This window comes from Companilactobacillus futsaii JCM 17355, assembly GCF_001435505.1.
Lineage (GTDB): Bacteria > Bacillota > Bacilli > Lactobacillales > Lactobacillaceae > Companilactobacillus > Companilactobacillus futsaii.
Window position 1 is genome coordinate 1 of sequence record NZ_AZDO01000052.1, and the last position, 40,704, is coordinate 40,704.

The following is a 40,704-nucleotide window of genomic DNA, read 5'->3' on the forward strand; positions in this document are numbered from 1 at the left end:
TCCACAAAGCGGAACGGACGACGACATCCAGCACTAACCTAACTTAAGAAAGAACCAGATTGATTTCTAGAGGACCCTTTTTAGTTTGTAGTAGAAGTGGAATTACCATTACTGTCGATTTTTAGATCTGGGACATTTCCACCATAACTTCTGATTTCATTCATAATGTCGATCAATTTTTGCTTTTGATCCTCTTTGTCAGCGTCATTATTCTTATAAGCATCTTTTACTTTTTGAAGCTGTGAATTGTACTGTGGCATTAGTTTATCAACCATGTTTTGCCGTTTCTTCTCACGTTGCTCTTCAATAGCTTCTTTTTCAGATTCATATTGAGCGACCTTTTTATTATCTTTGGCAGCTTGGAACATCGCTTGACTCAAATTCAAATCCTTTTGAAGCTGCAAAATCTGCTTGTTAAAGTCATTTTTAGCACTTTGACGTTTAACATTGCTATTCAAATAACGGATCTTCTGTAATTCGTCTAATTTCTTATTGTACTGCGATTCTTTAATAATTGGGTTGTCGTTGTATTTATCAATTGCTTTTTGAACTTTACGCTCACGTTTGAATTCTTCTTTTTTCGTCAAATGATAAATGATTCGATAATCGAGATTGTACAAACGATTCTCATTTTTATTAGCTTGATTAGTATTGTATTTAGAAAAGTCATTGTCAATGATATCTTGGATACTTGGCTTTTCAGCTTTAGTATTGACTGACAAATTATTACCACTGACCGTTACAGTACTTGGCTTCTTGAAATCGACATCCTTTTGCTTCATTTCATCGACCAAATACTCACCGACTGATTTAAAAGCCTTCATCGCAAGTTGACGTTCTGATGCATTTAGACTGTCTTCTTTTTTATCATCACCAGTCCAATTAGCAATTGTAAAGTCTGGCGTCATTCCAACGAAATATGAATCATAGTTATCATCAGTTGAACCAGTCTTACCAGCAGTATATTTGTAATTATCCAAAGCAGCATCTTTACCCAAACCATCACTAATAACCGATTGCATCGTATTGATCATCATATAACTAGCATTCTTAGTGTAAACGTCTTTTTTCATATGCGTGTTTTGATAAATGTAACGGTCATTATCATTATCGTAAATACTGGAAATGTTGCTAGGATGAATGAATTGCCCACCACGAGAAAATGAACTGTACGCTGAAGCCATTTCCGTCGTTGTTACACCATTTCTAAAGGATCCAATTGCTAGTCTTGGATCTAATTTTTGTGTTGGTGATAAACGCGCAAATTCCATCTTGACCATATCATCATAATAGGTACCTTTAGTATCTTGGGCGGCTAATTTATAAGCGATAGTATTGATCGAGTTTTCTAGAGCGTGACGAACCGTTGTACTACCAGTATAGCCACTATACCAATTATGTACGACTGGATTACCTACAGCCGAGTCAATCACTGTACTTTGCGGTAAATATCCCCGTTCAAAAGCAGGTGCATAAGCCACGATTGGTTTAGCAGTTGAACCTGGTTGATGATACCCATTTATCGTTCGATTAAATTGATCACCATCAGTCGTTCTGCCACCAACTACCGCTATAACGTCACCAGTTTTATTATCAACTACAGTGCTAGAAACTTGTGGGGTCAATTTACCATTAGCCGTTCGACCAGTACATGAAGCATAAGTTTGTTTGATTAAGTCCTCAACTTTATTTTGAACGTTCATATCAATCGTTGTTTGAATTGAATATCCTCCATCCATCAATTGACCATGAGCACGTTCATATTCTTGTTGATATTTCGTATCATATGCCTGACGATCTGCCGCATCTTTAAAGTCATAACGCATTGTAAATCCAGATGATTTCATTAACTCCTCTGTCGCAGAATAAACTGCATAACTCAAAGCATAATTATTAGAGACATCGTTATCGTATTTCTTTTCGTTAAGTTTTAATCCTAATGGTTTTTTGCGTGCTGCTTGATAAGTCTTTTTAGAAATCAAACCTCGCTGGTTAAAAATATACAAAATCATATTCCGACGTTTTTTAGTCCGTTCTGGATATTGAACTGGATCATAATAGACTGGATTATTGGGAATGCCAACTAACATAGCTATTTTATCAATTGATAAATCACTTTGATTCTCTGAGAAATAATAATCAGAAGCGGCGCTAAAGCCATAAGAACCATGTCCCATGTAGACATTATTAATATAAAACTCTAAAATCTGTGACTTAGTAAATTTCTTCTCTAACTGTTGGGCAATTACCATTTCCTTGAGTTTACGAGTTAAGTTTTGCGACTGATCTTGCAAGATAACATTCTTAACTAGTTGCTGCGTCAAAGTTGAACCACCCTCAGTTCGGCGATGCAACAAGGTTGAACCAACTGAACGCATAATGGCATAGAGATCGACACCGTGATGAATATAAAAACGCTGATCTTCTACATCAACTAATCCCTTGCTGATTTTAGGATTGATCTCTTTGATTGGTGTGTAATCCGAACTCGATTGAGCTAATTTTTTGATTACTTTGCCGTTACGGTCGTATATAACGGTCGAATTTCGGGGATGAAAATCAGATTTCTTCAAGCCCTGACTGTAAGAATATCCATCAGCAATCGTATTCTTGATTTCATAGCCATATTTCCACCAAAAACCTCCGGCACTTAAAATAACTAGTAAAACTAATGTCAGAAGAATCCAGGGCCATTTTTTTCTTTTTTTGATTAATTTATGTTCCATCTTTTTCTTACGCATAATTACCCCTAATTAACAAAGAATGTCGTTCCAGTAGAATTGTTATAACTAGCCGAACCAGCATAGATGAAGCCAATCGTCGAACTATCACCAAAGTAAATCGAACTAGTCAAAGCTGAATTGTTCTTGAACCAAAAGACTGGTGTCGCTGAATTAAAGTCAGTCGTTGTATTCTCTGGATCATTTAAGCCCATTGAAGTTAATTCACTAATGCTTGCATTACTGATATATTGGCCAAAATCACTACTATCACTGTCGGTCACAACGACATCAGAATTATTAGCATTCACGAGTTTTTTAACTGTATACTTACCAGAGCTTACTTTTGAACTAATAACGTTACTATAACCATCCTCAGCAACATACTTACCAGAAACTCTCGTCATCAACGCTAAAGTATTCTTGCTTGAATTGTAATAAAGCACATTTTTACTTGTGATACCAGCTTGATCTAAGGCATCTGACGCTCCAGTAGTCGAATTCATACTCGAAACGATATCGACATTAGCCGGCGTATACTTTTCCGTGAGTGGTGAATTTTTCAAAGCTTCCAACTCTTCTTTAGCTGCAGCTACTTTAGAACTTTCGCCTTTATTGTTGGCAAAATAATTATCCATTTGACTGACCGCTTGAGTCCAATGATTCTTAGTTGTCTTATTTTTGATCAACTTATAATAAGTGTTGACCATTGAAATTTTTTTAAAGCTCAGACTACCCTTATCAGAATTAAATCCATCCCAAGTTTTACTCAAATATTTATCAGCATCTTGAGTCTGTTCATACCAAATTTGAATCGTATCGAGCTTGTTACGTAATTTTTGATAAACATCTTGGTTCTTTTCTTTCAACAATTTTTTATCTAGGTCGTTGATCTTGGCTTCAGTTACGTCATCTCTATAGTGACTCTTGCCATCATAAAAGGCCTTAACTTCTTTAGAACGGTCTTTTCTGGCTTGAATGTAAGCTTCAAGTTCTTGATACTTTTTCTCATTATCAGGAGTAATGATGACTCCATCACTAACATCAATCAATTTACCAATGAAATCTAAAGTCTTATAATTCAAATCAGTCTTAAGAACCTCTAATTCTTTATCCTGATATTGACTAGATATCTTGGACGTAACTACCGCATTAACGACGCCTCTTGAGAGCATGACAAAGAAAATGATGGCAGTGATTACTCCGACAATTCCGGCACCCATCAATAAATATCGTTCAGATTTAGTTTTAGTCCTTAAATCTTTCTTATCTTTCATGATTTTCCCCAAATATCTAGTTCATCTTGTTATTATATATAGTAAATTATCCTGCAAATAAAGGGTGGAAATTTTGAAAAAATTAAACAAAACATATATAAAATGGATCGTCATTTTCCTATTATTAATCGCCATTATTTTCTCATACGCCCTTAATTTAGGAAAAATCAAAGACAAAACAATCAATGATATTTCTAGCTTAACCATTCCGTTCTCTTTGATAGTTAATCCTAATAATATTGACGAAGACATCGCACCCAAAGCCATTTCATTGAAGACCGACTTGAATAGTTCTAAAACGGACGCTTTGAATTTAATCAGTTCTATCAATGATGACTATGATAATACAAAACAACTGTCATTTTTATCCAATGACCAAGAAGAATCTTTATTAAAGAAGGTTCATCAAAAGTCACACCGTTATATCGGTAAGATGACATTGTTAAATTTCGGCAAAGATACTCATGGAAAATATATCACCGTCAGTTGTAACCGTTATGACGATACAAAAAATATCGTTAGCTACCGTTATCGCCTTTATTCCAAAGAAGATACGATCACTTCGGCTAAATATCTCAATACCAAGTCTAACAAATATCCACCAAAATACATCTTTAAAGATATTGAACTAGGTAAGTTTGGTACGACTGAAGCAGATGCCTTCATGCAACGATTAAAGACGGCTATTATCAATTCCAATTTGACGGCCACTAATGCTAGTGAACCTGGTAATTTTAACCAGATCTCCATCAACTTAGGTTTGAATCCTGACAAGAGCAATATTGGCTTGTACACCCTAGCTAAAAATTCCAACTCACGAGTCAGCAATTCTAGTATCGTCGGATATCAAGTTTCTGATGTTCCGCGCTATACTAGGATTTACATTAAGCAATTAAGTAAAGACAACAGTTACTACTATACGTTAACTTTCAGCCGCAATAGTGGACATTTCATCAATTTGCAACGTGGTATTATTTCGACTGATTCTAAAAATTAATAAAATAAGCCTAATCAGAATTTGTTCTGACTGGGCTTATTTTATTTCTTATTCTCATTATTGCGCAAAATACCATCAATAATATCTTGCAAACTCACCTGTGACATGCTTTCTTCCGCATCGTTTTGGACTTTTTGATAAACTTCTCGCAATGTATCTTGAATATTGCCACCAACGATACATTTAGGATTAGTTTTTTCATCAACGTGAAGTAGGTTTTGATTGTCTTCAATAGCTCGGTAAACATCCAACAACGTTATCTCAGAAGCTTTTCTAGACAATTTAGGAGCAATTTTTCCAGGTGCGCTTTGTAATAATCCAGCTTTTTTCAATCTCGACATCATGCGTCTAACTAAACTGGGATTGGACTCGATACTGCTGGCGATTGCCGTACTTGAAAGATCACCATCTTTACAAATATCAACGTATGCCAAAATATGCACGCCATCACTCAATTTACTGGAAAATTTCAACATCATCACTCCTTCACACTTCTTAATATCATAAGGTACAAAGCAGGTGTTTGACAAACATTATTTACCAACGATTGTTTCGAGTGCTTCTGACAATGGTGTCAATTCTCTACCTAAAACTTCTGGCAAATCATTCGTATCTTCTGCCAAATTACCTTGAGTGATCAAATCTTGAATGGAAAGAATCACTTGAATCGTTCCTTCATCCATTCCGGCTTTTTGTAATACTTGACTGTATTCTGAATCACTTAATTTCATAGCTTTAACTTTTAATGCAGCGGCTAAATCTTGATAAGTTCGACTCTTTCCCGCAAATTCATAAATCTTCTTAGGGTTTGTTTGAGCCAATACTAAAGCAGCGGCTTCTGAATACTCTGATTCCAAAGCCCAACCGACTTTACCAGCGGCTGAATATACTAGTCCCTGTGTTGCAGCATTTTTTAACGAATCGGCTTCATTTTCCAAATACCAATTATTGCGTAAAAATGAATAGTCAATTCCTGATTCTTTGATCAACTTCTCAGTCATTTGGTGATCCTCAGCTAAAGGAGCTGTAGCTGTATCAGCATGAGGGAAACTAGTATAGGCAATGTATTTCACTTTTGCATTTTTGGCGGCAGTAACGACATTTTCATGCTGAGTAGCGCGGGAAACTTCTCCACCGGGTTGTGATGAAATAAAGAGCAATTTATCAATACCTTGAAGTGATTCAGTCAATTGTCCCACATCGTTATAATCACCCAAACGTACTTCTACGCCTTCAGGTACGATTGCTTGTGCTTTTTGAGTGTTACGAGCCAAAGCCACTATATCTGTAGCGGGAACTAATTCAACTAATTTTTTGAGTGCATTTTGACCAAAGTGACCAGTTGAACCTGTGATTGCATATTTTGTCATAAAAAAATCCTTCTTCCATAAATGTCCAATTTATATGTTACTTTATTATTAACTTGTATTTATTATGTTAACACGTTTATCTTTAAACGCAAGAATTTAGATTTTCAAACACAACAGCAACAAAAAAAGCCACCAAGTATTACGCTCAGTGACTCAGAATTTATAATTAGTTTTTCCAAACATCATTTACTTCAATAGTTTGTTCACGATCAGGACCAACCGAAACAGTAGCGTATTCAACGCCTAATTGGTCTTTGATGAAGTCTAGATAGTCTCTAGCTTGTTGTGGCAAGTCGTTGAGGCTCTTAGCTTGAGTCATGTCTTCAGTCCAACCTTTGAAGGTCTTGTAAACAGGTTTGCACTTAGCTAAAACATTCAAGTTAGCAGGATATTCGTCAATAATCTTACCATTTAAGTCATAGCCGGTGCAGACTTTGATTTCATCTAGGCCAGTCAAAACATCCAAGCAGTTCAATGACAAGTGTGTCACACCAGCCACGTTACATGAATGCTTCAAAACAACCAAATCAATCCAGCCAACACGACGAGGACGATGTGTAACAGTTCCATATTCATGGCCTGCTTCACGCAAGAAGTCCCCTGTCTTGTTTAATTGTTCTGTAGGAAATGGTCCTGCACCGACACGTGATGTATAGGCTTTAACGACTCCAATCACATTGTCGATCAAAGGAGCACCAACACCTGCACCAGTAGTTACACCACCCGCAGGATTTGAAGAAGTAACATAAGGATAAGTACCATGGTCGATATCAAGCATGATTCCTTGTGCACCTTCAAATAGAACATTTTTGCCATTCTTTAGTTCTTTATTCAAGTAGGCAGAAGTATCGATAACACGTTCTTTTAAGTCTTGACCAATTTGGTAATATTTTTCAAAAATATCATCAAACTTCATTGGTTCAGCACCATAAATTTTAGTAAACAATGCATTCTTTTGTTCAAGATTTTGTGTCAACAATTCTTTGAATAAGTCTTTATCAAGAATATCAGCCATTCTGATACCAACACGTGAAGCTTTGTCAGTATATGCAGGTCCAATTCCACGGTTAGTAGTACCAACTTTAGAATCCCCCTTAGCTTGTTCTTGCAACTTATCTAATTGAATGTGATAAGGCAAAATCAATTGAGCGCGGTTAGAAATCTTCAAATTAGTTGTATCTACTCCTTGTTCGTGGAGACGATTCAATTCTTCTTGAAGTGATTCGAGGTTTAAAACAACCCCATTTCCAATAACACTAGTTTTATCTGAATACAAAATACCTGAAGGAACGGATCTTAATTTGTAAACGTTGTTATCGATATTCAAAGTGTGGCCGGCATTATCTCCACCTTGGTAACGTGCAATAATATTAGCTTCACCACTGAAATAATCGGTAATCTTACCTTTACCTTCATCGCCCCATTGGGTACCTACTACAACAACTGTCGTCATTTCTTCTACACCTACACTATTTAATTTTCTGGAATATTCGCTATCGATGAAAACTTATTATAAGATTTCACGAACAATAACTTGGCCGTTCCACGTGGACCTGAACGGTTCTTACTGATGATTACTTCAACTTCACCGACATCTTGGTCTTCAGGTTCTTCCTCGTTATTGTCATCCCCATCTTCATCACGATAATAATCATCACGATAAAGAAAGGCAACGATATCCGCATCCTGTTCAATTGAACCAGATTCACGGATATCTGACAACATCGGTCTTTTATCCTGACGAGCTTCGACACCACGGGAAAGCTGTGATAATGCGATTACTGGCACATGGAGTTCCTTAGCTAATTTTTTTAAATTACGAGAAATAACAGAAACTTCTTGTTGTCGATTTTCTTGACCAGTTCCTTCGATTAATTGCAAATAATCAATAACTACTAAGTCCAAATGACCACTTTCTTTCAAAAGTCGACGACATTTAGATCTAATTTCTGCCATCTTGATACCAGGAGTGTCATCAATGTAAATATTGGTCCGGGATAAACTTCCCATTGCAACTACCAAACTATTCCATTGATTCTCGTCCAATTTACCCGTTCTCAGAGCATTTGCGTCGATGCTACCTTCAGAACATAGCATACGGTTAACTAACGACTCAGCACTCATTTCTAGGGAAAACATCGCTACTGTGGCATTAGACTTAGTAGCAGCATTTTGAGCCACATTTAGAACGAAAGCTGTTTTACCAACACCAGGACGAGCGGCCAAAATAATCAATTCATCCTTGTGCAAACCAGTCGTCATCGCATCAAGGTCTTTGTAACCAGTAGAAAGACCAGTAACATCACTATCTTGGTCATATAATTTATCGATTTCTTCAAAAGAAGCCTTAACAACATCGGAGATACGACGAAAACCTTTGTGATTTCGATTCTCCGATACATCCATGATTTCTCTTTCAGATTGGTCGATGATACTGTCAATGTCTTCATCTTCATCAAAACTGCGTTGAACAATTCCCGTTGCGGCATTGATCAAACGTCTCAAAGTTGATTTATTTTTAACGATCTTAGCGTAATAAGTCGTATTGGCTGCTGTGGGAACAGCATTAGCTAATTCTGCCAAATAACTAACTCCACCAATATCCTCAATTTGATTTGCCCGATCCAATTCATTTTGAACCGTCACGACATCGACTGGCTCTTCAGCATCGTTCAAATTCATCATCGCTTGGAATACTAATTGATTAGCATGTTGATAAAAATCATCTGCTTCAACGTATTCCATCGCTTCAATTAAAGCATCCTGACTTAGAAAAACCGCTCCTAATACGGCTTGCTCAGCATCCTTATCATTGGGCGGTATTCTTGAAGTTATATCATTATTCATTTATATCCTACTTCTTTTCAGCAACGTGAACTCTGATGGTAGCTTCGACACCTTCAAACAACTTCACAGGTACATTGATGTATCCAAGTGATTTAACGCCGTCAGAAAGTACCATCTTGTGCTTATCAACTTTGAGTCCGTATTGTTTATTTAATTCTTCAGCAATCTTCTTAGTTGTTACTGAACCAAAGAGACGACCGTCGGCTCCAGCCTTAGCCAAAATTTCAACGACTGTCTTGTCATCTTCAATTTGCACTTTGATTTTTTTAGCTTCTTCTTTTTCTGCTTCATAATCTTTAGCTTCACGGTTTTGTTCAGCTCTTAATTTAGCAACGTTTTGTTTAGTAGCTTCTATAGCTTTCTTATTTTTAATTAAAAAGTTTTGGGCATAACCGTCAGCAACGTTTTTTAATTCACCCTTTTTACCTTTACCTCTAACATCTTCTAGGAAAATAACTTTCATTCTTAGTCCTCCTCTATTTCTTCTCCGAATCAGTCAAAACTGCAACTAATTGTTCCTTGGCGTCTTCTACCGTAGCATCTGAAATCTGCGTTGCGGCATCAGATAAGTGTCCACCACCACCAAGTTTTTCCATAATAACTTGCACATTAACATTTCCCAAACTTCTAGCCGAAATCCCTACTCGACCATCAGGACGTTTGCTAATGACAAATGATGCCTCAACGTTATCTAGTGACAACAACGTATCAGCCGCTTGAGCTACGATGACAGGATCATAAGTCTTATCCTCTTCACCGAAACATACTGCCATATTACCATTGACCATCGTAATTGTTTCAATCAAATGACTCTTCTGAATATATGAGTCGACATTTTCTTTCAAAACGTTTTGGATGATAGCTTCGTCAGCACCCACAGAACGTAAGTAACTAGCGGCATCGAAAGTTCTCGTACCAGTTCTAAGCGAGAATGACTTCGTATCGACTGTGATTCCAGCCAATAATGCTGTGGCTTCAATTTTTTCGATAGCCTTCTTATTCTTAGGTTGATATTCGAGCATTTCTGTAATCAATTCACTAGTTGATGAAGCATATGGTTCAATATAGATCAACATTGGATTTTCTGGGAATTCCTCACCACGTCTATGATGATCGATCACAACAACTTTGTTATTATCGCCGTCGATCAAATTAGGGTTGATGGAAATACTTTGCTTAGAATGGTCGACCATCACGATCAAAGTCTTTGGTGTTTTTATTGCAACTGACTCATCAGGTGAAATGATATCCTTTTGAATATCTGGTTCTTCTTTAGCCATTGCCAAAAGTCGACTGACATCAGAATGCAATGTATTAGGATTGATGACAATTTTACATGGTGTATTATTCATCAAAGAAATTCGTCTGATACCTAAAGATGATCCCAAAACATCCATATCGGGATGTGAGTGACCCATAACGATAACTTGATCACTATCTTTCAGCAATTCTTGCAAGGCTTCACTGATCATTCGAGCCCGGACACGAGTTCTCTTTTCCATTGGATCAGTATTTCCACCGTAGAAACGAGCTTTCTCACCGATTTCCTTAACAACGACTTGATCGCCTCCACGACCTAATGCTAAGTTAAGGTTCTTCTGAGCTTCAGTGTTTAATTTATCCAAATCATCAATACCATAAGAGAAACCCATACTCAATGTCAAAGGCACATTTTGTTGCGAAGTATATTCACGAATCGTATCAAGAATTTTAAAACCATTTTTCTCCATTGTAAAGATTTTACCCGTATAAGCCATGATAAAGAAATGGTCATCATCAATTCGTTTCAAGAACATCTGTTGATCAAAAGCCCAATTCGACAATTCGTTAGTAACGTAGTTGTCCAAATTAGAAATATCCCGATCACTCATTGATTGAGTAATTTCGGCATAATTATCCAAATAGACTTGACCAATAACCGAACGATTATCTTCATATCTTTTTTCAATTTTTGAATAATGCGTAATATCAAACAAATAAATCACTTTTAATTCTGGTTGGATTTGTACCAAAAAATCTTTGTCATCTATTTGAATAGTACGATTATCAGTATGACCCACATCATCGACCAAACTTGATAATTGAGCCGAAACGTCCGCAATCGTCATACTGTTAGATGGATTAAAGCCCGTCTTTTCGACAAAGTAAGGATTTACCCATTGAATCTGTTTATCAGTATCGTATAAAAGTATGCCCAAAGGATATTCAACGAAACTGTTATCTGTTCCCCGATCAATTCGATATTGCAGATTGTTAGTATATTTACCTGCTTTCTCACCTAATAAAAGGAAGAGATAAACAAATAAAACCAACGAAATAATCACTAAGATAGCTTGAATATAGCCGGCAATAGAACCGTGAATCAAGCCAACGATTAAAATCGAAAACAACATCACAATCAAAGAGACCGCTGTTAATTGAGTTGAATGATCAACTCGAGAAAGGAAGAATTTCAGATTAGCTTTTATCTTTTTCATATTAGTCCCCTCTTAGATATACCCCTTAATTTTATCACAGCCGACTTCTTCTTTCTTCTATATATTACACTGAAAATCAAATCTTAAAATCGGTAATTTTTAGAAACAAAAACGCCAGAATTCCTGACATACTTTGAGAATCCTGATGCTGATTATTTATTCATCATCTTTGATAGTTTTTACATGCATTTTTTCATAAAGAGACATAAAAAGTGTGAAAAAAATTGTGAAAATCAAAGCTGAAATTATCTCTTTAAAACTGAATAAAACATTAAAAAAACCTTCATTAAAATAGAATAAAGAGTGCAATATCCAAAAGCCAACAAATTCAAGTGGTGCTATTCTGACCCAACTGTGCTGTAGTCTTTTAACAAATTCCTTTTTATCTTCTGGACTGACCTCTTTTACGAGGAGTCTTTTCTTAGCCATAGGAATGAGCATGAATCCATAGACGAGAAAGAGTACTCCAATAGCTTGAACAAAAGTGGATATATAAAACAAGGTTTCAAAATCTGCAATTTGACTGTTTGACGCATAAACAACAATTCCAAAACCAAATAATAATTCAAAGACAAACAGAACAAATACCGTTCTAGTAGCGAAGATGCCAACTTCTTTTTGGATTCTTTCATCTACGAAGACGTTTTTCCCAATGAACCATTTGATGAGTTTTTTATCTAGCTTTTTCATGCGTTCCATCCCCTTAATTTTAAACATACTTTAACTTTCTTTTTTATCTCTCCAAAATAACGTATTTAAGTCCGTGTTCAATTCCCAGGCCAATTTCAAACATAAATCTAACGATGGATTGTATTTATCATTTTCAATTAGATTAATCGTTTGACGAGCTACACCGACTTTTTCCGCCAGTGCCATTTGTGATAACTTCTGAGCACGACGATATTCACGAACATGATTCATAACTACACCTTTTTTCCTTCAAAAAAATGTCATATATATTTTACATTAATAGTATACAATCTCATTGTATTTTTTGTCAAATATATATGACATAATTTAGTAAGCGATATCATTAATGTTGCTGATTTAATCATTTTAGGACTAGAAAAAGCATCTTTTTAGATCGAGATTATTGTCCTTCTAAAAAGATGCTTGATGTTAGGTTTTTATTTGATTTGAGAATCAACGCAAGGTCGTGGCATAACACGCTCTAAGCGGCGAAGCTAAAACAAATGGTTCGCAAGACGACGCAAGGTCGCTTGCATAACACGCTCTAAGCGGCAAAGCCGCAAAGAGCGTGTAAAAAAAAAGACCACCATCAAAGTGATCTTTAATTAATTGTGAAGAATTAGTCTTCAGCAACGAATGGTAATAGAGCCATGATTCTTGCTCTCTTGATAGCTACAGTAAGCTTACGTTGGTTCTTAGCACTTGTACCTGTAACACGTCTTGGCAAAATCTTACCACGTTCTGAGATAAATCTCTTAAGTAATTCTGTATCTTTGTAATCGATGTATTCGATATGGTTAGCAGCGATGAAGTCAACTTTACGTCTTCTACGTCCGCCTCTTCTTTGTTGGGCCATTATAGATTGCTCCCTTCTATATTAAAATGGTAAATCATCATCAGAAATGTCAATCGGTTTGCTATTGTTAGCAAAAGGATCGCCACTATTATTGTTAGAATTGTTAGATTGATTATTGTTATTAGAATTGTTGTTACTATTATCGAAATTACTGTTGCCAGCATTATTTCCATAATTGTTATTATTATTTCCAAACGGAGACTGACTTGATTGATTGTTGTTATTATAGCTAGGTGCTTGATTGGAATTGTTACCGGCGTTTCTCTTTTCACTTTCGGCACGAGATTCTAACAAGGAGAAGTTTTCTACAACTACTTCTGTTACGTATACTCGTTGTCCTTGTTGGTTTTCATAGTTACGTGTTTGAAGACGTCCATCAATACCTACAAGAGAACCTTTATTAGTGAAATTAGAAAAATTCTCGGCAGCTTTTCTCCAAATGACACAATTGATAAAATCGGCTTCACGTTCACCTTGAGAATTAGTAAATTGTCTGTTTACAGCAACTGTAAAACTGGCAACCGCTGCTCCATTAGCAGTATATCTTAATTCTGGATCACGTGTCAGGCGTCCAACTAAAACTACTCGATTAATCATTTATCTGCCTCCTTAAATTGTTTCACGTGAAACAAGATTAGTCTTCGCGTCTAACGATCATGTGACGAAGAATGTTATCTTCGATCTTTGAAAGACGGTCGAATTCGTTAATTGCTTCATCGTTTTCAGCATCTACGTTGATAATGTGGTAGATACCTTCTTTATAATTAGCAATTTCGTATGCTAAACGTTTCTTTTCCCAGTCTTTTGAGTCGATTACTTTGGCGCCGTTGTCAGTAATGATCTTATCGAAACGATCGATCATTGCCTTCTTTGCGTCTTCTTCCATATCAGGTTTAATGATATATGTGATTTCGTAATGTGCTTCAGCCATGACTGTACACCTCCTTATGGTCTAATGGTTCTCTCTTTTTGAAAGAACAAGGAGCATAAATTAACTACATTTTATACTCACGAAGTATAAGTTTATCATAAACTTCTTAGAATTACTAGAACTAAAAACAAAAAAATCGTTCCTGCCTGACACGCATCCTCTTTTGGATACATAATCAAATTACGCAGAAACGATTATCTTTTAATTTTCTTTATTTTCAGTTGTTGTATCTGTTGTTTCAGTTGAATCATCATCGTCTGAATCTGATTCATCTTCAGCAATTTTAGTCATAGTTGAAACGATTGAATCATCGTCAACCTTGATCAATCTAACACCTAATGTTGCACGACCAGTTTGTGAAACGCTTTGAACTTCAAAACGAATCATAACACCTTTGTCCGTAATCAACATGATGTCTTCATCACCATTAACGACCATCAAGCCAGCAATTGGACCATTCTTTTCGGTAACGTTGGCAGTCTTGATACCTTTACCACCACGACCTTTAACTGGATATTCTTCAACAGAAGTTCTCTTACCATAACCCTTTTCAGAGATAGTTAAAACCTCTTGACCGGCTTCAGCAATCGATGAACCAATAACATAGTCTTCGTCACGCAATTTAATACCACGAACACCAGCAGCAGTTCTTCCCATTGGACGAACATCACTTTCCTTGAATGTCACAGCATAACCCTTGTGAGTACCGATAACGATAACTTTTTCACCATCAGTCAAGAAGACATTAGTTAATTCATCCTCGTCTTTTAGTGTAATAGCACGAAGGCCGGAATGTCTAATATTGGCAAAGTCAGTTACAGGAGTACGTTTAACAGTTCCTTGCTTAGTAACAAAGAACAAGAACGATTTCTCTGGATCAACATCTTTGTCGACATTGATAACTGTTTGAATCTTCTCGCCTTTTTCGATGTTCAACAAGTTAATAACTGGAATCCCTTTGGCTGTTCGTCCATATTCAGGAACCTCATAACCCTTGATACGGTAAACTTTACCAGCATTAGTGAAGAATAATAGACGGTCATGAGTTGATGTATAAATCATTTGTTCAATGAAATCATCGTCGTGAACACCCATTCCTTGAACACCACGGCCACCACGATTTTGAACACGGAATTCATCCGCTGACAAACGTTTGATATAACCATTATGTGTCAAAACAACTAAGATGTTTTCTTCTTCAATCAAATCTTCGTCTTCGATGTTAGCAACTTCACTAGCACGAATTTCCGTTCTTCTGTCATCCCCGAATTTTTCTTGAATTTCAAGCAATTCATCATAGATGATCTTATCAACACGTTCAGGCGTAGCCAAAATATCTTTGTAGTCAGCAATCTTAGTTAACAAGTCTTGATATTCAGCTTCAACTTTGTCACGTTCCAAACCTGTCAAACGAACCAAACGCATATCTAGGATGGCTTGTGATTGTTTGTCAGATAGTTTGAAACTGTCCATCAAAGTTTGCTTAGCTACAGCTGAAGTTTGAGAGCCACGGATGATCTTGATGATTTCATCAATGTGGTCCAAAGCAATTCTTAAACCTTCTAGAATATGAGCACGAGCTTGAGCACGTCTCAATTCATATTCAGTTCTTCTTCTAATAACAACTTCTTGGTGCTTCAAATATTCAACCAAAACACCTTTTAGTGAGAAGACCTTAGGTGTTTTGCCAACGATAGCAACCATGTTGATACCATAAGAAATTTGAAGTTGGGTCAATTTATAAAGATTGTTCAAAACGACTGAAGCACTCATATCACGACGAAGATCGATAACGATACGCATACCTTCACGGTCAGATTCATCGTTTAGATCAGTGATTCCTTCAATTTTCTTTTCACGAGCTAAATCAGCGATTCTTTCAACTAATTTGGCTTTGTTGACCATGTATGGAAGTTCAGTCACGATGATTTGCTCAGCGCCACTCTTCTTCGTTACAACATCAACTTTGGCACGCAAGATAATTGTTCCACGACCATGTTCGTAGGCTTTTCTAATACCAGAACGGCCCATGATGATACCACCAGTTGGGAAGTCAGGTCCGGGAATTGCTTTCATCAAGTCAGCAACAGTTGCATCTTTGTTTCTCATCAAAATGTGCAAAGCATCGATAACTTCTTTTAAGTTGTGTGATGGAATATTAGTTGTCATACCAACGGCAATACCAGTAGCTCCGTTAACCAAAAGATTAGGGAATCTAGCTGGTAAAACAGTTGGTTCTTTTTCTTCACCATCATAATTAGGAATAAGGTCAACAGTATCTTTGTTGATATCACGCAACATTTCAACTGCCATTTTACTCATTCTAGCTTCGGTATAACGCATAGCAGCAGGTGGATCACCATCGATTGAACCAAAGTTTCCGTGTCCATCAACTAGTGGATAACGGTAACTGAAATCCTGCGCCATTCTAACCATTGATTCATAAATAGCGGAATCCCCGTGGGGGTGATATTTACCCATGATGTCACCAACGAAACGAGCACTCTTCTTGTATGGTTTATCAGGTGTAACACCTAATTCATTCATACCATAAAGAATACGACGATGAACTGGTTTGAGGCCATCACGAACGTCTGGTAGCGCACGTGACACGATAACACTAGCAGCGTAGTCAACGAAGGAATTCTTCATGACTTCTGTCAAGTTAACATTTTCTATTCTATGATCTGCCATTAAATTGCCATCCTCCTTAATAATCTACTTCTGCATAACGTGCATTTGCTTCAATGAATTCTCTTCTAGGTTCAACTTTGTCACCCATCAACATTGAGAAAATCTTGTTAGCTTCGATAGCGTCATCCAAGTTAACACGATCCAATCTTCTCTTTTCTGGGTCCATAGTTGTTTCCCACAATTGGTCAGCATCCATTTCACCAAGACCCTTGTAACGTTGAATCTTTGGTTCTGGCTTTGGTGGCAATTGTTCAACGAAGTCATCTTTTTCTTTATCAGTATCAAAGTATCTCATCATCTTACCTTGACGAACTTGATACAAAGGTGGCTTGGCGATATAAACATATCCTGCATCAACGACCGGACGCATGTATCTATAAAGCAATGTCAATAACAAGGTTCTAATGTGGGCCCCATCGACATCAGCATCGGTCATGATAATAACTTTGTGATATCTAGCTTTAGAAATATCGAAATCTTCTCCAAAACCAGTACCCATAGCTGTAAAGAGCGTCCTAATTTCTTCATTAGCTAAAATTTTGTCCATCGAAGCTTTTTCAACATTCAAAATCTTACCTCTAATTGGCAAAATAGCTTGAGTCAAACGTGAACGACCAGTTTTAGCAGAACCACCGGCTGAATCACCTTCGACGATGAATAATTCGGAAATTTCTGGATCTTTACTTGAGTTATCAGCTAATTTACCAGGAAGATTACTGATTTCTAGACCATTTTGCTTTCTAGTTACTTCACGAGCTCTCTTGGCAGCCAAACGTGCTTTAGTAGCAAGTGAACCTTTTTCAACAATCTTCTTAGCAATGTCAGGATTTTCCATTAAGAATTTAGAGAAATGTTCACTGAATAGACGGTCAGTGATAGTTCTTGCATCGGAATTTCCTAATTTTGTCTTAGTTTGACCTTCAAATTGTGGATCCGGGTGCTTGATAGAAACAACAGCTGTCATTCCTTCACGAACATCTTCACCAGATAATTTTTCAGTGTCTTTTAATAATTTATTTTTGTGAGCATAATCGTTAATAACACGTGTCAAAGCAGTCTTGAAACCTACTTCATGAGTACCACCTTCATAAGTATGAATGTTATTAGCAAAAGTCATCAAATTAGTATGGAATTCGTCAGTATACTGCAAGGAAACTTCAACTGTGATTCCATCTTGAACGCCCTCAAGATAGATTGGTTGGTCGAATAAAACGTCTTTTTCCTTATCCAAGTATTCAACGTAACTTCTAATTCCACCTTCATAGTGGAAGACTAATTTTTCAGCTGTATCAGCTCTTTTATCAGTAAATGTAAGTTTTAATCCTTTATTTAAGAAAGCCAATTCACGAATTCTAGTTGTTAAAACTTTGTCATCGTAAACAGTTGTTTCCGTAAAAATATCTGGATCAGGTACGAAATGAACTCGAGTTCCATGATCGAATTCATTAGCGTCGCCTAAGACATGCATTGAATGTTTAACTTTTCCACGTTCAAAATCGATGCCGTAACGTTTACCGCCACGAACAACTTGAACATCTAGTTCACTACTCAAAGCATTAACTACGGAAGCACCAACACCGTGCAAACCACCAGAAACCTTATATCCGCCGCCACCGAATTTACCACCGGCATGCAAGATAGTATAAACAGTTTCTAGAGCAGGCTTTCCTGTCTTCTTTTGAATATCAACTGGGATACCACGACCATCATCAGTTACGGTAATGGAATTATCTGGTTCAACAGTCACTTCGATTTTTGTAGCAAAACCAGCTAAAGCTTCATCAATACCATTATCAATAATTTCCCAAACAAGATGGTGTAAACCTTGTTTACTAGTCGACCCAATATACATACCAGGACGTTTACGAACAGCCTCTAGTCCTTCAAGAACTTGAATTTGACTCGCGTCGTATTCTTCGACTTGTTCTTCTCTTTTTTCTAGCTCAGCTTTTCTGTCTTCAGCCATTAAATCTCCTCCTGTTGAACTTTGCCATTATTAATATTTAAAATATTAGGATTTTTAACTAATTCTGGATCGACATCGTCAATTGAAGTTGTCGTAATGAAAGTTTGAATACCTTTCTTAATGGACGACAACAAATGAGTCTGTCTTTTATGGTCTAATTCAGATAAAACATCGTCCAACAATAATATCGGATAATCCCCTACCTGATCTTTAATTAACTCGACTTCGGCTAATTTCAAGCTCAAAGCAACTGAACGCTGTTGACCTTGAGAGCCGAAATCTTGAACATTCTTCTCATTGACTAAGAATTTAATATCATCACGATGTGGTCCAAATAAAGTCACACCACGTTTGATTTCTTTTTGATAGTTCTGTTTGAAATTATCTTTGAAAGTATCATAAATATTTTCAAGAGATTTTCCCTCAACATTGAAAAAAGTTTTGTAAACAATTTTGAGATTTTCATTATTCTCAGTTATGTTTCCATGAATCTTTTCAATGTGATTTTGCAATTTCTGTAAAAACTGTAACCGCGAAAAAATAACTTCAGCACAATATGCCGAAAACTGATCCGACAAAACGTCTAAATAAATCATATCGTTTGCTTGATGATGTTGAAGTTTTTTTAAATAGGCATTTCTTTGCTTTAAAACAGCTTTGAATTGGCTCATTGTCTTCAAATATTGAGCGGACATTTGGCCAAATTCCATATCAATGAATTTGCGACGAATCCCGGGATTGCCCTTAACGATTGAAAGGTCTTCGGGCGAAAAAAGAACAACATTCAAATTACCGATATAACTGGATAACTTACGTTGTTCTAAATTATTCAATTTCGCTTTTTTACCTGACTTGCTAATGACCAAGTCTAATTTCAAACGACTGGAATTATCTTTGATCACTGTCCCAGAAATTCTGGCAAAATCACTGCCCCATCTAATTAAATCCTTGTCATTGCTAGTCCGATGACTTCTCGTCAGAGCTAAAAAGTACATAGACTCTAATAAATTGGTCTTGCCTTGAGCATTCTCTCCCAAAAAAACATTGATTGCGGGTGAAAAATTGACGTTTAAGGATTCGTAGTTGCGATAATTTTGAAGTTTTAATTCTTTAACAAACATTTATTCAATTTCAAAAGTTTGCTCACCAACAACGACGACGTCCCCAGAACGCAACTTCTTACCACGGCGATCTTCAGGACTGCCATTAAGTAACACTGAATTTTCTCGTAAGAACCATTTGGCTTGACCGCCAGTAGCAATGACTCCGGTATCTTTCAATAGTTGACCTAAAGTAATGAATTCAGTTTCTAGCTTAATTTTTTCAGACATAGTAACACCCTATTTATTAGATTTATCCATTAATGACATAACAATATTATAGTTGTTTTCACAATAAAAGACAACTTAGAACCAAATATCAGGCGATTTAAGCAATTTTTGAAATAATGAGTATCCACCCACTAAAATCACTTAAAAAAAGTCCAATCGCTAATATACCGTCTTTAAATCTATAATAATAAAAAAAATAGACCAAACCGAAAGTTCAGTCTATTTTGCATTATTCACATTAAAATGTTCGTACTGGCGTGATAAGTTGAACGAAATTATCGCGATCATCCACCGGTCTTAAAGTAAATGGATGTAATGGAGAAGTAAAACTCATCTCAATGTTTGTGTTACTTCCGAATGATCTTAAAGCATCCTTTAGATAATCAGGATTGAAGGAAATTTCCAAATCGTCGCCTTCGATGTTTTCGCAATCAAGAACTTCTTCTACGGTACCAACTTCTGGAGAATTTCCATAAAGTGTAGCTTTTTTATCAACAGCTTTGATTTCTAGCTTGATAACGTTGTTTCTACTTTCATGAGAAAGAAGTGAAGCACGTTCAACTGAAGCCAGAAAACTTGATGAATCAAAAGTTAAACGAGTATTGGATTCATCAGGAATCAAGCGGTCAGTTTCAGGATATCTTCCATCAAGCAATCTTGAGTAGAACATAATATTGTCAAAACTGAATAAAACTTGGTTTTCTGAAATTGACATTGAGATTTCTTTGACTGTATCGCTGATAGTTCTAACTAGTTCAGTCAAACTCTTACCAGGAATGATCAAATTATAATCTTCATCACTTGTGATGTTGATCTTTCTTTGTGAAAGACGGTGACTATCAGTTGCAACTGCTGTTAAACCTTCACCAGTAATCAAGAAGTTAACCCCAGTTAGAACTGGACGACTTTCTTGAGTTGAAACGGCAATAACTGTTTGGTTAACGACTTCCTTGAAAACATCAGTTGGTAAAACTAATTGATTGTCGGTTTCAACCTCTGGAAGATGTGGATAATTTACAGCATCTAATCCGTTAATTGTAAATTCTGAAACTCCGGACTTAATTAAAGTTTGATTGTTGTTCAAAACTTCAAGTTCGAAATTATCGCCTGGAAGTTTTTTGATAATTTCGTTGAAAAATCTAGCTGGTAAAACAATTGCACCAGTGCTTTCGATTTTTAAATCATTATCGTTATCATCTTTAGAAATAAATGATGTGATAGAAATATCAGAATTACTTCCTGTAATTGTTAAGCCTGATTCCGAAAGATCTAATTTCATTCCTGTCAAAATAGGAATAGTTGTCTTTGTCGAAATTGCTCTTTGAACGTTACTAGTTTGAGTAATGAACTTTGATCGATCAATAGAAAATTTCATAGGTAACTCCCTTTTTAATTAATTAATATAAAGATAGAAGTAGTAGTAGGCACTGTTAAAACTGTGGAAAACTCTTCTGATTATTGATTCTAATAGAAAAACACATGTTATTAACAGCTGTGGATAACTGTGGGAAAAGCTCAAAGTTGTTAACATGTTAATTTCTGAGGTCATCTTTTAATTCGTTGACTGAGCGTTTCAAGTCAGCATCTTTAATGAGCAATTCGGATATTTTATCACAAGAATGCATTACTGTCGTATGATCTTTACCGCCAAATTCCATTCCGATTTGTGGTAAGGATTTATCAGTCAATTCTCTTGATAAATACATTGCGATTTGTCGTGGAACAACGATTGATTTTACACGTTTCTTGCCTTTAATATCTTGAACAGTCACATGATAAAATTTGGCAACTTTACTTTGAATTTTACTAATTGAAAGTCCGTTGCGGTCGTTAGTCCGCTTGAAATCTCTTAAAGCATCAGCGGCAACTGATTTAGTAATATCAGTATTTTGTGTCGTTGAATAAGCTTGAACGCGAATAAGTGCACCTTCAAGTTCACGGACATTCGTGTCAACTTGCGCTGCAATATAGGATAATGTGTCATTTGGAATTTCTAGATGTTCAGCTTTAGCTTTGTTTCGCAGAATAGCAATTCTAGTTTCAAGATCGGGTGCTGTGATGTCAGCTGAAAGACCGCTAGTAAATCTGGAAACTAGGCGTGCTTGTAATTCTGGGATTTCTTTTGGCAAACGATCTGAAGTCATCACGATTTGTTTGCCATTTTCGTAGAGCTCATTAAATGTATGGAAAAATTCTTCCTGAGTCCCCTCTTTTTTAGCAAAAAATTGGACATCATCTATTAATAGTAGATCGACGTTTCGATATTCTTGTCTAAATTCATCTTGAGTTCTCGTCTGAATTGAGTTGATAAAGTCATTGGCAAAGGTTTCACTAGTCACGTATTTAACTTTAGCTAACGGATCTAATTTGATCATTTGATGTCCGACAGCTTGCATTAAATGCGTCTTTCCTAAACCAACACCTCCATAAATAAAGAGCGGATTGTATACTCCACCTGGATCTTCAGCAGCTGCAAGTGCGGCCGCATGTGCCATCTGATTACCACTACCAACAATAAAAGAAGAAAAAGTATATTTCGGATTTAAATGCGAATTATGAAAAACATGTTTAGGTTGAGCAGAGTTAGTTTCTGGTTCAACGTGGGGAGCAATTGTTTGTTCCTCTTTTTTTGTTTTGTCTTCATCATTTTCAATTATTGGATTCAGTTCAGTTCCGTTTAATTCATATGAGTAAATAGCAATTTTTTCTGTATAGTTACGTTCCCAATAATCTTTGTGAAGTTTAGTTGGTACAGAAATATAAATGTTATTTCCATCAATGTATAAGGGATCAGCACTTTCAACCCAAGTCGAATAGCTGACTGGAGTTAATTGAGATCTTAACTTATTAGTAAAGAAATCCCAAAATTCAGTCAGCTTTGGATCTGTTGAGTTATTAATATTTTGCAATTATTTCCCCCCAATCTGTAGTTGTGGATAAGTTTTTCCCTAAAATGACAATTTATAGTTTATCATTCTAATTAATAGTTTTCCACAGAACACACGTTTAAATTTAGAAGAAATAATAACAGGTATTTTCTTAATCCACAGTTTTGTGGAAAATCAAAGATGTGGATAATTATTAACATAGTTATCCACAATTAACAGACAAGTGAAACCTTTATCAGCAACTGTTACATAGAAAAAACAAGAATTTAACAACCCTTGTGGAAAACTATAACACAGTAAAAATCCACAGGGTAAAAGTCTGTTAAAACGGTTGTGGAAAAAAAAGGTTATGCAAGTTTTATTTTTTTATCCACAGTTGAAATTGCGAAAAACTTTCTAAAAAAACTTGTATTTATAGGAAATTAGTTATTTAAAAAATCGTCATAACATGATATGCTAGTTAAGCAATTGTCTGAAGAAGTGAATTTTAATTAAATATAAGAGTCAGGAGGTTTACTGATGACTACAAAGAGAACATTTCAACCAAAGAAGCGTCACCGTGAACGCGTCCATGGTTTCATGAAGAGAATGAGTACAAGTAATGGTCGCAAAGTTTTAGCAAGACGCCGTAAAAAGGGTCGTAAAGTATTATCAGCTTAGTTTTGAAGGATCACTAAACATTTGGTGGTCTTTTTTTATTACAAAACGAGAGTAGACTGGTGACATATGAGAAAAAGCTATCGAATAAAAAAAGAAAATGAGTTTCAATATGTCTATTCCAACGGGGCTTCGGTTGCAAATCGCAATTTTGTCTTATACAAAATGCCTAAAGAAGGGCAGAAACATTTTCGTGTAGGACTTTCAGTCGGAAAAAAAGTTTCGCATACAGCAGTTGGTCGTAATCGTATCAAGAGATATGTACGCCAATCACTATTAGAGTTGAAGCCAGAGATTCCAGCTGAATTGGATTTCTTGATTATAGCTAGAAAACCGGCAGTAGATTTAGATATGTTTGAGACGAAAAAAAATATTGTACATTTATTGAAATTAGGTAATGTATTAAAATAGAGTTAAAAAATATGACTAATAGGTGTAAAAGTGAATAAAAAAAGCTTAAAGAAATACATAGGTGTTGCTCTACTGCTTAGTGTTGTCTTGGTTTTAGCTGGATGTTCAAACCTAAACGAGCCAATCACAAGCAATAGTACGGGATTCTGGGATCATTACGTTATTTATAGTTTTTCTAGATTCATCCTCTGGTTAGCTTCATTAGTAAATAACAGTTATGGTTGGGCCATTATAATCTTCACTATTTTAGTGAGAGTTATCTTGTTGCCACTTAATTGGTATCAAATCAAGAGTATGAATAAGCAAATGAAGATCCAACCTCAAATGCAGGCTCTTCAAAAGAAATATTCCGCTAAAGATGTGGACACTCAACAAAAACTACGTGATGAGACACAAAAACTTTATAGTGAGGCGGGAGTGAACCCTGTAGCTGGATGTTTACCATTGGTGATTCAACTACCAGTTATGTTTGCTTTGTATCAAGCTATTTATAAGACAACTCAACTTCGTAATGGTAGTTTCTTATGGATGCAACTTGGTAAAGCCGACCCATACTACATTATGGCTATCTTAGCGGCTGTATTTACTTTCTTAAGTACTTACATTTCTAGCTACTCACAGCCAACACAAAATTCGACGACAAAGATCATGACTTGGGTTATGCCAATCTTTATCTTTGTACCAGCATTAACTTTCCCATCAGCTATTACAATTTACTGGGTAGTAACTAATGCGTTCCAAGTTCTCCAGACATTGGCTTTCCAAAATCCGTTCAAGTATCGTCGTGAACAAAGAGAAGCTGCGGAAGCTGAGAAAGAAAAACAACGTCGACTTAGAAAAGCTAAGAAACGTGTTTATAAGAATCGAAAATAATTGACAATTTAAAAAAATCTCGTTAAGATGTTTTTTGAAATTATTCATATATCATATATAGAAAAGTAGTCAAGGTGCTTTTCCGTCAAACATTGGCGGATTATGCACTTTTTTTATGCTCAAAAACAAGGAAGGAAATAAATTATGCCAAGTTCAGTAACCGAATATGACACTATTGCTGCAATTTCGACGCCTCCTGGGGAAGGTGCTATCTCAATTGTTAGGATGTCAGGAGATCAAGCAGTTAACGTTGCTAAAAAAGTTTTTAAGGGACGTGATTTATCCAAAGTTGCTAGTCATACAATTAATTATGGCCACATTTATGATCCAAGCGATGACTCTTTGATTGATGAAGTTATGGTCTCTGTAATGCGGGCCCCAAAGACTTTTACGCGAGAAGATATCATTGAAATAAATACCCACGGGGGTATAGTTGCAACTAATAAAGTGCTCCAATTATTGTTGGCCTATGGTGCTAGAATGGCCGAACCAGGTGAGTTTACTAAACGTGCCTTCTTAAATGGTCGAATTGATCTGACACAAGCTGAATCAGTAATGGACTTGATTCGTGCTAAAACTGATAAAGCTATGCAAGTAGCCGTTAATCAACTGGATGGAAATTTACATCATTTGATTTCTAATTTGCGTCAAGAAATATTGGATTCGTTGGCTCAAGTTGAAGTTAACATCGATTATCCAGAATATGATACCGACCAAATGACGACGAAAATGCTTTTGGAAAAGGCTAAAACTGTCAGCAAGAGTATCGATAGTTTATTGAAGACAGCTGATAGTGGTGAAATTTTGCAACACGGTTTAGCTACGGCAATTGTTGGGAAACCTAACGTTGGTAAATCTAGTTTATTAAATCGTCTTTTAGATGAAGAGAAAGCTATCGTTACTGATGTTGCCGGAACAACTAGAGATGTGGTCGAACAATATGTCAATATCGATGGGGTACCTTTGAAGCTGATCGATACTGCCGGTATTCGTGACACTGAAGACAAGGTTGAAAAAATCGGTGTTGAACGTTCTAAAGCAGCTCTAAAGGGTGCAGATCTAGTGATCTTAGTTCTAGATTCTAGTCGTGAATTAGAAGAAGACGATTTAGAATTACTCGATGCTACTCAGGACAAACGTCGAATTGTAATTTTTAATAAAGTTGATTTGATGCCAGTAATTACTCCAAACTCAGTTGTGCAACTAAAAGCTGACGATGTGATTTTGAAGACTTCAGCTATCAAAAACGACGGAATTGAAACAATCAAGCAAACTATTAGTAAATTGTTTAATGCTGGAATTGAAGATAACAACAGCAGCAACGTGATTATTACAAGTGCGCGTCAAGCTGGATTGCTTCGTAAAGCCAAAAATAGCATCAATGACGTTATTTCTGGAATCGAAGCAGGAATGCCTATCGACTTAGTACAAATCGATATGACGGCTTGCTGGGACACTCTCGGAGAAATTACGGGTGAAAGTTATCAAGATGAATTGATCACGCAATTATTCTCACAATTTTGTTTAGGAAAATAAGTATATAGGTGAATAAAGAATGGATATTAAGGAATTTGATTCAGAGACTTATGACGTCATCGTTGTAGGTGCTGGTCACGCTGGTTCAGAAGCTGCTTTGGCTGCTGCCAGAATGGGCCAAAAAACACTTTTAATTACTATCAACTTGGATATGGTCGCTTTCATGCCATGCAATCCTTCGGTTGGTGGACCCGCTAAAGGAATCGTCGTTCGTGAAATTGACGCTTTAGGTGGGGAAATGGGTCGCAATATTGATAAGACCTACATTCAAATGAGAATGCTCAACACTGGTAAAGGTCCAGCAGTTCGTGCTTTACGTGCTCAAGCTGATAAGAACATGTATCACCGTATGATGAAAGATGTTCTTGAAGATGAGCCTAATTTGACGCTTCGCCAAGGAATTGCTGAAAGATTAATCGTTGAAGATGGCGTCTGCAAAGGTATCGTCACAGCTACAGGTGCCAGATATCATGCTAAATCAGTTGTTCTGACAGCTGGAACTTCTTCACGAGGAAAGATCATTATTGGGGAATTGATGTATTCATCAGGTCCTAATAACAGTATTCCTTCAATTAAGCTTTCAGAAGATCTTGAAAAGCATGGTTTCAAGTTGACGCGTTTTAAGACTGGTACACCTCCACGCGTTAATAAGAACACAATTAACTTTGATAAAACGATTGAACAACCTGGTGACAAAGAACCAAACCATTTCTCGTTTGAAACACCAGATTCAAATTACTTACAACATCAAATTTCTTGTTGGATGACTTATACTAACGCTGATACTCACAAGATCATCCGTGAAAATCTTGACCGTGCACCAATGTTCTCTGGAGTCATCAAGGGTGTGGGACCAAGATATTGTCCTTCAATCGAAGATAAGATTGTTCGTTTCGCTGATAAGCCAAGACATCAAATCTTTTTGGAACCAGAAGGTAAGGATACTAAGGAATATTACGTTGGTGATTTCTCAACTTCAATGCCTGAAGAAGTTCAATTGAAGATGTTACATTCTGTTGCTGGACTAGAAAATGCTAAGTTGATGCGTCCTGGTTATGCGATTGAATACGATGTTATCGAGCCTTGGCAATTGAAACTAAACCTTGAAACTAAGGTCGTTAAGAACCTCTTCACAGCTGGTCAAATGAATGGAACTTCTGGTTATGAAGAAGCTGCTGGACAAGGTATCATGGCTGGTATCAACGCTGCTTTACGTGCTGAAGGTAAGGATCCATTTATCTTACGTCGTGACGAAGCTTATATTGGTGTATTAATTGATGACTTAGTTACTAAGGGAACTAACGAACCTTATCGTTTGTTAACTAGTCGTGCTGAATATCGTTTGATTTTGCGTCACGATAACGCCGATTTACGTTTAACAGATTATGGCTACAATCTAGGCTTAATCAGTGACAAACGTTATGATGCCTTCAAACAAAAGCGTCAAACTATTGAGATGGAACTAAATCGCCTTTCACGTAAAATGATTACTCCTAAGATGGCCCTATCATTCTTAAAAGCACATGATTTGAAGCCATTAAAAGATGGAATCTTGGCTGATCATTTCTTGAGAAGACCAGAAGTGCACTATTCGGACATCATCGATATGGTTGGAGAAGCTGATTATCCAGTCGATCGTCGCGTGGCTGAACAAGTAGAGATTGCTACTAAGTATGATGGCTATATCAAAAAAGAGAAAATGCGTATCGAACGTTTGAAGAAGATGGAATCAAAGAAGATCCCTGAACGTATCGACTATACAAAGGTTGATAGTTTAGCTACTGAAGCTGTTCAAAAGCTAAGTAAAATCAATCCGCAGACAATTGCTCAAGCTAGTCGTATCAGTGGTGTTAATCCAGCTGATATTGGAATTTTGAGTGTTTATATTGAACAAGGTAAGATTGCTAAATTACCTGAAGCTAAATAATTAAAAAGAACCTCATTGGGATGTAAAAAATCCTGACGGGGTTCTTTTTTGTATAATTTTAGTGCTATAACGTTATGGACAACTATAAATTAAATTTTGACAAAGTGTATTGTACCGATATTTATTTTTCTGAAAAAAGTAAATCTTTTGAGTGAAAATCCCTTGGTAGCAATGTTCAATGGATTGAATAAAAAAATATTAATTTTAATAATTCATTTGATTTTATATTTTACGAACGATAAAAAATAAATTATTGACATTGTTCGTGTTTTAGTATAATTTGTTGTGTATTGAATCAAATAGAAAGGTTGAACAATTTTGAAAAGATCCACCACGTTGCTTTTATTACCAGGTTTATTAATTATTATTATTTTGTTGATATACCCAGCGCTAAGAATGTTTATTCCAACTTTTACTAGTGGAAATTCTTTGTTTGAAAATTATCGATTGTTCTTTTCAAGCAGTAACAATTTAAAGGTGATTTACCGAACATTAATGATTGCTGTGGCTACAACCTTAGTAACTTTAGGCTTAGGATTGCCGACTGCTTATTGGATTTCACGCTTGAACGGAAATTGGCGAAAATTAGTTAGTATTATCGTCTTGTTTCCAATATTAACTAATGCGGTCGTGAGAAATTTTGCTTGGATAATGATTCTTGGTAAGAACGGAGTGATCAATAATTTTTTAATGAAAATTCATCTAATTGATACTCCTTTGACGTTACTTTATACGAATCTTGCCATCATTATTGGGGCAGTTTACTTATTCCTACCAATCATGATTACCTCATTAGTCAGTTCTTTTTCACAGCTGAATAGTGAAATAGAAGAGGCTGCTGAAGTTTTGGGAGCTAGACCGGTAGTTGTCTTCTTCAAAGTTATCTTGCCACAAGTATCTTTGGGAATATTTACTGGTTCGATTTTGGTTTTTGTGGGAGCATTGACGGCTTATACCACACCACAATTATTGGGTGGAAATAAGAATATGGTTCTGGCCACTTTATTACAGCAACAATCGATTACTTTAGGTAACTGGACTAGTGCCAGTGTGATAGCAATTGTTTTGACAGTTATCGCTGTTGTAACGATGTTTGTTCTAAATAAAGTTTCTAAGATGCTAGATCGGAGGAATAATCTTGAAATCAAAAATTAGATTTTCATCAGTGATAGGTTTTATCGTTTTGTTGCTGCTAATTTTGCCGCTGATGATAGTCATAATTACTTCTTTTGGGTCAGAGACGGCAATATCTTTTCCAATTAAAGGCTTCACATTGAACTGGTATCACAATGTATTTCAACAGCCAGACTTTGTCGAGGGAATGAAGATGAGTTTTATAGTTGCTATTTTGGCAGCAACAATCGCCCTGTTAATTGGGATTCCTGCAGTTTATGCATTAACGCATTTTCAAATCCACCATAAGAGTTGGTTTCAAAATATCTTCTTGAATCCAGCTTTAATACCAGAAATAGTTATCGGTTTTGCGCTTTATCAAACGTTAGTAATTAGTTTTGGATTGCCACTGTTTTTGAGTTTGTTAGTCGGACATTGCTTGTTGTGTTTGCCTTATGTGATTCGTTTACTGACAGCAGGGATGATGGATTTTGACAATCGAATTGAGGAAGCCGCCTGGATGGTCGGATATAACAAAATTGTGACGTTTTTCAAAGTCGTTATTCCTAATATTAAACAGAGTATTTTGGCAGCATTCATTCTCTCTTTTATTACTTCCTTCAACAACATTCCGATTACGTTGTTCATGAATGGACCATCGTTGAACATGCTACCAACATCCATTTTGAATTATTTGGAAAACAATTATGATCCGACTGTATCGGCAGTGTCAGTTATTTTGATGCTCATCACAGCTGCTTTGATGATGATTGCTGAGAAGTATTTGGGATTAAACAAACTAACTTAGGAGACATATTTTGGCACAAATAAAAATAGAGAATCTAACTCTGTCATATCAAAAAAATAAACAAATTCTAAAAGATTTATCGTTGGAAATTAATAATGGTGAGTTGTTATCGATTTTGGGACCTAGTGGTTGCGGAAAAACAACCATGTTAAGGCTGATATCAGGATTGTTACCGATTCAGGGTGGTTCTATTAAAGTCGCTGGAAATGATATTTCCAAGGTACCAGTTTATAAAAGAAATTTTGGAATGGTTTTTCAAAGTTATGCCTTGTTTCCTCATATGACAATTTTTCAAAATGTGGCCTTCGGATTAAAGCGTAAGAAACTATCTAAAGAAGTGATTTCAGAAAAAACTTTGAGTATTTTGAAAACAACCGGCTTGATAGATTTGAAAGATAGGATGCCTAGTGAATTATCTGGTGGACAGCAACAACGAGTCTCATTAGCCCGTGCTTTAGCTATTAATCCGGATGTTTTGTTGCTAGACGAACCTTTGAGTAATTTGGATGCTAAGTTACGAATAGAAATGCGTGAAGAAATTAGTCGTTTACAAAAAAAGATGAAAATGACAACGATTTTTGTAACTCATGATCAAGAAGAATGTTTTGCTATTTCAGATCGTGTAGCAGTGATGAATAAAGGTAAAATTGAACAACTTGATACACCTGAACGAATCTATCAACATCCAAAGACACGTTTTGTGGCTGAATTTATTGGTTATGACAACTTTATTTCTAAAGACTGGGCTACAGAACATGGTTGGAGTTATAACGATACAAATTCGGGTAAGTATCTAACAATCAGACCTGAAAATATCAAAGTAGGTACGGGAAACAATACTTTGAAAGGTAAGATTACAGCTCGTAACTTTTTGGGCGATTGTTATCAATATATCGTTGAAACAGAACTAGGTCGGATGAAAGTTGACACTGACAATAAGGATTATCAAATAGGTTCTGAACTAACTTTATATTTTGATAAACAATCACTAATTGAACTAGAGAATAAATAAATTAAATAGGTGAAAATATGAAAAAATTTGCAAAGATTTTGACTATCGTTACAACGCTCTTGATTGCATTGACAGTTGCCGGATGTGGTAAGACTGCTAATAAACAATTAACTGTTTCAACTTTTGGTTTAGCAACTAAACAAATGACTAGGGATGTTTTCAATCCATTTGCTAAAGCTAACGATTTGACAGTTAAGAGTCAGTTTGGGGACAGTTCTTCTAGATTCACACAAATCTCACACAACCCAAATTCTGGCGTTGACGTTATTGAATTAGCTCAAAATAACGCTGTTGCAGGTAGTAACAAGAATTTATTTAAGAAACTTGATTTCAGTAAAATTAAGAACTTCAAATATCTTTCAAAAGATCAACAAAAATTAGCTAAGGAAACTAATAGTGTCCCTTATACGGTCAATAGTATTGGGATTATTTACAATCCTAAAAAAATTGGCAAAATCACTTCTTGGGATCAACTTTGGGATAAGAAATTAGAAGGTAAAATCGCTATTCCTGATATTGCAACAACATTTGGTCCAGCTATGGTTTATATCGCTAATCAACACGCTCAAAACCTTCAAGCAAGTTCTAGCTTTGTAGACAACGGCAAAGTTGATGAAAAGCAAGCTTTCGCACAATTGAAAGCCTTGAAACCTAATGTAGTTAAAACTTATGCTAAATCTTCTGACCTAGCTAACATGTTTAAGTCTGGTGAAATCGATGCTGCAGTTGTAGGTGATTTTGCTGTTGGTATGATCAAAAATGCTGCTCCTGATGTTGAATACATGGTTCCAGAATCAGGTACATATGCTAATTACGATACAGTTTCAATTTTGAAGAATAGTAAAAATGAAGATGCTGCTTATAAGTACATTGATTACCGTATCAGCAAAGCTTCTCAAAGTAAGGTTGCTGAATCAAATTCATTGAATAATGCTCCAGTCAACTCATCAGTAACATTAAAAGATCCTCAATACATGACTTACGGTGATACTGCTAAACGTGCTAAGATGATTGATTTCAACTACGTTAACAAAGAATTACCATCATGGATCAAGCAATGGAATCAAACTATGAACTAAAAGGGAAGTTGAAAATGCAAGTAGATACGTTGATTGAAAATGGACTAGTTTTTAATACTTTTTCACAAAAGTTTGAAAGAAAAAATATTGCGATTGAAAATGGGAAAATTTTAATGGTTGGAGCCGATTTACAATTTGAAGCAAAAAAAATTGTTGACGCTTATAATCGTTATATTATTCCGGGATTGATCGATTCTCATATGCACATTGAAAGTTCCATGACTGATCCTGCTCATTTTGGAAATGAAGCTGTTAGATTTGGAACAACAACGGTCATCGCTGATGCGCATGAGATTTCAAATGTGGCTGGAATCAAAGGTTTAAAAGATTTTATGGCTCAAAAGAGTATTATTGATGTCTTTTATGCACTACCTTCTTCAGTTCCTTCAACTAGAACCGAAATGGAAACTACTGGTGGCGTGATAGGATTAGCGGAGACAGAAGAATTGCTTAAAGATCCTAGAATCGTTTGTCTAGGTGAAGCAATGAATTTCAAAGGTATCGTTTCTCAGCCTGAATCTTTGATCAGACAAATTATTAAGCTGTGTAAGGAACTTAGACCGACAATGCCTCTGGAAGGACACTGTCCTCAATATTCTGGCTTAGACTTAGCCAAATTTGCTGCCAGTGGAATTACTTCTGATCACACTTATCAAACACCAACTAGTATTGTTGAACGAATCAATAATGGGATATTTATCCAATTTCAGAAGAAATCAATGTCAAAAGAGAATATGCAAACCATCATTGATCATAACTTCTATGAATATGCAGCCTTTGTGACGGATGATGTGATGGCAGATGACTTAGTCAATGGACATTTGAATGTTATCGTTAAGGAAGCTATCGATATGGGAATGCCGGCTGAAAAAGCTATTTATATGGCAACCTATACTCCAGCTAGAAGAATGTCTTTGAATGACCGTGGGGCGATTGCTCCGGGTAGAGTGGCTGATTTAATCTTTTTGGGTGATCCACAACAATTTAATATTCAAGAAGTCTATAAATCTGGTCGGTTAAGCTCCAATATAACGCCGTTACATCCAAAATTTTCAGTATCATTGAAGAATTCAGTTAAGGTTAAAAAAATAACAACGGCTGATTTAGAATTATCAAGTGACAAAACTAGTGTTTTGGCTAACGTAATAGAAATAAATCAACAAGGTACTTTTACAAAACACATTCAAGAAAGATTAGCAGTTAAGAATGGTTTAGTGGATTGGCAAAGTGCCGGTTTATCGTTATTGATGGTTCAAGAACGTTACGGTAAAAATGGCAATGTCAGTTTTGCTTTGGTAAAGAATGCTTTGAATAAGCCAGGTGCAATTGGTACTACTTGGGCTCACGATCATCATAATTTGATGGTTATGGGAACTGACTTGGAATCGATGGTTGCAGCACAACACGAACTGGTAGATGAACAAGGTGGCTACGTTGTAGTAAATCAAGGACAATTAGTCGCGAATGCACCATTAAATATTGGTGGAATTATTAGTTCAAAACCAGTAGTCGAATTGGCACAGGAGATCAAGCAAGTACGTACAGAAATGCAAAATTTGGGGTATCATAATTTCAACGAAATAATGTCCTTCTCGACGATTTCACTATTAGTTTCTCCAGAATTAAAAATCTCTGATGTAGGAATGTTCGATGTTAAGTCACAACACAAAATTCCGCTCTTTGAAAAATAATTTAGATAAAACATAGACTCTATTAGATGGTATTTTCTATTCTTATGGAGTCTTTTTTTACAGTCTTATTTATCAATTGATAAATTTTTTTTGCAGTCGTTATAACGATAGTTGATTGAAGAATTCTTGTTATACTTAATGAAAATAGATATGTTAGGGGAGCTCAATTATGTTAAAGAAGAAAATTGGACTTATCATTGCATTATCTTTAGTAATGTTGTTTATAACGGCTTGTGGTCAATCTCAGAAGACACTGACTGTTTCAACATTTAAAACTTCTGCTAAACAGGAGCAAGAAAATATTTGGAAGAATTTTGATGAGAAATATGACCTAAAAATCAAAGGGGAATTTGGCACGGAAGATGAACGTCTAGAAAATAGTAAGACGGGAATTGACGTAATCGAATTAACACAAAGATACGCTGTGCGTGGAAACAAACAAGCAAGATTTAAAAAGTTGGATTTTTCCAAATTAAAGAATTTTAAACTCTTGTCTAAAGAGCAACAACAAATCGCTAGAAAAACGAATAGTATACCTTATCAAATTAGTGTTTTGGGCGTTGCCTATGATGTAAAACAAATTGAACAGTTTTATTCCTGGAATCAACTCTGGGATAAGAGATTGGAAAAACATCTCGCTATTCCTGATATTTCAACGGTTTTTGGACCAGAAATGCTATACATAGCACAGGGACACTATCAACGTAAGCAGGTCACTTCGGTTTTTGTTGATAATGGTCTAATAGACGCTAACCCAACCTTTAGTGAATTAAAAAAATTACGTCCGAATATTTTAAAAACTTATGAAGATCCTAAAAATTTGATTAAAATGTTTCAGTCAGGAAAGATTGATGTGGCTGTAGTTAGCAATGAAATTGGTGAGAAAATTCAAAAAAATAATGAAAATGTTCGATACGTTTTGCCAAATGAAGAGACTTATCTTAGTTATAAAATGGCAGCTATTCTAAACGATGGTCAATCTAAGGAATCTTATCGTTACTTAGATTACTTAATCAAAGCTAATAAAGATAATTTGAAAAAGAATAGTACCTTCGAAAATGTTCGAAAAATTGATTATACTTTCTTAAATAAACATTTAACTAATTATACTAAGCAGTGGAATGAAATTATCGAGTGATAATTAAAAGCGTAACGCCGTTATAATGTAGATTATCTGATTAATTTAAAACTGAAGTTGCCATTAAAGGTGGTAAAATTGTTTCAATAGGTATTTCGAAAACGATTGCAAAAAATGCTTTAAATTTGTTTGGAAGATATCTCAAGAAATATTTTACGAGGTGATAATATGGAGAAAATTGGCGTTATCGGTTTAGGGAATATTGCTCAAAAAGCATATTTACCAGTTATGGCTACATTACAAGATAAATTTGAATGGCATCTAACTACTAGAAATGAACAAAAAGGTCAAATGTTGGAAACTAAGTATGGTTTCAAACATTTCCATCAAACACTTGATGAATTGATTACTGAAAAACCTTTGGCAGTTTTTGTACATACACCAACTAAGACGCATTATGAAATCATTAAACAGCTACTAAATAATGATATTAATGTGTATGTTGATAAGCCAATTTCTGAAGATTTAGCTCAAGTTGAAGAATTGTATGAATTGGCTGAAAATAAAGGCTTGATGCTAACTTGTGGATTCAACCGCCGCTTTGCACCATTTGACCAAGAATTGAAACAAATTGCTGACAAACGAACAATCGTCTCAGAAAAGATTCGTGAAAATTCGCCTCAACCGGCACAATTTGCTATTTTTGATTTAATGATTCATTCAGTTGATACTGCTCTTTATTTGATGGATGAAGAGATTGAACGAGTAAATAATTTTGTAGTAACTAATGATAAAGGAGATTTGGAACAGGGTTATATTACAATTGAAGGTCAAAAGAGCCATGTTCAAGTAATTACGAATATGGTTGGTGGTAGCAATTTGGAATTATCAACTGTTCAGGGAGCAACGACACGCCAAACGGTGACGAACTTGAATCTTTTGGAAACCTACCAAACAGGGATGACGACACAAACTTCACGTCCAGATTGGGAAGAAACACTAGTTACAAGAGGTTTTGATCCAATTATTCGAGCTTTTCTTAAAGCTGTGAGTGAACAATTAACTAATCCTGTCAGCCCCGAATCGTCTATTTTGAGTCATAAATTATGTTTCGATTTAGTAAAATCTTTACAAAAATAAGTAATTGCAGCGTACCACAATATCTTGGGGCAAACATACGTCTCACTACAAGATGTTCCATGTGAAACAATTTACAGTAAAAGCTTGCTATGACAAGGTTTTAAACTTCCAAAATTTGAAAACGGATACTACTATTTCGGTAAGTAACAACTAGATGTAGTTTGGAAAACAATTGACTTGTACTAGTAAAACATGTCATACTACTGACGGTGCCAAACCTAGATAAGGGAATTTGATTGGCGCATTAGCGTTTGGAAAATCGATGCACCTTATCACGAAGACTTCACATTTTATGTGGAGTTTTTTTTATAAATTTATAAATTTTTAAAAGGCGTACAAATGATAAAAAGAATAGCATTAGTTAGTTATGGATTGATTTTAAGTGCTGTGATCGGTGTGATTGCAGCTTTATTTTTAATAATTGAAAATTTATTGTCAGAATTAGTCTGGATGACAAATAATCAATTACTACAGATCTTATTTGTAATAGTTGGTGGATTTATTTTATATTCTCTTTTGAAACGATGGCCACATCTTCCTAAGACAGCGCATGATTCAATTTCGGAATTAAAGACTAATCAGACGATAGACTATCAAGATGTTTTTGCTAATTTATTGATTACGTTAGTTATTTTGACTTTTGGAGCTGGAGTTGGACCGGAAGCTGCTTTATTAAGTGCTATTATTTCACTATCAATTTGGCAAGCTGATAATTTACGGTATTTATATTTTCATTACGATGAATTAAAACAGCTTCAAATTAGTGAACGCATGAAACGTTTGTTTAATCCTTTTGCATATCGACAAAAATACAATCAAAAAATAGCTCCCAAAGTTACAAAGATTGTCAGACAAAAGAAGTTATTGTATGGAATCTTTGCTCTCAATGGTGTAGTTAGTTTTGGATTGCTATTACGTCAAACCGATCAACCATCATTTGTAACAAAGCTGGGTCAAACTAATTGGAATTTAAAACAAATTTGGATTGTGCCGGTATTAATGATTTTCGGAATGATTTTTGCTCAAATTTGTAAGTGGTTATATCAATTTTTTACTGAACAAATCTCTAAAATTTCTTTGACTTTATCAACAAAAGTGGCCATCGGAACTTTAGGTGTCATAGTTATCGTTTTACTAGAACCAGAATTACTTTTTTCAGGACAACACAGCTTACATTTACTAGTTGGTGATTGGTCGCAAAAAACGGCACTATTTTTGATAGGAATGGCGATTTTAAAATTGATTTTCCTAGCTTGGTGCTTAAATTTCAATTGGCGTGGGGGAGATATTTTCCCTTTAACCTTCGCGGCAATGATTTTAGGATTTGCGGCAGCGCAGTTATTACCGAATTTTGATAGATTATTGGTTGTGTCAGTGGTAACAACGACGATATTATCAGAGTTAATTTCACCAATAGTTGGCGGAATTTTCTTGATATTTTTCTTCCCAATTCAGTTATGGGTAATTATTTTAGTGATAGCTGGATTACTATATGTAATTGATAAAAAAGTTGCTTTTTTACAACAAAAATAAACAAATAAGACCTGATAGAATTCATTTTTGAGGTTCTATCTAGGTCTTATTTATTTTGCTATTTTTTCAATTTTCTCACTATCATAATTACTAAAAGGCTGGCAAATATACCTGAGAAGAGGCCAGAGAATTTGTATTGACCAGCAAAGTAAAATGTTATGGACGCAATCAAAGATAAGGCCGTTAAGAAAATTAATATTTTAAAATGATTAGATTGATTGTCAGTTTTTATTTCAATCTTATTTCTAAAGTGCGTAAGAATGAACATAGCGGTAATATTCAAAACTCCCATGACAAAGATAATTACGCTGACCAATGTCGTTAGTTTAATGATATTAAATAAACTTAATATGAGAAAACCTAAGAATATGATATCGATTGCCGTCAAAATCCAGATGATGGGTTTAATGCTTTTCAAAATTTCTTGTTTTTTCAAATATTCAGTCATACCAGTATCCTCCTTGAGAAGTTGATCTAATGAAACTTGGTAATAGTCGCTCAAACGAATCAGGCTACCAATATCGGGATAGCTGTGTTCGGTTTCCCAACTCGAAATAGTTTGTCGAGAAACGTTTAAATCGTGCGCTACTTTTTGTTGGGTAAACTTGCGCTGTAGTCTTTCCTGTTTTAAGTGATTGCCAAATTTCATAATTTTATCTCCTCTTTTTAATTTGATATTAAACTTACAACGACCGAAAACCTAGCAAAGATTCTAAGCATAACTAATAGCAAAGAAAATACCCTCAAAGTCTTCTCAACTTTGAGGGTATAATTTTAATTATTTTTTAATTAGTCGTGATAAATACCTTGAGCCCATTTCTTGTTTTCACTGTCAAAGAAATTAGGGTTGTCGGTTTGATCAGGATTTGGTGTAGCAATCTTATTGATTCTATCAATCAAATCTTTATTGTTATCGTCTGGCTTGTACTTAGCATTTAAGTAATAATCAACGATATCGAAAACAAAGTCACGTCCTAAAACAATTCCGGCGAAGGCCAAGACGTTAGCGTTCAATTGTTCCTTAGCGTAAACAGCTTGAGCAATATTACCAACGATTGCGGCACGGATACCATCATTTTTATCTGCAGCAGTACCAATACCGATACCTGTACCACAAAGAACGATAGCACAGTCAGCACGGCCATCATTTACGGCATCAGCAGCACGTTTACCGTAAATTGGGTAGTGAGTTCTTGTGTGATCATAAGTTCCGACATCCAAAACTCGATAACCTTCAGACTTCAAGTGGTCAGAAATCAACATCTTTAAATCAGTGACAATGTGGTCGTTAGCTAAAGCGACAATGGTGTGCTTGTCAATTTTTGGATCAACGTACTCAGGTTGAGCTCTATCTTCATCGTAATCATATTTATCAGTAGCCATAATTAAATCATCTCCTCAAGCATATTTAGACGTACTTGGTGTCTACCGGCAGCATAATCAGTCTTTAAGTAACGATTAATGATTGATAAAGCCAATTGTGGTCCGACAATTCCAGAACCAATTGCAATTGCTTTGGCACCGTTGTGTAAAGCTGTCATATGTCCAGTACGTTCTTCTTCAACGTTGGCTGTAACCATACCTTTGACTTTATCGGAAGCCATGGTACTACCAACACCATAAGCATCAAACATAATTGCTTTTTTAATACCGCTTTCAAGGACCTTATGAGTAACGGCTAATGAAGATTCAATAAAGTCCTTAGCAGGAGTAGGTGTAAGATCGATTACATCGTAACCTTGCTTAGTTAAATTATTCTTAACGAATTCTTTTAGTTCAAATCCGTCTTTATCAGAACCTAAAACTACTTGCATATTTACTTCCTCTTTTCCACGAACTATTATTGTTATGTGAACTAGAAGTGTTCATTTGTTCCCTCAGAAACACTTTCTAATCAACATATTAGATGATAAAATTAAGACAAATGTTTAATCAAATCATTTAGGGATATTATATGTCCCTAATGACGATAATAGTTTTATGAAGAAGGTGTGTCAAGTGAAAATATCATCGGGTTGGGAACAGTCCATTTATGTTTTGTTAATCTTATCTCGGCTACCAAAGGGTAAACATATCAACTCTTTGGCACTAAGCGAACGACTTCATGTATCAAACTCGTATTTGAAAAAAACAATTAAATCACTAGTAAAGGAAGGATTAGTAAAATCGTCTCCTGGTAAGCTAGGTGGTTTTTCTTTGGCAATACCACTTGATGAAATTGATTTTTACAAAGTCTTTATGGCTATCGAGGGGCGAGAAAAGGTTTTTGCTAGTCAACATTTGCTAGTTCAGTTTTTAAATAAAGACAAGCCTAAGCTGGAGCCTTGTGCAGTTAGTTCGGCGATGGATAATATTGAAAATACTTTAAAAACAACAATGAATAGCATTACTTTAAATAAGATGATGAAGCAAATCCAAGAAAATTATGATATTGATGATTTAGACGAATGGATTAAAACTGTCGCTAAATAATGAAAAAAGGTCTCGCTAAACTATTATAATTTGGTTCTTTCTTGAGTTAGGTTAATGTAAATTTCCGTCTTCCACACAAGTCCTGTGATTGGCTGGAGAATGGCGGCACTATTTTGAGCTTTTGCATGGTCCCAAAGACGCAAAATCTCAAAACTAGGCCTTTCTGTAAGTGCTAAAGCACTAACAGAAATTTGGCGGCTGAGCCATCACAGGACTTGTGTTCCAGACTAAATCCTAGTTTTATTATTTATTTCAAGTAACTCAAAAAAAATAACATCTATTCAGATATAGTCGTTGGATTGCGACCATGATCTGAATAGATGTTTTTTC

At 35.7% G+C, this 40,704-nt stretch carries 37 protein-coding genes; 15 read left to right on the forward strand and 22 right to left on the reverse strand.

Annotated elements, in window-relative coordinates:
- Positions 1–80: 80 nt before the first annotated feature.
- Entirely contained in the window at positions 81–2,741 is a 2,661-nt protein-coding gene (locus tag FC88_RS04940) for a transglycosylase domain-containing protein (RefSeq protein ID WP_057813393.1), read from the reverse strand.
- Positions 2,742–2,749: 8 nt separating this feature from the next.
- Entirely contained in the window at positions 2,750–3,997 is a 1,248-nt protein-coding gene (locus FC88_RS04945) for a hypothetical protein (RefSeq protein WP_057813396.1), read from the reverse strand.
- A 73-nt stretch (positions 3,998–4,070) separates the two neighbouring features.
- Here FC88_RS04945 and FC88_RS04950 point away from each other — a divergent pair, with 73 nt between their 5' ends.
- Entirely contained in the window at positions 4,071–4,994 is a 924-nt protein-coding gene (locus tag FC88_RS04950; protein WP_057813398.1) for a hypothetical protein, read from the forward strand.
- 41 nt (positions 4,995–5,035) lie between these two features.
- On the opposite strand, the gene FC88_RS04955 is transcribed toward FC88_RS04950, so the two are convergent.
- The 17 genes from FC88_RS04955 to dnaA form a co-directional block, all read right to left on the reverse strand.
- A complete protein-coding gene (locus tag FC88_RS04955) occupies positions 5,036–5,467 on the reverse strand; it encodes an Rrf2 family transcriptional regulator (protein ID WP_057813453.1) in 432 nt (143 codons plus the stop codon).
- 60 nt (positions 5,468–5,527) lie between these two features.
- Entirely contained in the window at positions 5,528–6,364 is an 837-nt protein-coding gene (locus FC88_RS04960) for an NAD(P)H-binding protein (RefSeq protein ID WP_057813400.1), read from the reverse strand.
- Between the two features lie 166 nt (positions 6,365–6,530).
- Positions 6,531–7,817: an adenylosuccinate synthase gene (locus FC88_RS04965; protein ID WP_057813402.1), complete on the reverse strand. Its 1,287-nt coding sequence runs from the start codon at positions 7,815–7,817 to the stop codon at positions 6,531–6,533.
- Between the two features lie 20 nt (positions 7,818–7,837).
- Positions 7,838–9,211, reverse strand: coding sequence for a replicative DNA helicase (gene dnaB / locus FC88_RS04970; protein WP_010017907.1), 1,374 nt, complete (start codon positions 9,209–9,211; stop codon positions 7,838–7,840).
- A 7-nt stretch (positions 9,212–9,218) separates the two neighbouring features.
- On the reverse strand, positions 9,219–9,674 hold the full coding sequence (rplI, locus tag FC88_RS04975; protein WP_057813404.1) for a 50S ribosomal protein L9: 456 nt from the start codon (positions 9,672–9,674) through the stop codon (positions 9,219–9,221).
- A gap of 13 nt (positions 9,675–9,687) precedes the next feature.
- Positions 9,688–11,688: a DHH family phosphoesterase gene (locus FC88_RS04980; RefSeq protein WP_057813406.1), complete on the reverse strand. Its 2,001-nt coding sequence runs from the start codon at positions 11,686–11,688 to the stop codon at positions 9,688–9,690.
- 156 nt (positions 11,689–11,844) lie between these two features.
- Complete coding sequence (locus FC88_RS04985) at positions 11,845–12,405, reverse strand: DUF3278 domain-containing protein (RefSeq protein WP_149029768.1); 561 nt, start codon at positions 12,403–12,405, stop codon at positions 11,845–11,847.
- Between the two features lie 3 nt (positions 12,406–12,408).
- Positions 12,409–12,609 carry a helix-turn-helix transcriptional regulator gene (locus FC88_RS04990; protein WP_057813410.1) on the reverse strand — a complete coding sequence of 67 codons (201 nt, stop codon included), beginning with the start codon at positions 12,607–12,609 and terminating at the stop codon, positions 12,409–12,411.
- 388 nt (positions 12,610–12,997) lie between these two features.
- Positions 12,998–13,234: a 30S ribosomal protein S18 gene (gene rpsR / locus FC88_RS04995; RefSeq protein ID WP_010017915.1), complete on the reverse strand. Its 237-nt coding sequence runs from the start codon at positions 13,232–13,234 to the stop codon at positions 12,998–13,000.
- A gap of 21 nt (positions 13,235–13,255) precedes the next feature.
- Positions 13,256–13,831, reverse strand: coding sequence for a single-stranded DNA-binding protein (gene ssb, locus FC88_RS05000; protein ID WP_057813412.1), 576 nt, complete (start codon positions 13,829–13,831; stop codon positions 13,256–13,258).
- Positions 13,832–13,868: 37 nt separating this feature from the next.
- A complete protein-coding gene (gene rpsF / locus FC88_RS05005) occupies positions 13,869–14,165 on the reverse strand; it encodes a 30S ribosomal protein S6 (RefSeq protein ID WP_057813414.1) in 297 nt (98 codons plus the stop codon).
- Positions 14,166–14,366: 201 nt separating this feature from the next.
- On the reverse strand, positions 14,367–16,859 hold the full coding sequence (gene gyrA / locus FC88_RS05010) for a DNA gyrase subunit A (protein WP_057813416.1): 2,493 nt from the start codon (positions 16,857–16,859) through the stop codon (positions 14,367–14,369).
- A gap of 16 nt (positions 16,860–16,875) precedes the next feature.
- Positions 16,876–18,825 (reverse strand): DNA topoisomerase (ATP-hydrolyzing) subunit B, encoded by a 1,950-nt coding sequence (gyrB, locus tag FC88_RS05015; RefSeq protein ID WP_057813418.1) that lies wholly within the window; start codon positions 18,823–18,825, stop codon positions 16,876–16,878.
- Positions 18,825–19,946 carry a DNA replication/repair protein RecF gene (gene recF, locus FC88_RS05020; RefSeq protein ID WP_057813420.1) on the reverse strand — a complete coding sequence of 374 codons (1,122 nt, stop codon included), beginning with the start codon at positions 19,944–19,946 and terminating at the stop codon, positions 18,825–18,827. Before recF ends, gyrB begins: the two co-directional genes overlap by 1 nt.
- Positions 19,947–20,156, reverse strand: coding sequence for a S4 domain-containing protein YaaA (gene yaaA / locus FC88_RS05025; RefSeq protein ID WP_010017924.1), 210 nt, complete (start codon positions 20,154–20,156; stop codon positions 19,947–19,949).
- A gap of 238 nt (positions 20,157–20,394) precedes the next feature.
- Positions 20,395–21,531 (reverse strand): DNA polymerase III subunit beta, encoded by a 1,137-nt coding sequence (gene dnaN, locus FC88_RS05030; protein ID WP_057813422.1) that lies wholly within the window; start codon positions 21,529–21,531, stop codon positions 20,395–20,397.
- Positions 21,532–21,688: 157 nt separating this feature from the next.
- A complete protein-coding gene (gene dnaA / locus FC88_RS05035; RefSeq protein WP_412030866.1) occupies positions 21,689–23,065 on the reverse strand; it encodes a chromosomal replication initiator protein DnaA in 1,377 nt (458 codons plus the stop codon).
- Between the two features lie 498 nt (positions 23,066–23,563).
- Between dnaA and rpmH the strand changes: the two genes are divergently transcribed.
- The 13 genes from rpmH to FC88_RS05100 all read left to right on the forward strand — a co-directional run bounded on the left by rpmH (position 23,564) and on the right by FC88_RS05100 (position 37,902).
- Complete coding sequence (rpmH, locus tag FC88_RS05040) at positions 23,564–23,704, forward strand: 50S ribosomal protein L34 (RefSeq protein WP_010625561.1); 141 nt, start codon at positions 23,564–23,566, stop codon at positions 23,702–23,704.
- A gap of 66 nt (positions 23,705–23,770) precedes the next feature.
- Positions 23,771–24,112: a ribonuclease P protein component gene (rnpA, locus tag FC88_RS05045; RefSeq protein WP_057813424.1), complete on the forward strand. Its 342-nt coding sequence runs from the start codon at positions 23,771–23,773 to the stop codon at positions 24,110–24,112.
- Positions 24,113–24,142: 30 nt separating this feature from the next.
- On the forward strand, positions 24,143–24,985 hold the full coding sequence (gene yidC, locus FC88_RS05050; protein ID WP_057813426.1) for a membrane protein insertase YidC: 843 nt from the start codon (positions 24,143–24,145) through the stop codon (positions 24,983–24,985).
- Positions 24,986–25,129: 144 nt separating this feature from the next.
- On the forward strand, positions 25,130–26,521 hold the full coding sequence (mnmE, locus tag FC88_RS05055; RefSeq protein ID WP_057813428.1) for a tRNA uridine-5-carboxymethylaminomethyl(34) synthesis GTPase MnmE: 1,392 nt from the start codon (positions 25,130–25,132) through the stop codon (positions 26,519–26,521).
- A 19-nt stretch (positions 26,522–26,540) separates the two neighbouring features.
- Positions 26,541–28,448 carry a tRNA uridine-5-carboxymethylaminomethyl(34) synthesis enzyme MnmG gene (gene mnmG, locus FC88_RS05060; protein WP_057813430.1) on the forward strand — a complete coding sequence of 636 codons (1,908 nt, stop codon included), beginning with the start codon at positions 26,541–26,543 and terminating at the stop codon, positions 28,446–28,448.
- Positions 28,449–28,844: 396 nt separating this feature from the next.
- Positions 28,845–29,603, forward strand: a complete 759-nt coding sequence (locus FC88_RS05065) for an ABC transporter permease (protein ID WP_083484562.1) — start codon at positions 28,845–28,847, stop codon at positions 29,601–29,603.
- The gene (locus FC88_RS05070) at positions 29,584–30,369 is read left to right on the forward strand and encodes an ABC transporter permease (RefSeq protein ID WP_057813433.1); all 786 of its coding nucleotides are present in this window, start codon (positions 29,584–29,586) and stop codon (positions 30,367–30,369) included. The genes FC88_RS05065 and FC88_RS05070 overlap by 20 nt, the downstream gene beginning before the upstream one ends.
- A 10-nt stretch (positions 30,370–30,379) precedes the next feature.
- Positions 30,380–31,381 (forward strand): ABC transporter ATP-binding protein, encoded by a 1,002-nt coding sequence (locus FC88_RS05075; RefSeq protein ID WP_057813435.1) that lies wholly within the window; start codon positions 30,380–30,382, stop codon positions 31,379–31,381.
- A gap of 17 nt (positions 31,382–31,398) precedes the next feature.
- The gene (locus FC88_RS05080) at positions 31,399–32,460 is read left to right on the forward strand and encodes an ABC transporter substrate-binding protein (RefSeq protein ID WP_057813438.1); all 1,062 of its coding nucleotides are present in this window, start codon (positions 31,399–31,401) and stop codon (positions 32,458–32,460) included.
- A 14-nt stretch (positions 32,461–32,474) separates the two neighbouring features.
- Entirely contained in the window at positions 32,475–34,151 is a 1,677-nt protein-coding gene (locus tag FC88_RS05085) for an adenine deaminase C-terminal domain-containing protein (protein WP_057813457.1), read from the forward strand.
- Positions 34,152–34,320: 169 nt separating this feature from the next.
- Positions 34,321–35,289 carry an ABC transporter substrate-binding protein gene (locus FC88_RS05090; protein WP_057813440.1) on the forward strand — a complete coding sequence of 323 codons (969 nt, stop codon included), beginning with the start codon at positions 34,321–34,323 and terminating at the stop codon, positions 35,287–35,289.
- Positions 35,290–35,457: 168 nt separating this feature from the next.
- Positions 35,458–36,369 (forward strand): Gfo/Idh/MocA family protein, encoded by a 912-nt coding sequence (locus FC88_RS05095; protein WP_057813442.1) that lies wholly within the window; start codon positions 35,458–35,460, stop codon positions 36,367–36,369.
- Positions 36,370–36,708: 339 nt separating this feature from the next.
- Positions 36,709–37,902 carry a chloride channel protein gene (locus tag FC88_RS05100; protein ID WP_057813444.1) on the forward strand — a complete coding sequence of 398 codons (1,194 nt, stop codon included), beginning with the start codon at positions 36,709–36,711 and terminating at the stop codon, positions 37,900–37,902.
- A gap of 58 nt (positions 37,903–37,960) precedes the next feature.
- Here FC88_RS05100 and FC88_RS05105 read toward each other — a convergent pair whose 3' ends face one another.
- The 3 genes from FC88_RS05105 to lacA form a co-directional block, all read right to left on the reverse strand.
- Entirely contained in the window at positions 37,961–38,551 is a 591-nt protein-coding gene (locus FC88_RS05105; RefSeq protein WP_057813446.1) for a helix-turn-helix domain-containing protein, read from the reverse strand.
- Between the two features lie 140 nt (positions 38,552–38,691).
- Positions 38,692–39,165, reverse strand: a complete 474-nt coding sequence (locus FC88_RS05110) for an RpiB/LacA/LacB family sugar-phosphate isomerase (RefSeq protein ID WP_057813459.1) — start codon at positions 39,163–39,165, stop codon at positions 38,692–38,694.
- Positions 39,166–39,287: 122 nt separating this feature from the next.
- Positions 39,288–39,716, reverse strand: coding sequence for a galactose-6-phosphate isomerase subunit LacA (gene lacA, locus FC88_RS05115; RefSeq protein ID WP_057813448.1), 429 nt, complete (start codon positions 39,714–39,716; stop codon positions 39,288–39,290).
- 184 nt (positions 39,717–39,900) lie between these two features.
- Here lacA and FC88_RS05120 point away from each other — a divergent pair, with 184 nt between their 5' ends.
- Positions 39,901–40,374, forward strand: a complete 474-nt coding sequence (locus tag FC88_RS05120; protein WP_057813451.1) for an RrF2 family transcriptional regulator — start codon at positions 39,901–39,903, stop codon at positions 40,372–40,374.
- Positions 40,375–40,704: the final 330 nt, after the last annotated feature.

Bases quoted from the DNA above. Each gene is read 5' to 3' on its own strand.
- FC88_RS04940 (WP_057813393.1), bottom strand. From the start codon at position 2,741: ATGCGTAAGAAAAAGATGGAACATAAATTAATCAAAAAAAGAAAAAAA.
- FC88_RS04945 (WP_057813396.1), bottom strand. From the start codon at position 3,997: ATGAAAGATAAGAAAGATTTAAGGACTAAAACTAAATCTGAACGATAT.
- FC88_RS04960 (WP_057813400.1), bottom strand. From the start codon at position 6,364: ATGACAAAATATGCAATCACAGGTTCAACTGGTCACTTTGGTCAAAAT.
- FC88_RS04965 (WP_057813402.1), bottom strand. From the start codon at position 7,817: ATGACGACAGTTGTTGTAGTAGGTACCCAATGGGGCGATGAAGGTAAA.
- dnaB (WP_010017907.1), bottom strand. From the start codon at position 9,211: ATGAATAATGATATAACTTCAAGAATACCGCCCAATGATAAGGATGCT.
- rplI (WP_057813404.1), bottom strand. From the start codon at position 9,674: ATGAAAGTTATTTTCCTAGAAGATGTTAGAGGTAAAGGTAAAAAGGGT.
- FC88_RS04980 (WP_057813406.1), bottom strand. From the start codon at position 11,688: ATGAAAAAGATAAAAGCTAATCTGAAATTCTTCCTTTCTCGAGTTGAT.
- FC88_RS04985 (WP_149029768.1), bottom strand. From the start codon at position 12,405: ATGTTTAAAATTAAGGGGATGGAACGCATGAAAAAGCTAGATAAAAAA.
- FC88_RS04990 (WP_057813410.1), bottom strand. From the start codon at position 12,609: ATGAATCATGTTCGTGAATATCGTCGTGCTCAGAAGTTATCACAAATG.
- rpsR (WP_010017915.1), bottom strand. From the start codon at position 13,234: ATGGCCCAACAAAGAAGAGGCGGACGTAGAAGACGTAAAGTTGACTTC.
- ssb (WP_057813412.1), bottom strand. From the start codon at position 13,831: ATGATTAATCGAGTAGTTTTAGTTGGACGCCTGACACGTGATCCAGAA.
- rpsF (WP_057813414.1), bottom strand. From the start codon at position 14,165: ATGGCTGAAGCACATTACGAAATCACATATATCATTAAACCTGATATG.
- gyrA (WP_057813416.1), bottom strand. From the start codon at position 16,859: ATGGCAGATCATAGAATAGAAAATGTTAACTTGACAGAAGTCATGAAG.
- gyrB (WP_057813418.1), bottom strand. From the start codon at position 18,825: ATGGCTGAAGACAGAAAAGCTGAGCTAGAAAAAAGAGAAGAACAAGTC.
- recF (WP_057813420.1), bottom strand. From the start codon at position 19,946: ATGTTTGTTAAAGAATTAAAACTTCAAAATTATCGCAACTACGAATCC.
- yaaA (WP_010017924.1), bottom strand. From the start codon at position 20,156: ATGTCTGAAAAAATTAAGCTAGAAACTGAATTCATTACTTTAGGTCAA.
- dnaN (WP_057813422.1), bottom strand. From the start codon at position 21,531: ATGAAATTTTCTATTGATCGATCAAAGTTCATTACTCAAACTAGTAAC.
- rpmH (WP_010625561.1), top strand. From the start codon at position 23,564: ATGACTACAAAGAGAACATTTCAACCAAAGAAGCGTCACCGTGAACGC.
- rnpA (WP_057813424.1), top strand. From the start codon at position 23,771: ATGAGAAAAAGCTATCGAATAAAAAAAGAAAATGAGTTTCAATATGTC.
- mnmE (WP_057813428.1), top strand. From the start codon at position 25,130: ATGCCAAGTTCAGTAACCGAATATGACACTATTGCTGCAATTTCGACG.
- mnmG (WP_057813430.1), top strand. From the start codon at position 26,541: ATGGATATTAAGGAATTTGATTCAGAGACTTATGACGTCATCGTTGTA.
- FC88_RS05065 (WP_083484562.1), top strand. From the start codon at position 28,845: ATGTTTATTCCAACTTTTACTAGTGGAAATTCTTTGTTTGAAAATTAT.
- FC88_RS05080 (WP_057813438.1), top strand. From the start codon at position 31,399: ATGAAAAAATTTGCAAAGATTTTGACTATCGTTACAACGCTCTTGATT.
- FC88_RS05085 (WP_057813457.1), top strand. From the start codon at position 32,475: ATGCAAGTAGATACGTTGATTGAAAATGGACTAGTTTTTAATACTTTT.
- FC88_RS05090 (WP_057813440.1), top strand. From the start codon at position 34,321: ATGTTAAAGAAGAAAATTGGACTTATCATTGCATTATCTTTAGTAATG.
- FC88_RS05095 (WP_057813442.1), top strand. From the start codon at position 35,458: ATGGAGAAAATTGGCGTTATCGGTTTAGGGAATATTGCTCAAAAAGCA.
- FC88_RS05100 (WP_057813444.1), top strand. From the start codon at position 36,709: ATGATAAAAAGAATAGCATTAGTTAGTTATGGATTGATTTTAAGTGCT.
- FC88_RS05105 (WP_057813446.1), bottom strand. From the start codon at position 38,551: ATGAAATTTGGCAATCACTTAAAACAGGAAAGACTACAGCGCAAGTTT.
- FC88_RS05110 (WP_057813459.1), bottom strand. From the start codon at position 39,165: ATGTTGATTTCTGACCACTTGAAGTCTGAAGGTTATCGAGTTTTGGAT.
- lacA (WP_057813448.1), bottom strand. From the start codon at position 39,716: ATGCAAGTAGTTTTAGGTTCTGATAAAGACGGATTTGAACTAAAAGAA.